33 protein-coding genes and 1 other annotated feature are annotated in these 43,017 nt (G+C 33.4%); of the genes, 11 read left to right on the forward strand and 22 right to left on the reverse strand.

The features are described 5' to 3' along the window. Positions 1–169 precede the first annotated feature (169 nt). Positions 170–1,972, forward strand: a complete 1,803-nt coding sequence (gene pepF, locus LB941_RS10495; RefSeq protein WP_253361922.1) for an oligoendopeptidase F — start codon at positions 170–172, stop codon at positions 1,970–1,972. Between the two features lie 204 nt (positions 1,973–2,176). Here the strand turns inward: pepF and icd are convergent, their stop codons facing one another. From icd to LB941_RS10520, 5 genes are all read right to left on the reverse strand, one after another. Next, positions 2,177–3,445: an NADP-dependent isocitrate dehydrogenase gene (gene icd, locus LB941_RS10500; RefSeq protein WP_253361923.1), complete on the reverse strand. Its 1,269-nt coding sequence runs from the start codon at positions 3,443–3,445 to the stop codon at positions 2,177–2,179. Continuing rightward, on the reverse strand, positions 3,445–4,554 hold the full coding sequence (locus LB941_RS10505; protein WP_253361924.1) for a citrate/2-methylcitrate synthase: 1,110 nt from the start codon (positions 4,552–4,554) through the stop codon (positions 3,445–3,447). The genes icd and LB941_RS10505 overlap by 1 nt, the downstream gene beginning before the upstream one ends. A gap of 37 nt (positions 4,555–4,591) precedes the next feature. Further along, on the reverse strand, positions 4,592–7,195 hold the full coding sequence (acnA, locus tag LB941_RS10510; protein WP_253361925.1) for an aconitate hydratase AcnA: 2,604 nt from the start codon (positions 7,193–7,195) through the stop codon (positions 4,592–4,594). Positions 7,196–7,659: 464 nt separating this feature from the next. Beyond that, entirely contained in the window at positions 7,660–8,139 is a 480-nt protein-coding gene (locus tag LB941_RS10515; protein ID WP_253361926.1) for a hypothetical protein, read from the reverse strand. Positions 8,140–8,173: 34 nt separating this feature from the next. Beyond that, positions 8,174–9,595 (reverse strand): C69 family dipeptidase, encoded by a 1,422-nt coding sequence (locus LB941_RS10520; protein ID WP_253361927.1) that lies wholly within the window; start codon positions 9,593–9,595, stop codon positions 8,174–8,176. 180 nt (positions 9,596–9,775) lie between these two features. On the opposite strand from LB941_RS10520, the gene LB941_RS10525 reads away from it, so the two are divergent. Further along, positions 9,776–10,435 (forward strand): L,D-transpeptidase, encoded by a 660-nt coding sequence (locus LB941_RS10525; protein WP_253361928.1) that lies wholly within the window; start codon positions 9,776–9,778, stop codon positions 10,433–10,435. A gap of 120 nt (positions 10,436–10,555) precedes the next feature. Here LB941_RS10525 and LB941_RS10530 read toward each other — a convergent pair whose 3' ends face one another. The 4 genes from LB941_RS10530 to LB941_RS10545 are packed head-to-tail and all read right to left on the reverse strand — an operon-like array spanning position 10,556 to position 15,271. Next, positions 10,556–12,019, reverse strand: a complete 1,464-nt coding sequence (locus LB941_RS10530; RefSeq protein WP_253361929.1) for a glycoside hydrolase family 1 protein — start codon at positions 12,017–12,019, stop codon at positions 10,556–10,558. Positions 12,020–12,035: 16 nt separating this feature from the next. Then, positions 12,036–12,950, reverse strand: coding sequence for an ROK family protein (locus tag LB941_RS10535; RefSeq protein WP_253361930.1), 915 nt, complete (start codon positions 12,948–12,950; stop codon positions 12,036–12,038). Between the two features lie 44 nt (positions 12,951–12,994). Beyond that, on the reverse strand, positions 12,995–14,047 hold the full coding sequence (locus LB941_RS10540; RefSeq protein ID WP_253361931.1) for a carboxylesterase family protein: 1,053 nt from the start codon (positions 14,045–14,047) through the stop codon (positions 12,995–12,997). Further along, positions 14,048–15,271, reverse strand: a complete 1,224-nt coding sequence (locus tag LB941_RS10545; protein ID WP_253361932.1) for an MFS transporter — start codon at positions 15,269–15,271, stop codon at positions 14,048–14,050. Between the two features lie 174 nt (positions 15,272–15,445). Between LB941_RS10545 and LB941_RS10550 the strand changes: the two genes are divergently transcribed. Continuing rightward, entirely contained in the window at positions 15,446–16,573 is a 1,128-nt protein-coding gene (locus LB941_RS10550; RefSeq protein ID WP_253361933.1) for an AraC family transcriptional regulator, read from the forward strand. A gap of 20 nt (positions 16,574–16,593) precedes the next feature. Here the strand turns inward: LB941_RS10550 and LB941_RS10555 are convergent, their stop codons facing one another. Then, a complete protein-coding gene (locus LB941_RS10555; protein ID WP_341869239.1) occupies positions 16,594–17,499 on the reverse strand; it encodes a LysR family transcriptional regulator in 906 nt (301 codons plus the stop codon). Positions 17,500–17,588: 89 nt separating this feature from the next. Between LB941_RS10555 and LB941_RS10560 the strand changes: the two genes are divergently transcribed. From LB941_RS10560 to LB941_RS10580, 5 genes are all read left to right on the forward strand, one after another. After that, positions 17,589–18,506, forward strand: a complete 918-nt coding sequence (locus LB941_RS10560) for an acyltransferase domain-containing protein (RefSeq protein WP_253361934.1) — start codon at positions 17,589–17,591, stop codon at positions 18,504–18,506. Beyond that, positions 18,503–20,149, forward strand: a complete 1,647-nt coding sequence (gene mdcA / locus LB941_RS10565) for a malonate decarboxylase subunit alpha (RefSeq protein WP_253361935.1) — start codon at positions 18,503–18,505, stop codon at positions 20,147–20,149. The genes LB941_RS10560 and mdcA overlap by 4 nt, the downstream gene beginning before the upstream one ends. A 95-nt stretch (positions 20,150–20,244) precedes the next feature. Beyond that, on the forward strand, positions 20,245–20,544 hold the full coding sequence (gene mdcC / locus LB941_RS10570; RefSeq protein WP_253361936.1) for a malonate decarboxylase acyl carrier protein: 300 nt from the start codon (positions 20,245–20,247) through the stop codon (positions 20,542–20,544). Next, a complete protein-coding gene (gene mdcD / locus LB941_RS10575) occupies positions 20,534–22,198 on the forward strand; it encodes a biotin-independent malonate decarboxylase subunit beta (protein WP_253361937.1) in 1,665 nt (554 codons plus the stop codon). Before mdcC ends, mdcD begins: the two co-directional genes overlap by 11 nt. Then, positions 22,189–22,806, forward strand: coding sequence for a malonate decarboxylase holo-ACP synthase (locus tag LB941_RS10580; protein WP_253361938.1), 618 nt, complete (start codon positions 22,189–22,191; stop codon positions 22,804–22,806). Before mdcD ends, LB941_RS10580 begins: the two co-directional genes overlap by 10 nt. A gap of 100 nt (positions 22,807–22,906) precedes the next feature. Here LB941_RS10580 and LB941_RS10585 read toward each other — a convergent pair whose 3' ends face one another. From LB941_RS10585 to LB941_RS10600, 4 genes are all read right to left on the reverse strand, one after another. Further along, complete coding sequence (locus LB941_RS10585; RefSeq protein ID WP_253361939.1) at positions 22,907–24,133, reverse strand: nucleotide sugar dehydrogenase; 1,227 nt, start codon at positions 24,131–24,133, stop codon at positions 22,907–22,909. 39 nt (positions 24,134–24,172) lie between these two features. Then, entirely contained in the window at positions 24,173–25,126 is a 954-nt protein-coding gene (locus LB941_RS10590; RefSeq protein ID WP_253361940.1) for a glycosyltransferase family 2 protein, read from the reverse strand. Between the two features lie 287 nt (positions 25,127–25,413). Beyond that, positions 25,414–27,768, reverse strand: coding sequence for a LysM peptidoglycan-binding domain-containing protein (locus tag LB941_RS10595; RefSeq protein ID WP_253361941.1), 2,355 nt, complete (start codon positions 27,766–27,768; stop codon positions 25,414–25,416). 601 nt (positions 27,769–28,369) lie between these two features. After that, the gene (locus LB941_RS10600) at positions 28,370–29,881 is read right to left on the reverse strand and encodes an FAD-dependent oxidoreductase (RefSeq protein WP_253361942.1); all 1,512 of its coding nucleotides are present in this window, start codon (positions 29,879–29,881) and stop codon (positions 28,370–28,372) included. 209 nt (positions 29,882–30,090) lie between these two features. Between LB941_RS10600 and LB941_RS10605 the strand changes: the two genes are divergently transcribed. Beyond that, complete coding sequence (locus LB941_RS10605; RefSeq protein ID WP_253361943.1) at positions 30,091–31,002, forward strand: LysR family transcriptional regulator; 912 nt, start codon at positions 30,091–30,093, stop codon at positions 31,000–31,002. A 183-nt stretch (positions 31,003–31,185) separates the two neighbouring features. On the opposite strand, the gene LB941_RS10610 is transcribed toward LB941_RS10605, so the two are convergent. From LB941_RS10610 to LB941_RS10640, 8 genes are all read right to left on the reverse strand, one after another. Further along, positions 31,186–32,814 carry a peptide ABC transporter substrate-binding protein gene (locus tag LB941_RS10610; RefSeq protein WP_425270536.1) on the reverse strand — a complete coding sequence of 543 codons (1,629 nt, stop codon included), beginning with the start codon at positions 32,812–32,814 and terminating at the stop codon, positions 31,186–31,188. Between the two features lie 160 nt (positions 32,815–32,974). Then, positions 32,975–33,219: a binding site (T-box leader), on the reverse strand. A gap of 69 nt (positions 33,220–33,288) precedes the next feature. Continuing rightward, positions 33,289–34,026 carry a L,D-transpeptidase gene (locus LB941_RS10615; RefSeq protein ID WP_253361944.1) on the reverse strand — a complete coding sequence of 246 codons (738 nt, stop codon included), beginning with the start codon at positions 34,024–34,026 and terminating at the stop codon, positions 33,289–33,291. A gap of 139 nt (positions 34,027–34,165) precedes the next feature. Then, the gene (locus tag LB941_RS10620; RefSeq protein WP_253361945.1) at positions 34,166–35,710 is read right to left on the reverse strand and encodes an ABC-F family ATP-binding cassette domain-containing protein; all 1,545 of its coding nucleotides are present in this window, start codon (positions 35,708–35,710) and stop codon (positions 34,166–34,168) included. 24 nt (positions 35,711–35,734) lie between these two features. Next, positions 35,735–36,829, reverse strand: coding sequence for a DNA/RNA non-specific endonuclease (locus tag LB941_RS10625; protein ID WP_253361946.1), 1,095 nt, complete (start codon positions 36,827–36,829; stop codon positions 35,735–35,737). A 14-nt stretch (positions 36,830–36,843) separates the two neighbouring features. Continuing rightward, complete coding sequence (locus tag LB941_RS10630) at positions 36,844–37,524, reverse strand: type 1 glutamine amidotransferase (protein WP_253361947.1); 681 nt, start codon at positions 37,522–37,524, stop codon at positions 36,844–36,846. Between the two features lie 604 nt (positions 37,525–38,128). Then, entirely contained in the window at positions 38,129–38,263 is a 135-nt protein-coding gene (locus LB941_RS12545; RefSeq protein WP_275980030.1) for a hypothetical protein, read from the reverse strand. Between the two features lie 75 nt (positions 38,264–38,338). Next, entirely contained in the window at positions 38,339–39,280 is a 942-nt protein-coding gene (locus tag LB941_RS10635) for an AEC family transporter (protein ID WP_253361948.1), read from the reverse strand. A gap of 86 nt (positions 39,281–39,366) precedes the next feature. Beyond that, a complete protein-coding gene (locus LB941_RS10640; protein WP_253361949.1) occupies positions 39,367–40,281 on the reverse strand; it encodes a LysR family transcriptional regulator in 915 nt (304 codons plus the stop codon). Between the two features lie 141 nt (positions 40,282–40,422). Here LB941_RS10640 and LB941_RS10645 point away from each other — a divergent pair, with 141 nt between their 5' ends. Together LB941_RS10645 and LB941_RS10650 are read left to right on the forward strand one after the other, a co-directional pair. Further along, positions 40,423–41,382, forward strand: a complete 960-nt coding sequence (locus tag LB941_RS10645; protein ID WP_253361950.1) for an NmrA family NAD(P)-binding protein — start codon at positions 40,423–40,425, stop codon at positions 41,380–41,382. A 25-nt stretch (positions 41,383–41,407) separates the two neighbouring features. Next, positions 41,408–42,808, forward strand: coding sequence for an MFS transporter (locus LB941_RS10650; protein ID WP_253361951.1), 1,401 nt, complete (start codon positions 41,408–41,410; stop codon positions 42,806–42,808). The last annotated feature ends 209 nt before the right edge of the window (positions 42,809–43,017 follow it).

A 43,017-nucleotide genomic window follows, 5' to 3' on the forward strand; every position in this document is an offset into this window, starting at 1 on the left:
TAAAAATAAAGATCGCAATTACAAAAAGCAGCAGAACAGGCTTTCTAAAAATTTACCCACACAAAGTTGACACTATCTTCGCTAAGCTCTACTTTTTCTTAATCCCTATTCCATGCTAATATTAGGTTATATCTTTCGTCTCAAAATAATCTGTCTAGGAGTGATTTTCATGGCTTTACCTTTACGCAAAGATGTTCCGCTAGAACAAACCTGGAATGTCAATGACCTTTATCCAACCAAAAAAGCGTGGTCTAATGACTTAAGGAACACCGAAATTCTTGTTACCAATTTTAAAACTAAATATACAAATAGTTTAACAACCCCTAAAGATTTTAAAGTCGCTTTGGAGGACTATGCCACTATCCAAAAACATTTAGAATGGTTGGAACATTTTGCTTTCTTGCAACAATCTGTGGATATGACAAATCCGGAAGCTAACCAACTTTTACGCACCTTTTCTAATTTTGCTGCGCAGATTAGCGCCCAACTAACATTTTTCAAAACAGTTGCTTTAGAAAAAACACCTACTTTCTTAGATGAAATTGCTACACTCTCACCGCAATTTAAGCCCGTCATTCGTGAATGGAAAAATGCACAAAAACATCAGTTAGCACCTGAAGTTGAAACACTTCTAGCTTCATTGGAACCAATTTTTAATCAACCAGAAAATATCTATACGCAAGCGCGAGCTGCTGATTTTAAATTTCCTGATTTTCAAGTAGCTGGAAAAAACTATCCACTTTCATTTGTCACATATGAAAACAGCTACCAATTTTCACCTAATCATACCGTTCGTCGAGCAGCTTTTAAAAACTTTTCTAACGTTTTGAATAACTATAAAAATACGCTTGCTGCTAATTACTACGCTCAGGTATTACGAGAGAAGAAAATTGCCACACTACGTGGTTACTCTTCTGTTATCGATTACTTACTAGCAGATCAGGAAGTAAGTCGTGACCTCTTTGATCGTCAAATCGATACCATCATTGCGCAGCTTGGACCAGTTATGCAAAAATATGTAAAATTAATCCAAAAACAACGTCATCTTTCAGAAATGACCTTTGCAGATTTACAAATTGACTTAGATCCCGATTTTAGTCCTAAAATACCGCTTGACCAAGCACCAAAATATATTTCTGATGCTCTGCAAATTTTAGGAACAAATTACCAAGAAATGATTCTACAAGCATTTTCAAAACGGTGGGTTGATTTTCCTACCAATAAAGGCAAAGAATCTGGCGGTTTTGAAACAACTCCTTATGGTAGCCACCCGTATATCCTAATGTCATGGTCTAATGAACTAGCTGATGTTTACACCCTAGTTCATGAATTAGGCCATGCCGGCCAAGCTTTGTTAACACAACAACAACAAAATATTCTAGTCAGTGAACCATCACTTTATATTGTTGAAGCACCATCAACATTTAATGAATTACTGTTAACACATTCGATAGAACAAAAAAGTACTGATAAACGCATGCAACGTTTTGCGTATACAAAAATGCTTACCAATACTTATTACCACAATTTCGTTACACACCTCCTAGAAGCCGCTTTTCAGCGTGAAGTATATACCTTGATTGATGCTGGTCAAGGCTTTGACGGTGATAAGCTTTGTGCAATCAAAAAATCTATTTTACAAAGATTCTGGGGCGATGCCGTTAAAATTGATGATAACGCCGCTTTAACATGGATGCGCCAATCACATTATTATATGGGATTATATTCTTACTCATATTCAGCCAGTCTCACAATTGCAACTCAAGCTTTTCTTAAATTGCTTGCCAATCCAACTAAGGGAGTTGCTAATTGGCTTGCCTTTTTAAAACTAGGTAATCAAAAAACACCGCTTGAAGCAGCTAAAGTAGCAGGCGTTGATGTTTCAACTAAAAAACCACTAGAAGAAACTATTGCTTTTCTAGACAGTATTGTTGATAAAATTATCTTACTCACAAATCAATTAGAGGGATAAATAACTAGCATATAGTAATCCACACGTTATACAGCTAATAGTACACAGTTGATGCTTTCTAGCTGTTTTTTGACACAGATTTTAGTACTCAATATCTGCAGACTAAAAGAGTTCGAGAAATTTTCCCGAACTCTTCTTTGTGTGTAAACTATTAATTACTTAGAAAGCTTATCCATTCTCAACACCTGTAGCCCTTTGTCATGTCTATATTTGTTCTATCAATGTTGCAACATAGTCTCCAAAGGCACTTGTACTTAATTCAGTTGCTTGTGGAATTACTTGAGCAAAATCCATCGTTACATGATGAGTAGCGATTGCTTTGGCAATAGCCTGTTCAATTAACTGCGCAACCTCATTCCAACCAATATAATCAAACATCATCGCTCCTGAGAGAATCATTGATGTTGGATTCAGCTTATTTTGTCCAGCAAATTGTGGTGCTGTCCCGTGTGTTGCTTCAAAAATAGCTTGTTTGCTTTGATAATTAATATTAGCACCTGGTGCAATTCCAATTCCGCCAACTTGAGCTGCTAGTGCATCTGAAATATAGTCTCCATTCAAATTCATTGTTGCTATCACAGAATAGTTTTCTGGATGCAATAGTGCTTGTTGGAAAAAGTTATCAGTAATTACATCATTGACAATAACTCGCTTTTCTTCCTGCGCTTTATTTAAAGCTGCATCAGCTACTGTTTTACCTTGTTTTTCTTTTATTTTTTCATACTGATTCCATGTGAAAACAGCATCACCAAATTCTTCAGCCTTTTCGTATCCCCAGTTTTTAAATCCGCCTTCCGTCTTCTTCATAATATTACCTTTATGCACAAGGGTTACTGTTTTTAAATTATGTTCTAATGCATATGTAATAGCAGCTTGCACAAGACGTTTACTACCTTCACTCGAAACCGGTTTAATCGCATAAGCTGTTGTTTCTGGAAAACGAACTTTTTTAGCTTCGCCATACTTATCCAAAAGGCTTAATAATTCTTTAGCCCCTGCACTTTGTGCTGCAAAATCAATTCCTGCATAAATATCTTCTGTGTTTTCACGAAAAATAGCTAAATTAACCTTTTCAGGCTCCTTAACAGGTGAAGGTGTTCCAGGATAATATTTAACTGGTCTAAAACAGGCAAATAAGTCTAGTTCCTGTCTTAACGTTACATTGATTGAACGGTGTCCCTTACCTATTGGTGTTGTCAGTGGTCCTTTAATTCCCACTAAATATTTTTTCAAAGCATCTAACGTTTCTGTTGGTAGCCACTGCTTCGTTTTATCAAAAGCTGCTTGCCCAGCTAAAAGCGGCAACCACTCTACCTCTTTTTTTCCTGCATATGCTTTTTTTACTGCTGCATCAAAAACCGTTTTAGCTGCTACCCAAATCTCAGGTCCGATTCCATCACCAGCAATAAAAGGTATAATTGGTTTATCAGGTACTAAGAGTTCACCCGCAACCACTTGAATCTGTTTACCCATTAAATATCCCCCTTAGTTGTTACATAATGATCTTTATAGTATTCTCTTGCTTTTGGTCCAACATATTCTGAGGATGGTCTAATTAAGCAACTTTCTCTTCTTTGTTCCATTACATGTGCTAACCACCCTGCCGTTCTGCAAGCTGCAAAAATTGGTGTAAATAAATCGCGTTCAAGACCCAAGCAATGATAAACTAGCGCTGTATAATAATCAACATTAGGATGTAAGCCTTTTTCTTCTAACATAAAAGCCGCTATCTTAATTTGAACATCGAAATATTTTTCATTATGTGTTTCTTTTGCTAGTTTTTCAGCAATATCCCGTAAAATAGCCGCTCTTGGATCACCATTTTTATAAACACGATGTCCAAAGCCCATTACTTTTAGCTTATTAGCTATCCTATCTTTCACATACTCAATTGGATCTGCATCATTATCTACAATTTCTTCTAGCATTCTAAAAACACGTTCATTAGCACCACCATGAAGTGGCCCCTTCAACGCACAAACTGCTGCAGTCAGACAAGAATAATAATCCGCTGAAGTTGAGGCAACTACACGTGCTGTAAAAGTTGACGCATTAAATTCATGATCTGCGTGTAAAATCATAACAGTGTTAAACATTTTAGCATGTTCTAATGTTGGTTTTTTGCCTGTTAACATATATAAGAAGTTATCTGCCACACCTAATTTAGGATCAGGTTCTTTCATTGGTTCACCTTGGCGAATTCTTACAATAGAGGCAATTAATGTCAGCATCTTAGCTAAGATTTTAGGCGGTTCATCTTGTTTAACGTTATTTGTAGTTCCTAGTAATGACGTTGCCGTTCGTAAAATACTCATAGGATGCTGTGGTTCTTTAGCGACATAAAGTAATAATCGTGTAGACTCACTAGGTAAGACCATTTCTGAGACAAGCTCTTTTCTAAAGGCTTCCAGTTCGGCCTTCATTGGCAAGCGTGAATGCCACAATAAAAAAACAACTTCTTCATATGTGGAATCCGCTAACTCCGCAATCGGATAGCCTGAATAAATTAATTTTCCACCAGCGGTAGAACTAATTTCTGTTTCATCAACAATCACGCCTGCTAATCCTTTAGGTAAATCCATTGAAATTCCTCCTGTCGTAATAGGTAATCTGCACTTTCTAGTTAAGTTTTTTTTGAACAACTAGTGGTAAAATACCATGTGCATTGTAATATTTTTTATCAATTGGTGCATCAAAGCGAACTTTTACGTCAAAATGTACCGTATGTTCAGGACTTACTGCACTTACATGTGCAATCTTTCCATCCAATTCAATATTAAAAGCTTCTGCTCCTGTCAAGCCTAAACTTTCTGTATTCTGTCCTTCTAGATACTGTAATGGCAACACACCCATCATCACAAGATTGGAACGATGAATCCTTTCAAAGCTTGCCGCAATAACTGCTTTAACACCTAAAAGTTGAACACCTTTAGCTGCCCAATCACGCGATGAACCCATCCCATAATCGTTACCTGCTAAAATAACAGTTCCTATATTATGTGCTTTATAGTCCATGGCAGCTTCATAAATTGTTGTTTCTTGATTAGTCAGCCATGACTTAGTAAAACCACCTTGTTTATCAGGCGTTAATTGATTTTGCAAGCGAATATTAGCTAAAGTTCCACGCATCATCACTTCATGGTTACCACGACGTGCACCATAAGAATTAAAATCAGTTGCTGCAATCTGCTTACTTAAGAGATACTTACCAGCTGGTGTTTTTTGACCAATAAATCCAGCTGGTGAAATATGATCTGTCGTTATCGTATCCCCTAACTTTGCTAAAACACGCAAATTTGATAATGAATCAGCTTTGTCAGCATAATCAAAAAATGGTGGATTTGCGATATAAGTAGAATTTTCATCCCATGCATAGGTTTCCGAAGTTGTTGCTGCTAATTCATTCCAAGTTTGATTTTGTTGGAATATATTACCGTAATTTTCAGAAAACAATGCTGGTTTAACATATGCTTGAATTACTTTTGAAATTTCATTTGCAGTTGGCCAAAGATCTCTGAGATAAATATTTTGCCCTGTCTCAGTTGTTGCTAGCGGATCTTCTTCAACATTCAAATCTAATGTCCCTGCAATTGCATATACAACAACTAATGGAGGTGAAGCTAAATAAGTATCTTTAATTAATGGATTAACACGCCCTTCAAAATTACGGTTTCCACTCTCAATCGCAGCAATCGGATAGCCATCTTTTTCCACAGCCTCTTGCAATCCTGAATTTAATTGACCTGAATTTCCAATACAAGTTGTGCACCCATAACCAACAATATTGAATCCAAGTTTATCCAAATATTTCTGTAAATTGGCAGCAGTTAAATAAGCAGCTACAACCCGTGAGCCCGGTGCAAATGAAGTTTTAACATATTCTGGTATTTTCAAACCTAACTCTACTGCTTTTTTGGCAATTAAGCCCGCTGCAATCAAAACTTCAGGGTTTGATGTATTAGTACAACTCGTAATCGCAGCTATTCCAAGAGCTCCCGGACGTAATGTGAACTCTTTGTTATTAACTTGTACAGAATATGATGCCAAATCATCATAATGCCTAAACTGATCTGCTAAATCTTCAACTGCAACCAGGTCTTGTGGACGTTTTGGACCAGCAACACTGCTTCTAACAGTTCCTAAGTCTAATTCTTCATACTCAGAATAATGTCTTATTGCATCATGTTTCTCATCGTAAAATAGATTATTCGCTTTAGCATAATCTTCCACTAACTTCACTTGAGCACCACTTCTATCTGTTAGTTTTAAATAAGCTAAAGTTTGGTCATCAATCGGGAAAAAACCGCAAGTTGCCCCATATTCTGGTGCCATATTTGCGATTGTTGCACGATTGGCGAGTGGTAGCTCCTTGAGACCAGGTCCATAAAACTCAACAAATTTTCCCACAACATTATGATCACGTAAAAGTTTAGTAATTGTTAATGCTAAATCTGTTGCCGTAACCGTTTCCGATAATTTACCAAACAATTTCACACCAACCACTTTAGGTGTTGGGAAATATGATTCTTGACCTAACATACTTGCTTCTGCTTCAATACCACCAACGCCCCAACCTAAAACTCCTAATCCATTAACCATTGTTGTATGCGAATCCGTTCCTACTAACGTGTCAGGAAATGCTACATTATCTTTAGTATGGCGGATAACATCAGCTAAGTATTCAATATTAACTTGGTGAATAATTCCTGTATCTGGCGGAATTATCGTTAGATTATCAAAACTATTTTGAGCCCATTTTAAAAATGTATAACGCTCTTTATTTCGTTCGAATTCTTTTTTTACATTAAAATCAAAAGCCTCATCACTACCAGCCATATCCACTTGCACTGAATGATCAATTACTAGATGAACTGGTACTTCAGGGTTAATCATTTGTGGATCTCCGCCACGTTTTTTGATAGCATCACGCATTGCTGCCAAATCAACTAGTGCAGGTACCCCAGTAAAATCTTGTAAAACAACACGCTCAGGTTTGTAGGGTACATCTTTATCATGTTTCTCATCCCAATCAAGAAAGTTGTCTAAAAATTGCTTAATCTCAGAATTCTTAGCACCATGACGTAAAGTTAATTCAAGTAATATGCGCATTGAATATGGAAGTTCATCAACTGATTTTCCTTTGTCAGATAAATACTTCGCAATATCGTAGTACGTATACTCAACTTGCATTGATGAAAAATTGCTACGATAATCATTTTCCATTTAATCACACCTACAATCCCTGTTGATTTTAACAACAGCATCATTTTCTAACTATTTTATCATGCATATACTTTTTACACCAATTATTCCACAATATACATCTAATAATTCATAACATGGAATATATATGTTTAACAACTTTTGTAGACGCTCCTAATCACGCTTTTATATCAGCATTAGCAGGGAAAGTATACTTTTTGTATCTTCATAAAAATATTATATTTTTTATGTTTTTATAACACAAATGTGTAAAATAAATGTGTTAAATGTAGTAACCTTTATTCTTTTAATCAAAGTAACTATATTTAAATTATAAAAAAATTAATGTGACACATTATGTTTTAATCAAAAAATCAAAGTACTGTTCTTTCTAAATATTTACTTCTAATTCTTTGTACATTTTAAATAAAAAAGAGCATTGGATAAATAATCCAAGCTCCCTTCTTACTATTATTTTTCTGTAATTATTCATCAGCCTTATTCGCTTGATTTTCTTCAATTATAGCAACTTGTTTTGCTACCTGTTCGATCACTTTAACAGCAAAGCTCTCAGAATTTGCAAGCATCTCATCGACTGAAGCTATTTTATCTATCCTAAAATGCGAAGCGTTAATATCTTCTGAATTTACAACAAGGTAAACATTAACCGGTACTACTTCATCTAGATTCAAGAAAAAATTATCTACTTTTTTTACATCTGCAAAAGAAAGGTTAATAATTCCTGTTTCTAAATAAAAACGTGTTGGCCCTGACGGATAATCAACTAATAATCCCGCTTGTACTAATTTTTCTTGTTCTACACTATTTTTAAATTTTTCTAAAACTGGTTCAAAGCTTTCTTGTACTCCTGCTGTATGAAATTTAGCCGCTGTTGTCGATATAGTCTCTTTGACATAATGTTCTCCTGCAACTATATCAATATACTCTTTGGCTGTAATATTCATTATTTCACTTCCTTATTTAAATTCACAGTTTTCTTTACAAATTACTATCCATATTAAAAGTTAATTTAGATAGCGTCAACCCTTCTGTTATAAAATGACTTATTAGTTGCATAGTTCTCTTCTTCATATCAGCTGACATTGCATAGTTTTGTTTTGTCAAAAAAGCAGTTAACTTCTCGCCATTAAGTTCTTTAGCTGCTAAATCTGTTTTTTCAATAAGACGATATTGTTGCTCTCTGGCAGCTGTTAGATAGTCCCTGTTTTCTTGCACAAATTTTGCATAATGGGTTTCCGTCAACATTGATAACGTTCGATACATCCAATATGCACTTGTAATATCATATTCAAGCGGTGTATTACTCCATGCTGGATCTGTATCATTAGCATTGGTAAAGAAAGGCACATATGGTGTAAATGTTGGTATTCCAAAACAAATCCACATTATCGCTGCTTGTTTTTCTGGTACATTATTTCTAATTTGTAAAACATGCGAATTTTGCGTTCTATTAAGTGCAATAGGACGATAACGTTGCTTGTCTTCTTTGTTACCGTGACCTAAGGGATCAAAAGGTGTTTCGTTGTAGTGTGAGCTTAGTACTCTTTCTAAATCTTCAACTGTTAGCAAGCGATTAGCTCGACAAATAAATGGTAAATCGCTTGATTCAGGACTTTGTTCAACTTCTGGTGTAAATATTTTTTGTCCATACCACACCCTTGGAGTATTGTAATGACGATCTTTTTCATTATCAGTTCCAAAAATCCGTCTAAAATTAAATTCACCATTTTTCTTAGGATTCAAATGATGCTCATTAACAAATTCTTGTAAACCTTCCGACCACATATAATTGTCTGGTTGTTTAAAATCAATATAATCTTGCGCAACCTGATTTGCTGCAATTGCATAGGCATCATCTGGGATCCGCGTTGCAGCCCAATGATGTCCTGTTACAATTTCCATATACCACACATCATCTTTATCTGAAAATAAGACTCCATTACCTTCTGGCGAACCATATTTTTTTATTAATGCGCCTAAGTATTGGACACCTTCACGCGCCGAATTGATAAAGGGAGCGACCATTGTTTGCAATGAATCCTCAGCTAACCCATTAGCAACCCAAGGATCATAGGCTAAAGCTCGTTCATTTCCATACACTGATTCTGTTGCCGACATTGCTACATTTTTTTCATTAATAGAACTTTCATCAAACACACCATTTTTTTCAACATCCGCATTAGGAGTAAATGTTGTCCGATACCCATTTTCTGGTAAAGGTGCTTTAAAACCATTCTTATTTGACACTAATATCTCTTGACGACCATTCACAGCAGGTTGCATCACAAATTTTTGAGGTGTTAATGGCAAGAACGTATCATCATTTCTTGCTATCATTGTAGAACCATCAACAGTTGCATTTTTACCCACTAAGATCGTAGTACAAGCTTGTTCCATCATTTCTAATCACTCCATCATAATCATATCTATCTGTTTATTTTACGCTTCACAGAAACATAAAACCAGTTGGGCTTATTATTTATTAATATTTCGAAATAATTTTCCTTACACTCTTGAATTTTCTTACTGTGCTTCTTAAGATAGAGATAAATTATAGTAACTTGGAAGGAATATCAATTCATGCGTAAATTATTAACATTTATAACCATAGTTGTTTTAGTCGCTGTCGGTTTTTTCAGTTACAAAGCTTTTTCAAGTTCATCTACCAGCAATAGCTCAGCTGCTCCAACTGCTACTAAAAAAACTAATTCCGCTAGTAGCAGTTCTAAAAAGAAGAGTAGTTCAGAAAAGAAACAATCTGTTATGCGAACTCCGATTAATTGGAAACTTTCTTCTGAAACGGTTGCTTACCCTGATTTAAGTACATTATCAAACTTCTGGATTAAAGTCTCTATTTCTAAAAATCGTGTTTATCTTATGAATAACAATGATGTAGTCTACACCATGTATTGTTCTGCAGGTGTTTATGAAAAACAATCAGATGGTACCAAAAAGAGTACCACTCCAACTGGAACATATTATATTCAATCTGAACGAGGGACTACTTTCTATAATTCTAATCTAAAAGAAGGAGCTAACTACTGGGTTTCTTGGCTGAATCATGGAGAGTATCTCTTCCATACTGTTCCAATTGATGCTAATGGTAACTATAAAACCGCTGAAGCTAAAAAGCTAGGTAAAACAACCGCTTCACATGGTTGTATCAGATTGTCAGTTTCTGATGCAAAATGGATTTATGATAACGTCAAAGAAGGCACTAAGGTCGTCATTCAAAATTAATTTTATGTTCTAAGTTTTTAGTAATACCCAATAAAAAAAGAATCACTGAAACCTAATATCCGTTATTTTGTACTATAGCGGATATTCATTACGTTTCTAGTGATTCTTTTTTGTAATTATTTACATTCTTGCGCCATTACTTTGAATGACTTTTTGATACCAATAAAACGAATCTTTGCGTAAACGATCTAACGTCCCATTGCCTTCATCATCTAAATCAACATATATAAAGCCGTAGCGCTTACTCATCTGCCCTGTAGAAGCACTAACTAAATCAATACAGCCCCATGGCGTATAACCCATTAAATCAACTCCATCCGTTAGTGCATCGCCCATTGCCTGAATATGCTTTCTTAAATAATCAATTCTATATTCATCATGAATTGCACCATCAGCTTCTACTTTATCATAGGCTCCTAGTCCATTTTCCACAACAAATAGTGGTTTTTGATATCGATCATATAATTCATTTAATGCAATCCTTAATCCAGTTGGATCGATTTGCCAACCCCAATCACTTGCCTCTAAAAATGGATTTTTAACTCCACCTATCAAGTTGCCAGATGAAGCATCTGCATCCGCATGGGTTTCATCAATAACCATCGACATATAATAACTAAAACCAATATAGTCTACCGTATTATTTGCAATTAAAGCTAGGTCCTCATCAGTTATTTCCAGTTTCTTTGGATCGACATGATAGTCGTGCAACATCCGTGCAGTTGATGCAGGATATTTACCTCTAACCTGTACATCAGCGCAGAAAAAGTTAAAATCTTGCATCTGTTTTAAGTTTGCCATTTGATTTTCTGGATTTGCATCAAACGCATAACTAGTAGCATACAAAATCATACAGCCTATTTTTAATGCCGGATTTAATTGATGACCATATTTTACAGCTAGCGAACTTGCTACAAATTGGTTATGCCATGCTTGAAAAACATTATTCTTATCATTTGAACCATTACTAGGCACCATTCCTTGACTCATAACTGGAAAATGAAATGCTGAATTGATTTCATTAAATGTCATCCAATATTTAACTTTTTGCGAATATCTTTGTAAGACTACTTTTGCAAAGTTCTCATAAAACGCTATCAATTTGCGGTTCTTCCAACCACCGTATTCTGTTGCAAGATGTAATGGCAATTCATAATGTGAAATAGTTACCACAGGTTCAATATTATACTTAAGACATTCATCAATCAATTGATCATAGAATACAAGCCCAGCTTCATTAGGTGTTGTTTCATCACCCTTTGGAAAAACTCTTGACCAAGCGATTGAAAAACGATAGCATTTAAATCCCATTTCCGCAAAAAGTTTAATGTCTTCCTTAAAGCGTTGATAATGTTCTATTCCACGATGATTCGGATAGCGATATTTTTTAGCATCGATTTTCCACTTAAAATCAGGTTGAGCAGCAATTGCAAACCTTTCTTTCCCACCTGGTAAAGCATCTGCAATTGATGGTCCTTTGCCATCTTGATCCCAAGCACCTTCTAATTGGTTAGCGGCAGTAGCCCCACCCCAAAGAAAATTATCTGGAAAAACTTCAGATGGTAATGATTTAAAATCAAACATTGAATCCCTCTCTTTCTTAATCCATTGGATTTTCATCCAACTTTTGCAACAAACCATAAAGAGCTCCATACAGATTAGCACTATTTTCAAATTTAGCTTTTTTAATATCTGGTCGTGTCAACGTTTGCTTAATCAATGGTAACTCTTCTAACATTTTATCATATTCTTGATTTATTGTTTTAATCAAAATCGGTTGACTGCTAATTCCGCCTCCAATTGCATACGTAGTTACATCAACAACACTTTGAATATTCAGTATCAAATATGCAATTTTGCGACAATAAGCTTTAAATATTTTCTCAGCAATCGGATTATTTTGTGTGATTTTTTTGAATACTTCTAGTCCATCTTTTTTATCTTTTAAATTCAAATCTGTTGCAATCTGTTTAATCATCTCAACTGCAGACACGCTCATACCAACTATTTTGTCGTAGCCATCTCGCTCATAGTTATTAACCATAAAGCTAAGTTCTCCTGCTTGGAAATGGCTTCCTGTTAACAGTTTGTTATTGATAATTATTCCACCACCAACGCCTGTTCCTAAAATAATGGCTGCTGAATTTGCATGCCCTTGTAATACACCCAACCATAATTCTGCTAATGCAGCCGCCTTACCGTCATTTTCAACTCCAACTGGCAACTTACCGAATTCATCTTGAATCATTTTTTCAAAATTGACGCCATCTAAAAATGGAAGTGAACCTCCAAAATAAACGATACCGCTTTTGGAATCAACCTTACCAGGAACGCTAATCGCAACTCCAAAAATTTCTTTTCTATATTTTGCTATAATTCCCATAAAAGCACGTTTAAATTCCTCTGGCTCGGTTGGTGTTGGTTGTTGATCTTTCATAGTTAGATTTCCAGAATGATCAATTAACCCATATTTCAGATTAGTTCCGCCAATATCAATACTCAAATAATTCCGCATAAAAATTCTCTCCTCTTACACTGCCAAATAAAGATTCTAATATATTATAATTTTTTTTGTGAAAAAAGCCATGGAAGCAATTTGCTATTATTAAATGCAAGTGCCCAACTTGCATGTGCATTTGGGGCAGCTTCTCCCTTAGGATAAATAGATACTTTTAATTTTTCTCCATTTAATCTTTTAATTTTTTCAGCAATATTAATCGTTCCATTTACATTAACCACAGGATCATCTTCTACATGAAATGCCCAAATCGGTAAAGTCGACAGCTTACGCGCTTCTTCTTGTGTTGCTTCCATATATCTACCTTGCCCTGATTGTAATTGAAATTTCTTACCATTATTATACACATAACCTGAGCATGGAACCAAAGCTGTAAAAAGATTAGGGAAACTCTCTCCAAATTGCCATGTTGCCGATGCTCCATTCGATAATCCTACAAGATATACTCTTGACGAATCAATATTTTCATCTTTCATGATTTTACCAATCAATTTTAACAGATCATTTTGAACTTCTGGTCTAAACCATCCATTAAGTTCTGGCATCCAAGTAGCTTGCGGGACTAAAACGACTGCATCTTCATTATGTTTGACATATTTATAGATTGTTTTAACAACATCACTCCCAAGTAATGGTAATTCATTCGAAAATCCACGTTCTCCTGAACCATGCAAAAATATGACTAGAGGTCTTTTTTCTTCTTTTTGATGTGATGAAAACAACATATAACTTAATAAACCTTTAGTTGATTGAAAAATATATTTATCAAATTTTTTAACAAACTTATCTTTCTTAAAAACTACATTATATTCAGTTACATCATGATTAATAATTTCAATAATTATTTTTGGTAAATTTATTTCATTAACAAATTTTTCAAGATTAAATTTTAACACTGGAATTGGCTCATGAAATTTCACTTCAACCGCATCTGAGCTAAGTCTTTTTAAATCATACGCAAGTTTTTCCCCATTCAAGGAAAAATTAATATCTTTACTTTCTACATTACATTCTTTAGAAAAAATCAATTCAGCACTTATGATAAAATCTCCATCATCAAGAACACTTCTCTGATAAATTACGTTAACCTTCATCTATGCTTCCTCCTTATCGCTTTTATTAACAAGATCTTTATTTCTTGAAAAAGCCAATAATAAAAATGCAATTCCAATAACCAACATTAATATCCCAGCAATTATTAACTCTGAAACTGCATCTCCGTGATTAAAAACTTTTCCTAAAAGAACAAGCGTATATGGTGATAAGAAAGCTCCAAAATTATTAAAAACCTTAGCTATAGAAATTGCAAAGTCTTTTGAACTAACAGGAACATCTTCCATTACAGCTCCATAGATATATGGGAATATTAAAGATGTTGAAGACACTATAACCATAAATATGGAAAACATCCACATGTTTTTAGAATATGCCATACCAATAAAACCTATTGTGCCCATAAACATGATAACAACGGGTGTATAATGCTTTAACACCTTATATATAGGACCATACAACATAGTTATAAAACCGCCTACAATTCCTGCAATTGCTAAGCCCGTTGATAACATCCCTGAATTACTTAACTTTAATTGTGCTATCGCTAAACCAGAATCTGTAGATAATGCCATTATTGCATTAAAATAGAGAAATGCTAATATAATTGCTAAAAATGCTTTCAAAGGTAACTTTTTTTCCTTTTTACCTGATTCAACTGAAGCCTTTTCACGATTAGTAGCTACTATACTTTTTTCAACATCTTTGTTATATCCTATAGAAAACAAAATTATTATTGGAATAAAGACAAGATATACTAAATAAGCATTATGCCAGCCCGCACCCAATAATATACCAGCGATAAAAGTCGCTAAACTATTACCCAATGTTGAAATTGCAGATTGAATCCCTAATAAATTACGTTGTTCATCGCCCTCATACAAATCAGAGATTAAACTAACTGTTGACGACGAATAAAGTCCGTTACCTGCACCAAATAAAAATCTAGCTATTTCTATTAACGTAAAATTATTAGTAAAGAATGGAGTTATTCCACCTATAAGACCAACTATTAATCCTAATAATACCGTACGTCTCTTACCTAATATTTTTATAAAAAATGTACTCAACAAAACAAATATCATCATTGCAATAGACGGTATAGTTATTAATGCTTGAACAGATGATTGACTATGGGTAGAAAATTGTTTAACCATTGCAGGAACTGCACCTGAAACTGCACCTGCAGCTGTTAATAGAGTTGAGATTGATAAGATACCAATTTTTAGAATCGGTTTTCTTTTTTGTAATACTGCGTTTTCCATATTAGTCCTCCCAATTTTTATGTTTTATAAACAAGTTAAAAATTTTTTACCCGGGTATTTTTTTGTTAACGATTTCAGTATATTGTTTTTATCAATAAAGTATTGTACAATACAACTCTATTTTGTATTATTTAATTGTTTTTGAAATCGCTTTTAAGAAAGGAAAGGAAAATTTTGCATTCTCATATTAAAAAAGTTCTGGTTAATTTCAATTTAGCTACTCAAATTTCTGTTTTAGTTTATTCTTATGAACGTGATTTATTACTTTCATTGCCAGGTAAAATAAATTCTGATTCATTCTTGATTTTAACAAAGGACATTGTGTTTCCACAAAACAATAACTACCGAAATTATATTTTTCATAATGATAGCTATATTAGTTTAATAGATCTTGGTATAGAACAAAAAAAAATTATCATCCTTGGACAAACTGAATTTTCACAACAATCTAACGATTTTAATTCCTCGTTTCCAAATATTATGTTAAAAAAATTCCAATCTGTCAGCAATTTGGTCTATTACTCAATCTTCTTTAAATGGCCCTCACAAACTGAGCCAATTCACTTAAGCGATTCTCTTTTGGATGGAGAATCTTACAATAGCCTTGACAACAGAAGATTGGAAAAAAACTTCCATAACAATTACCTCTTTGAAAAATCTATGCTAAAGACTATTGAACGAGGACAAAATGATAAATTTCCACAAGCACTACATGCCTATATGGAAAGTGGTTCCCCTGGAGAAATGAATTATAGCAATGCATTAAGAAACAATAAAGATTTAGCCATTGCAGCACTTACTATATTTACACGTGCTGCAATTAAAGGTGGTATTCCTGCCGAGGGCGCTTTAAGTTTAAGTGATAATATTTCTCAAAATATTGAAAAACTAACTGAGATAACAGATATCGAAGACCTTATTTTAAAAATTGGCATGCTTTTTATAGAACGAGTTCAGAACACTCAAAAGGCATCTACGACAAATCCTGTTGTTTATTCTGTAATTAATTACATATACCAACATTTAAATTCAAAAATAAAAATATCTGATATCGCCGTTAAATTAAATTATTCGCCTAACTATATTTCTAAAATTTTTAAAAAAGAAACAAACAAAACCATCACACAATACATTAATGATCAAAAAATACAGGAAGTTAAAAGCCAATTAGCATATACTGACAAAACAATTAGTCAAATTTCTGAAGATCTCGGTTTCTCAGATCAAGGTTATCTAACAAGACTATTTAAAAAAAGCACAGGTGTTTCACCTTTCTTTTTCCGACAAGAACACTCAATCTAATTGCAAAAAAATCTCTGGCTTTAAAAAAGCAACTTTAGTTTTTCTTTGCTTTTAAAAAGGTCCCTTAGTACTTCAATCGCCTTTTGCTTGGTCTTAGTCTCAGTGCTTTTAAATGCTGAGACACTTAAATACACTGTTCTAGTTGGTGAATTAGGATATATTCTTGCTAAATGCAGATTTTCTCCATTTTTCGCCCATGTAATAGCGGGAATAAAACTAACACCTGCATGATTATCTATTAATTCCCTAATTGTAGCGGGATCATCAGACTCATATTGATATTCTAAATTTAACTTATACTCGTTAAAATATGTGTCAAGAGTTTTTCGTAAAGCTAACTGATTACTTAAACCAATAATTGGTAATTGCATCAAATCTTGAATTGATACAATATTTGATGTTAGTTCATCACCCGCTGTACCAACAAAAATTTCTTCTTCCAATAATTCAATAGACTCACTATTTCGTGTTGTAGAAATAACAAAATCGAATTTCTGAAAATCATTCTCATCTACAATTTTTTGTGTTAATTGGATTGGTGTATCCAAATATACAGTTTTAAGCGCATGGAGTATTTCAGGTATAAATAAAGAGCCAACTTCAACCAATATTCTTATTGGTTTTCTTTTTTCTTTTGATGTTTCCAAAACAGCATTTACTCCATAGTCAATTTGATCTAATCCTTTTTCGATATAAGTTAAAAAAAGTTTCCCATATTCGTTGATATAAATTCTTCGCCCTTCTCTGCTAAATAACTGAACACCTAATTCTTCTTCTAATTCCTTAATCATTTTAGTCATGGCTGGTTGACTAACAAATGCTTTTTTGGCTCCTTTAGTTATACTTCCAGTCTGTGCAGTATAAACAAATCCACGTAATTGAGAAAGATTGATATTAATTACCTCCTTATAACTAACAGTTATAATAAATAACTACTATTCATTATACATATCACTTATTTATTAGTACAGTGATAGTATGTAATCGATTTATTTTGTCAAATAGGAGCTATACTATGAAATCACTTTGGATTTTTCCAGGACAAGGTTATCAACATGCTAATATGTTAACGCATGTTGATTCCAGCTTATTACATTATGTTGAAAATTTATTGGAAATTCATTTAAATGACAATGTCCAAGATTATTTAGACTACGTTAAACTTCAAGTTAGTATTTCCTTACTACAAGTTGATCAAGTTGATAAATTAATCGCTAAAGGTTTTTATCCCCAATTAGTAGCTGGCCATTCTCTTGGAATATTTGCTGCAGCTTATGCCTGCGGAAGTTTAGATAAAGAAAATCTCTTCAAATTAGTTAAATTACGAGCACAGCTAATGCAAAACGCCTACCCTTACGAATATGGCATGGGAATTGTTACCGGACTTACTTTGAACCAGCTTGAATTCTTAGTTAGTCAAGTTAATCATTCTAGTATGCCTGTATATGTTTCAAATCAAAATACACCTGATCAAATTGCATTATCTGGAAAATTGACTGCTATTAGAAAAGTTTTAGTTTTAGCAAAAAAATCCGGTGCGAGTAAAACATTAGTACTAAAGGTTCCTGTTCCTTCTCATTCTCCACTAATGAAGCCCATTGCACATTCTTTATGTGAAAAATTAGACAAAATAAATATACGTACCCCAAATTGCGTTTATCTCATTAATAGTAGTGGTTATTCAACACGTAAACCTGAGTTTATAAAAAAAGATCTCTCTGAGAGTTTAATTTACCCTGTTTATTTTAATTCTATGATATCTATTGCAACAGATTTTAAGCCAGATACAATTATAAACTTTCCACCTGGATCTCCTTTTAGAAAAATACTGTCTCAGCAGTTCTCAGAACAACATCAAATTTATTTAGATCAACATATTTTTGACGATTCGCTTTTTTTGCTAAATAAATGGAAACGAGGTCTATACAAATGACAAATAAAAATCATAACTGGGCAAGTCAACGTGATGAAAAAAATTTACGAATGGCTAATGCCACATCAATAATTAACAATAAATTTGTTAGAACAGAAAATGCCAAAGAATTATTAGAAACATTAATTCAACCTAACGATCGAGTTGTCTTAGAGGGAGACAATCAAAAACAAGCATCTTTTCTCTCGGAAACTTTAGCCTCTGTGGATTGTGCTAGAATACATGATTTACATATGATCATGAGCAGTGTTTCTCGCCCAGAACATTTAGATATTTTCGAAAATGGAATTGCAACCAAATTAGATTTTTCCTTTGCTGGTCCACAAAGTAATCGTATTTCAAAAATGATTAGCTCTGGAATTTTAAAAATTGGTGATATTCATACTTATCTTGAATTATATGCACGTCTCTTTGTCGACTTAACACCTAATGTAGTTCTTGTTGCTGCTGATAAAGCCGATAAACAGGGTAATCTCTACACTGGTTATAACACCGAAGAAACACCTGTAATTATTGAATCTGCTGCATTTAAAAATGGAATTGTAATTGTTCAAGTCAGTGAAATTGTCGACAAATTACCTCGAGTTGATATTCCTAGTGATTGGGTTGATATTATTATTCAGTCAGATAAACCTTATCAACTTGAGCCTTTATTTACACGCGATCCTCAAAATATTACTGAATTACAAATTTTGATGGGTATGATGGCGATTCGAGGAATATATGAGAAACATCATGTTCAATCTGTAAATCACGGAATTGGATTTAATACTGCTGCAATCGAATTATTACTTCCTACCTACGGAAATCAATTAGGACTTAAAGGTAAAATTGTTCCCTATTGGGAAGTTAATCCAACACCTACTTTAATTCCTGCCATTGAAAATGGGTGGATAAAATCTATCCATAGCTTTGGTGGTGAAGTTGGAATGGAACAATACATATCAGCTCGACCTGATGTTTTCTTTGTAGGAAAGGATGGCACTATGCGTTCAAATAGAGCGTATGGTCAAATGGCAGGACAATATGCCTTAGATATGTTTGTTGGCTCAACATTACAAATTGATAAATATGGCAATTCTTCCACTGTTACAAATGGCCGTTTGTCTGGTTTCGGAGGAGCCCCAAATATGGGCTCTAACCCAACAGGGCGTCGCCATTCATCTACTGCTTGGCAAAGTTTAAAACCTACAGATAACCCTTTAGCTAAAGGACAAAAACTAGTCGTTCAAATCGTTGAGACTTATAACTCAGCAAAAAAGCCTGTATTCGTTGAACATTTAGATGCTGAAAAAGTTCAAAAAGAAGCAAACCTTGAAAATGTTCCTATAATGATTTATTCAGAAGATACTACACATATTGTTACAGAAGAAGGAATTGCATATTTATATAAAACAAATAGTATGACTGAACGCCAAGAAGCAATTGAAGCTATCGCTGGTGTTACACCACTAGGATTACGAAGTAATGCAAAAAAATTAAATCAATTACGCAATAAAGGAATTGTTGCACTTCCAGAAGACTTAAAAGTAAATAGACTCGCAGCTAAGCGTTCCTTGTTAGCAGCCAAAAATATGGAAGACTTAGTTAAATGGTCTAAAGGTTTATATAATCCACCAGCAAAGTTCCGTAGTTGGTCATAAGATTGTTTGTTATTTATAAAACAATCTTAAAATATTACTTTGTCTTAGTTATATTTATAGAACTATCTACAATTAAGGAGGAATTGCTAACTATTATGGAAAAATTGTATTTTAAATTTACAACAACACAACCTGTTACTAAATTTGTTCATGTTGGCGTTGTTGCATCCGGAGATTTAGAAATTATTTTACGTCCAAATAATCACTCTTACTCAACATTAAACATTATCACAGGTAGTGATGGCTTTAAAAGTACTTGGAGTAATGTTCTTTCCCGATTCTTTGATCGCTATCCTCTCCAAGGAGATTTTGAAATAAATGACTTTGGCGCTACACCCGGTGTTGTTAATCTAAGACTATCTCAAGTAATGGAGGTGTTAAAAAATGAACAATAGTCTGCTTGAATTAAATGCTAGAGAACGGGCAGTTGCACTATTAGATAAGGATACAGCTCAAGAATTAATCGGTCCTTTTGACAATATCATTTCCCCTCATCTAATTCCACAAAATATCGTTCCAGAAAGTGATGATGGCGTTATTATCATGAAAGGGCAACTAAAACATCTCAATTGTGTCATTATATCAATAGAGGGAAGTTTTCAAGGTGGAGGTATTGGTGAAGTAGGTGGTGCAAAAATTGTATCTGCATTAGAACATACTTTACTTGATAATAAAAATGGAGAGAAGGTTTATCCTCTTATAATATTTGATACAGGTGGCGTCCGTCTTCAAGAAGCAAACTATGGCTTATTATCTATATCCGAAATTCAAAACATGATTATTGAGCTTAAACAATATGTACCCGTAATCGGTTTAATTCCTGGGCGTGTCGGTTCATTCGGCGGCATGTCTATTACCACTGCTTTAATGTCTTATATTATCACAACTGATAAGGCACGAATTGGATTAAATGGTCCCGAGGTTATTGAGCAAGAAGCCGGAGCACGTGAATTTGATTCTAGTGATAAGAATCTTATTTGGAATACTTTAGGTGCAAAACAACGTAAGGCAACAGGAATAGTTGATGAAGTAATAGATGATGATGTTGATGCGTTTCGTTCAACTATTGCAAAAACTATTTTAGAAAAAAAAGATTCAAACCGTGATCAACAAGTTAACTTCTATCTTTCCCTTATAGAAACCCTAGATCCTGCTCATATGCTAACTACGCAAGAATATACTAATTTATATAGGCATGTATCTGTTCACGACCATCATTTAAATTCTGCAATACCAAGTGACTATCCAACTATTACCAGTCGCGGGCGTCACTGGTTTGAACAATTAACGCAAATTAAAAATGCTCATAGCGATATACCAACAGTTTTACATGCTCTGGTAAATGGTTACGAATATATTTCAATTGTTCCGGACAAAAACAATAATTTTCCGCGAGTACGTCACGGTGAAGTAGGCTTAAAAGAAGGCTATACTGTTGCAAATGTTATAAATGATTTAATAGATCGTGATAAAGATAAAAAAACAAAAACCCCAATCGTTATAATTGTAGACGTACCAAGTCAAGCATATGGTTATAACGAAGAGTTAGTTGGAATACACATGTCGTTAGCAGCAAGTGTTAGTGCCTATGCACGTGCTAGGCAAGCTGGTCATAAAATAATTTCTTTTATCCCTGGAGATGCTGTATCAGGCGGATTTCTCGCTCATGGCTTGCAATCTAATCGCTTAATTGCTCTTAATGACTCAAGTATTACTATTCAGGCAATGAGTAAAGAGAGCGCCGCTAGAATAACAAACCGATCATTACAAGAACTAGAACAAGCCACTAAAAATACACCTGCTATGGCGTATGATATTAAAAATTATCAAAAGCTAGGAAGTCTTTTTTATTTGATTTCAAATGTTAAAAGTTATGATTCATCTGACTATGCTATCAATATAGTTAAAAATGCGATTAATTCAGCAATATCTGATTTAGAAAACAAACCAACTGATTTAAGTTTTAGATATAACAACAAAATAGCTAAAGAAAGTGGACGAGTTGCAACAAATAAAATTCGTCTATTAATGGACAAACAATGGAACTAATCCCACATACATTAATCAAATTAAAAAATAAAGATTTAATTTATGCTGATACTTCTGTGCCAGCTTGGGTTAAAAAAAGCTTAGAAATCTCTTCTTATAGTGTAGTTCGTCGTGGATTTCAATCTGAATATATTCCCGTTGGAATCCGTGGGTTTAAAAAAAATCAAAGATTTGCTGCTTGCATTAAAAAAAGTAATATTGAAAGCACATACCTACCCAGTGATGCACTTAAAAAAATAGATACTGTGCCTAATACTCGATTAAATTTACCTGCTTTTCAATCACTTCTAAAAATTAGAAACCATTTAAGTATGTTTGAATGGGGAGTTGGTGGTAGTTTGCAGTTTGAATTAATTACCGGGATACCTATGGTAACTGAAAAAAGTGATCTTGATTTACTAATAACTTGTCCTCCAGTTCCTCTATCACATAAAGAAGCTAACCAACTACTAAAAAAATTACAATTCCTTTCAACTGTACATCTCGATATTCAAGTTTTGAATCATCAAAATGGTTTTTCTCTTGAGGAATTCGCATTACAAAGGAATAAAACAATATTAGTAAAAACAATGGTAGGTCCAATTCTAATGGATGACCCCTGGATCTAAGCAATCCTTAACAAAATAACGTTAACTAATTTAAACTTTAAATTATATTAAAAAAACAGACTAGAAAATTTGACTATCACTTTCTAATCTGCTTTTTTATCTAATCGCGCTGAAATAAGTCGCGTGTATATACTTTGTCTTTTACATCTGCTAAGTGTTCACTCATACGATTAGCAACAATAACTTGCGAGCGCTGTTTAAACACTTTAAAATCTGTCACAACTTGATTGCCTAAAAATTCATTTTTTCCTACTAACATTGGTTCATATATTATAATATGCGCTCCTTTTGCCTTTAATCGCTTGATAACACCTTGAATAGAGCTTTGTCTAAAGTTGTCACTATTACTCTTCATTGTTAATCTATATATACCGATAACCATATCTTCTTTAGTTGCAGTTTTCTTTTTGTCATATTTTATAATTTGTTCTGCAATAAATGTTTTTCTAGTCGAATTAGACTTAACAATAGCTTCAATTAAATTTTGCGGAACATCTTTATAATTGGCTAATAGTTGTTTAGTATCTTTAGGTAAACAATATCCTCCATACCCAAAAGAAGGATTATTATAGTGTGTACCTATTCGTGGATCTAAACCTACACCAGCAATAATCTGATTTGTATTAAGTCCTTTTAGCTCAGCATATGTGTCTAATTCATTAAAGTAACTAACCCGCAAAGCTAAATAAGTGTTTGAAAATAACTTTACAGCTTCTGCCTCAGTATAACCCATAATTAAAGTAGCAATATCTTCATCAAGTGCTCCTTCTTGCAGTAAATTTGCAAATTCAGCAGCTTTTTGCTTTAAAAAATCATCTGCTAAATCTGTACCTACTATTATTCGTGAAGGATGTAAGTTATCATATAGCGCTTTACTCTCACGTAAAAATTCTGGATTAAAAAGAATATTACGATACTTTAGTTCTTCTCTAACTTTCTTTGTGTATCCAACTGGGATAGTTGATTTAACAACTATTATTGCTTCATCATTATAACTTCTGACCTGTCTAATAACTGCTTCTATGGAGGATGTGTCAAAGAAATGAGTATGACTATCATAATTGGTTGGCGTTGCAATTACAACAAAATCAGCATTCGAATAAGCTAACTTTGCGTTCAATGTAGGTATCAAATTTAAGCTCTTACTACTTAAATACTCTATTATTTCTTTATCTTGAATAGGTGACTTCTTCTGTTCAAGCAGATTAATTTTTTTAGCATCAATGTCTACCGCATACACTTCGTGTTTTTGTGCCAAAAGAGTAGCGATACTTAGACCAACATAGCCTGTTCCAGCCACTGCTATTTTTAATTCCTTATTCTTCATAATTAGTTACCTCACAAAAATTTTATTATTTTCTACAAGCTACTCAAGATTTTTTATATGATTGTAAATTCGCATTGAATCATCAAAAACATCATTTTTATCATGATCAATAAAATCTTGTTTTGTCCGTTGTGAATTTTTAGTTGCCCTACCACGTGCCTTCTTTTGTAAAAATTCTGCTTTAGATTTTGTAAAATAATGATTTATTCTAATCACATTAGTATTTACACTCTTTGTAAACGGACCATTTACTATCTCTTTTTTTTCATTAATAGCATAGTAGCCTGGTAAATAGTAAGCTCCATGAGGATCATTCATAAAACCAACTGTTTTAGCTGGAGAAATAATCGACTTTATATGTCTATTTTTAATAAAGTCTGTCTGCGATCGATACACAAAGTTATCTGTTAATAATCCTTGTGGCTTTTTTTCTAAATTTGAGGATCCGAAAATTTGCCAATTAATTGCAAGACCTCCAACATTTTTATCAGCAAAATATTCCTCTAATAACTCAAGTAAGCCCTTCTTTTCATCTTTAACATAAATAAATTCGTCTGCATCTAAAAATGCCATATATCGACAAGCTTTTCCATACTTGTTTAAGGCATCATTGTATGCATCCATCTGTTTTGCAGTTCCTAAAAATTTTGTATATGTCACTTTTTTCTTATATAAATCTACAATTTCTAATATATTATCATCGCTTCCATTATCATATATATAGAAATGATCTACACCTAAAGATAGATAATAATTTAACCATTCTTTTAAGTACTGTGCTTCATTTTTCACAATTATTACAACTGCAAAATTATATTTTATTTGTGTGTTGTCTTTTCGTGTAAGCCAGAGTTTTATAAGTTTTAACGTTCCAGGTAATAATAGTCTAGCTTCACTTTTTTTTAGATTTTCTTCACTTTTTGCTTCATATGGTAAATTAATGAAAGTATCTAGTCTTCTAATACTAGCATGTAACGCTTTTTTCAAACTCATCACTTAATTCTCCTTAAATTTAAACACATTAGATATTTCTTATGATAAAAAACTAATTCGAATATTGTGTGAAATTATTATGATATGTTATGAAAACATCCGTTATTTTTGTATAAACAACCCTAAATTTATATTAAGTGTGTTTTACCTTGTCTTCTTGTTGAAATCAGCTAGTTATGTACGACTAAAAAATACATAATCTAAATATAATTAAAAAGCAGCATTAAAGAATCCTATCTTCTTTAACACCACTTTTCCCTTTTCACTTCTATAAAGTATGAAAAAAATTATTTAATTTTGAGTATCTTTCCTATAACAATCAAGCTGGTATTACTTATGTTGTTTAACGATGCTAACTTACTTACTGTCGTATTATATAACTTAGCAATCTTATATAAAGTATCACCGGATTTTACCGTATATGTTGAACTCGTACTACTTGTCGAACTTGTACTACTTGAGTTTGTTGTACTACTACTGCTTGTTGTCGAACTGCTACTGCTCGTTAGCTTCAGTACTTCACCTACATAAATTAAGCTCGTATTACTTATGTTATTTAACGAGACCAACTTACTTACTGTCGTATTATTTGCTTTTGCTATCTTATATAAAGTATCGCCGGATTTTACTGTATATGTTGAACTCGTACTACTTGTCGAACTTGTACTACTTGAGGTTGTTGTGCTGCTACTGCTTGAAGTTGTTGTACTACTACTTGTTAACTTCAGCGTTTCACCTACATAAATTAAGCTCGTATTACTTATATTATTTAACGACGCCAACTTACTTACTGTCGTATTATTTGCTTTTGCTATCTTATATAAAGTATCGCCGGATTTTACCGTATATGTTGAACTTGTGCTACTTGTCGAACTCGTACTACTTGAAGTTGCTGTGCTGCTACTGCTACTTGTTGTGGAACTACTACTGCTCGTTAGCTTCAGCACTTCACCTACATAAATTAAGCTCGTATTACTTATGTTGTTTAACGACGCCAACTTGCTTACTGTCGTATTATTTGCTTTTGCTATCTTATATAAAGTATCGCCGGATTTTACTGTATATGTTGAACTTGTGCTACTTGTCGAACTCGTACTACTTGAAGTTGTTGTGCTGCTACTTGTTGTGGAACTACTACTGCTCGTTAGCTTCAGCACTTCACCTACATAAATTAAGCTCGTATTACTTATGTTGTTTAACGACGCCAACTTGCTTACTGTCGTATTATTTGCCTTTGCTATCTTATATAAAGTATCGCCGGATTTTACTGTATATGTTGAACTCGTACTACTTGTCGAACTAGAAGTCGTACTACTTGTTGATGAGCTACTTGTCGAACTAGAGGTCGTACCGCTTGTTGATGAGCTACTAGAACTTGTTGTTCCAGAATATTCAAATGCTAAGTCATCCCACGCAGTTAAATTATATTTTTCAATAATTGCTTCTAATTTAGATGTATAACTAACATCCGTTGCATATCCATCTTCATAAATTAATTTAGCCACGGTATCTGCATCTGTCTCGCCAACTAAATTACTATAACGTGAACTACTTGCTAATAATTTAGCATGATCTAAAATGCTGTCATCATCACTATCATATACACGAAACTTTGCATATACCGTATGATAAGCTCCACTATAGTACTCTTTTGTCTTTAAAGTCACAGTTGTTCCAGTCCATGAACTTCCAGCTTTAATTCCAAATAAATTATGATACGTACTAGCTAGCGTTGACTGCCCCCAACCACTTTCGAGAATTGCTTGTGCAGCAGTTATTGACGGTAATATTTTGTACTTAATCCATCCCTCAATAGCACCCGAAATAATTTGATTTAAAAATGTTGAGATTTTAGAAGAATATGTTGCTGTATTTTCTGCTTCTATAGCTGCAATTGCAGACTCTAATTCACTATCCGTTAAAGTTGTTGTCGTAGTACTAGTGTTAGTATCTGCAGATGTTGCAACACTTACATTATCCGCTGTTGTTGCATCACTACCGCTTGAACTAGACGTGCTTGTTGGCTCTGTATTTGTTGCTGTAGAACTACTTGTTGAATCTGCTGTACTCGAACTGCTAACACTGTCTACACTTGCGCTACTCTCAGTTGTATCACTACTACTTGAACTAGACGTGTCACTTACCGAATCCACATTTGTTGTAGAACTACTTGTTGAATCTGCTGTATTCGAACTACTTACGCTATCAGCGCTTGTACTGCTTGTCGAATCTGCTGTACTCGAACTACTTACGCTATCAGCGCTTGTACTGCTTGTCGAATCCGCTGTACTCGAACTACTTACGCTATCAGCACTTGTACTGCTATCAGTTGCATCACTTGAGCTTGATGATGAAGATTCACTTGTATCGTCACTACTTGAATTGCTTATTGAATCAGCAGACGATGTACTACTACTTGCTGTTACAACTTTTAATGTGCCTGAGCTTGATGACGAAGAACTTACTATAGAGCTAGATGCGTCATTTGATGTATTCACATCATCAGCTTGTGCAACTATCGTATGTAATGGTTTTAACTGTATTCCAAGTATAACTGATGAAACTGTAAGCAAACTATATGCCCAATATTTACCAGCTTTATACATCTTATAGTGTACTTTTTTATCGGGATACTTTTCCATAAAAGCATTACCTCCTAAATTATAATTCTATAAATAAAGAATAACATAACTATTTCGTATAAATTAGATTCATGAATAATGTAATCTTAATGTAAAAATAAATTATTGCAACATATAATTAATACTTACTTTATATTTTTAAAAAATTATCCCCCAAAATATATTGTATTTTTTACAAATAATCATTTCCAATTAGCATTACTTTTACGTTATTTAACAATAACTTACACTAAATAATAGATATTTTGTCATCATCATTGTCTAATTTCATACTATCTTGTTCTCATTGATTAAACCACTAATAGTACCATGAAATATCATTCATAAGTTTAAAAGATTAATTCAAAAACCGTTTTTCCGTCTCTACGATGCTACAATAAAAATTAAAATTAGTTATCTATAATCTATAATATAAAAATAAAAAGTAAAACTATATATTTTTATATCATTTCAATATTATGTAATTAAAAACATTGATTTATAAAAAAATTAATGTTTTTATCCATCATAATAGTGTTAAAAAATTAGTAAATAAAAAAACGGAAATAAACTTTAGCAATTTCCGTTTTTTATATTTGCCGCTTATTTAGAAAACCATTTATTATTTTGCTGCTGACTGACCCGCCAAACGTCCAAATGTTTGCGCATGACTTGCTGCTAATCCTGGAACTCTGTCTGGGTAACTGCCAAAGAAAAAGCCACCACTATCATTGCCTGCTGCATATAAATTATGAATAGGCTCATAATTTGCATCAAGAACTTCCATTTTTTTATTAACTCTTAATCCATCTGAAGTACATAAGATTCGTCCACCTAAAATACAGCCATAGTAAGGTTTCTTATTAATAGGAGTTAATCTATATGCTTCTTTGCCAAAGTCTTTATCAATATTCATCTTCACTAATTCATTGTTTCGCAAAACTGTCTTTTTAAGATTTTCAGCTGGTAACTGTAGCTTTTCAGCTAATTCTTCAATAGAATCTGCTTGCACAACCAATCCTTTATCAACATACCGCTGCGTATCTTCACGTAGTTTTTTTGCATTAGCCATATATCCTGGAAAACCTACTCGAGCACAGCCTAATGTATGAAATTGTTTTGCATATTCGTCAAAATTGTCATCCCAGATCATTGCATAAAGATAACCTGGTTGTTTACTTGCAGCGTTGACTGTAAATTGATATGGAACAGATTCATTAGCAAATCTTTCCCCACGTAAATTAACTTTCAATAATGGATGACTACCCAACCACAGCCAATCTTCATAAGTTGCCGTTTGAACATACATTTCTTCTGTCTTTTTTCCTACAGGAACTAATCCTCTATCAAAAATACATTCGGCTGGCTCTTCATCTTTAATAGCTCCAATATCTAAAGCCGAGACAATCCCCGCTCCATTATTTCTTGGACTATCATTATAAACATTTTTCTTTAATGCTAGTGGATTCCATTTTTTTAAAAGTTCTTCATTTGCAGAATATCCACCTGTGCATAAAATAATTCCCTTTGATACATTAATCTTAATTAATTCTCCTGAGGATATATTTTTTACAATTGCGGCAACAGCAACATTTCCTTCTTTTATTATTTTTACTAATGCCATTTTAAAACTTAAATTCACACCTAGCGCAGCAATTTTTTCTTGAAACCATGTACCATAAGATACAAAAGTTTCGTCATCAATAGTTGGATCATTTTCAGTTGAAAAGCCCTGGTATGCACTACTGGTGACCAACGAGTCAGGTTCAGCACGTAAATGTGCTCCATGCGGTTTCAAAATATTATCCTCTACCCAATTAACAGCTTCTGCACTGTTATTTGCCCAATGATAAATCAAACCTTCATCAACATTATGTTGTGCAAATGCTGCAAGATATTCGACTAATTCATATTTATCTATGGTCATCCCTGCTCTTTTTTGAGCATTAGTACCAACTCCAGCAAGACCTAAACGCAGTAAATTAATACTATCTTCTTTTTCAATTATCATAACTTGTGCGCCTTTTTCAGCAGCTGCGGCAGCAGCCATCATCCCAGCATTTCCCGCTCCAACGACAAGAACCTCTGTTTCAATTGTGCTGCTTATCTTTTGATCATTCAATTTATTTTCCATCAGATAATCCTCCTAATTGTGAATTAAAATACAAAAAAATATCGAAATAAAATTTAACAGCTGTAAATTTTTCAATAGACCTATATATTAAACAAATTTGTTATAGATTAACTCTTTCTCTTTTATTAAATATATCACAATATCATTCAAAGTTTGCTCAAAAAATGCTATCATTAAGAAGCAAAACTTATTAAAAGGAGGCGCTTTTCTTGAACCTTGATCATTTGAAAGTATTTGTTAGTTTATCTGAAACATTAAATTTTTCTCTTACTGCAAAAGAAACGCATATTTCTCAATCTGCTGTTTCACAAGCTATCAAATCCATCGAAGAAGAACTTGGATTTAAGCTATTTAAAAGGACAAAAAGAAAAGTTGTTTTAACAAAAGGAGGTGCTTTTTGCTATCCTCGCATTAAAAATATTCTCAACAACTTCAACAAGACAGTTATTGAAGCCCGTGATATCTATCAAACTGAAAATAGTCTGCTTACTTTAGGAACAACAGGTACACCCTTTGAGTCTTATATTTTACCCTCACTTATCAAGAAATATCGAAAAACATATCCAAATACAAAAATTTATTTAGAAAACTTCAATCATACGCTATTAAAGCAACACGTTTTAAATCAGGAAAGTGATATTATATTCACTACTCAAGATGATGTTTCAAGTGAACAAAAACTATCTTTTATAACTCTTATGCATGGTTATTTTTGTGCTCTGGTTCCTAATAGTAATATCCTTAATAACAAACATAGTATTAAATTAACTGATTTGAAAAATCAATCGCTGATATTACTAAATGATGATTGGTGTCCTCCTAAACAGCTTAAACTACAAGAAGCCATCAAAATAATTTGCCCTAAAGAAGCTATTCTCTACGCCAACGATGTATCAATTGCCACTACAATGGTTAAAGCTAATCTAGGTATTACTTTTATGCCTAACTTTATTAATTTTCCTGATACTAACTTTTTCAAAACAATTCCCCTAAACTACACAACTAATTTAGCCTATGGTGTTGCTACTCTTTCATCACCTAGAGACGAATCACTTATTCAATTTATTAATTGGTTGCTTAAATATCCCCTCTCTGAGATTGACACACTCGTTCATTCTTAACTATAAAAAATATACAAAACTCTCTATTTTATTTAAAACTGAGATATATTATTTAATACCAAACATTTTGAAACAAATAGAAAATCTGAGATAAAATGAGGTGCTCCCCCAAAAATCTCAGACTCTCTATTTATTGTAATTATTATCTATTTTCTGTAGTCACATTCTTGTTTATTAAATACTCTATTTAACATACGCATTCTTCCAATTAAATTGGACTCCTGCCGTATTGTAGATGATACCTTTTACATCAGATTTTAGCATCGCAGCCTGTGACAACTGGTATAATGGCGCAATTGCTTGGTCATTATTCAATAATTGTGATGCTTTGACCATGTCACTCCACCGTGCTTTTTCATTAGATGCATCTGTTCCCTTAGCCGCAGCAATCAAATTATCATATGTTGTGTTTGACCATTTACCATTATTATAGCTGCCATTAGTTGTAAACATATCCACAAAACTAATTGGATCAGAAAAATCAGCAGCCCAACCAGATAATACTAAATCAAAATCTCCACTTTGTGATTTTGAAATTCTCGTTTTCTTAGGTACATTTGAAACGCTAACTGACAAGCCGGATAGATGTTGTTCTAGCTGACTTTGTAAATAAGTTGTTACGCTTTTACTTACATCATCATCGTCACCTAATAATGATAACGACAGCTTAGAAACACCTAACTCTTTTAAGCCCTCTTTCCAGAGCTTTTTAGCTTTTTGTAAATTATAAACAGCGCCTGTCCCTGTAGCCTGTGCTTTCGAAAAATCTGTGCCATTATAACTTGCCAAATCTTTAGAAACTAACCCTGTAACCGTCATCGATCCATTTCCTAGAACTTTATTGACTAATTGTTTACGATTTATAGCATATGCGATTGCTTGACGAATTTTTTTGTTTTTCAGCGCTTTCTTTGTTTGATTATATTCAAGATAATTTGTCCGTGCTTGGTGATAAGCAACAAATTCCTTATTATTTTTCAATTCACGTGCTTGTGTTGCATCTAAATATGTTTGATCAAGTTTTCCACTTTGATATAAGTTATATGAGGTGGTAGTACTCTTAGTAACTTGGAAAGTGATTTTATTTAATTTAACATCTTTTTTATCCCAATAATCTTGATTCTTGACTAATTTCCATTGTAAGTTAGAGCCTGTCCAACCAACCACTTTAAATGGACCATTATAAACCATATATTTTGCAGCAGTACCGTATTTCTTACCAAATTTTTCAACTGCTTTTTGATTTTGTGGATAGAAAACTGTGAAGCCCATTAATAACTTAAAATAAGGAATCTTTTTTTCTAATGTTACTACCAGCTTATACTTACCGTCTGCTTTAACACCCAACATCTTATAAGACTTTTTACTGTTTATAATATCATCTGCATTTTTTATACCTTCAAATAAATAGGAATAAGCAGATGCTGTTTTAGGATTTACAGTTCGTCTCCATGAATAAACAAAATCTTGTGCTGTTACTTTGTCACCATTTGACCACTTAGCATTTTTGCGCAACGTAAACGTATATTTTAAGCCATCCTTTGATACTTTTGTACTTGTTGCTAATGCATTTTCAGGCTTTGCATTTTTTCCCAATCGATACAAACCTTCATTACTGTTAGCAATAATATCAGAACTAACTTGATCTTCGACTAAAGACGGATCAAGTGTCTGCATTTCCGCTGTCTCACTCCAATGCAAAACCTTACTGCTTGCTTGCACGTTATCAGTAGTAACTGCCATTACAAAAACAACTACACCTAATAAAAATACTAATCCCTTAACAAAACTATCCTTCACTTTTCCGTACATCTTTTTTCCCTCGCATTCATTTATTTATGAACACTTAATAACATTCAAGCGTTCATCTTCTGAGTTTTCGCTTTAATGCCACTAATACCACTGTCTTTCATGACAACCACCTCTTTTTTACATTGATCTACACCAAAAAACGTCCTTTGACTATTAAAAGTCAAAGGACGTTTTTTAACGTGGTACCACCTTTTATTTACAATACTTATAATATTGCCTCAAACGTACAGCCTAATAGATTAATTGATACTAAGCGATTCGCTGACGCTGTAATGGGCGCTCCCATCATATCTTATTCATATGCAACTTACGGGTGATTTCAGCACTTATATTCGTCTAACTCTCACCAAACGTTAGCTCTCTTAACCCTAGTCCATGCTTACTTGTTCCGATCAATGTTTTAATCTAATATTAATAACATGTTCATGTTACATCATAAACATTATAAATTCAAGGGCTTATTTTCATTAAATACTAATTGTCAAAATCATTGAAATCATCGTCACTATTATTAGTATGAATGACAACTCGTGTTCCTGCAGGAATATTCTCTTCAAACCATTTTGCATCAGCTATCGACAATCTAATTGAGCCATATGCATTAACGTTATTCTTTTTCGTAACTTTTTTACCTAATTGTTGTGCCAATTTCTCAATCACATTGCCATCTTCATTGACCGGTACAGACTCAAAACGATACAATCCCTTGCCAGCAAACGCCGTCCAGTAAAGAGCACCATAACCTCGTGTTGCATCAAAATATGAACTCCCCCGCTTTTTGTCTATTATAAAGACTCCATTAGGTGTTTTTTGATATTGGTCTTGACCTTTGTCATAATTTTTAGCAACTGAAGCATACATAGTATACAATGTATAAGTTCCAGATTTAATATAAACCCGTTGTTTCTTTGTAGAAACCTCTACCCATAACCGATTTTTATGTTTCTTAGTATTCTTATATTTTTTAAGATTAACATCAGGATAATCACCTGTTAATGATGATTTTGTCCAACTTATTGGATTACGCATCCTACTTTTAATTTCTTTATTAATTTTCTTTTCTTTCTTAGCAACTAAAGAACTCGCTTTCGCTTCTTTAGCCATTTTTACTGCATTTTTTTGATCTGCATTATGGACATGTATAGCTGTAAAGCCTGTTACTACAATTAAGCAAACAGCTACAAACCAGTAAATCAAATTACTTTTTTTCATCTATTCGGAGCCCCTTTTTCAAAATCGTCACTTTAAACTATACGGTTGAAATGCAACAATGTCAATCCAAGCAATAAAAATTTAACTTCAAAATAAACTTAAGCAATTCATCCACTAAAAAACTAAACATCTTTTTATATTATTTTTCTAAACGAATTGACTCTACATCAAAAATTTTATCAGCCCATCCAGCATAAAAAGAGGATTCATGCGTAACTAATAGCACATTACCTGGAAATGCTTGTAATGCATCTCGCAATGCATTTTTTGTTTCGTCATCTAAGTGATTGGTCGGTTCATCCATAATCAAAAAATTGCTAGGCTTTAATTCAAGCAAACACAATTTAACTTTTGTCTGCTCTCCACCACTTAAGAGATTCATTGGCTTAATTGCATTTGCAGCATTAATCCCAGCTCGAGCTAACCTTTGTCGAATCGTTTTGGGCTCAAGCTTAGGATAAATATCTTGTACTGTCTGCAAAGGTGTTTGTTGGGGATTATCCCAGGTCAAATCTTGTATAAAATAGTTAACAATTGCTGCATCGACAAATTGGGCCTGTCCCCCAAAATTAGGAATTAACCCTAGAATTGATTTAATCAATGTTGATTTCCCAACACCATTAAAGCCCTTTAGAACAACCTTTTCACCATGACTCATTGCAAACGTAACAGGTGAAAGTAATGGATGTTTATAACCTACTGATAGCTTGTTAACAGTCAAAGTTGCTGAAGAAAGCAACTCAATATATGGAAAATTAAAATGCGCTTGTAAATTATCACTTGGTGGTGTAAGTCGATCAATTTTATCCAATCTTCTCTGCCGTGATTTTGCCATTGTTGCCCTCGTTCCCGCTTTATTTTTACGAATGTAGGCTTCATCTTTTTCAATCTGCTGTCTTTGCTTTTCATAAGCTTTTTGCTGAACTTCTTTTTTAATCTCTTTTTGCTTCAATGCAGATTTGAAACTACCCGTATATTTGGTAATTTTTCCAAATGCTACGTCAACAATTGTATTTGTAATGTTTTCCAAAAAATCAAAATCATGTGAAATAACCATAAAGCAACCACTAAAATCATTTAGGTATCCTGTCAACCATTCAATATGTTCCACATCCAAGTAATTAGTTGGCTCATCTAGCAAAAGGACATCTGGCTTTTCTAAAAGAAGCTTGGCTAAAATAATTTTAGAGCGTTGTCCACCTGAACACTCACTAACTTGATGATTTTTTCCAATAGCGTCAATTCCTAGTCCTACCATTATTTGATCAATTTTAGTATCGATACCATAGAAGTCATTAGCTTCTAAAATTTCTTGATACCGCCCAGCTTTTTCTAGCAAAGTATCGTCTAAATTTTCTGCATACTTTGCATAACATGCAGCTTGCTTTTCAGCAATCATATATAATTGCGCAAATGCTGTTTTCAAAAAGGCTTCAACCGTTAAATCATGTGCAGATTGAGCATATTGGTCCAAATAACCAATTTTAGTATTGCGTTGCCACTTAATCATTCCTTCATCAGGCAATTCCTGCTCAGTAATCAACTTAATTAAAGTTGATTTCCCTGCACCATTTTGTCCAATGATTCCCATATGGTCCTCTTTATTAAGCCTAAAACTTGCATCTTCGTACAATTGCTTATCTGCAAAAGCCATAGATAAGTGTTCAACTTCTAAAATACTCACTTTTTTTATCAGCCTTCCTTTTAATTATTCTGTTGCTGGAGTCATTGTTCCAGTTAAATAATTAATTCTATATCCCGGTTCAACATTTGGCACAATCACATTTAGCTTAAACTTTCCATCTCGACTACGTGCTTGAATATGATAACATCTTGGAATTACTTCTGTACTGTTATGATACATAGGTTCAACTTGATAACGTACATTATCATGCACACGTGTAGCACCAAGAACTTCATTTTCTATTTCTGTTTGTAAAACTCCATTTGACCACCGTGTTTGTGGTGTCAAATTTGTTCTTTTAGTATTCTTAGTCTTAAAAATGCGATCATCAAACAAGCTACGCGCAATTAAATGTCCACGCGTAAATCCATCTGTAAAGCCCACTGGATCTGTGTTTATTGGTTCTTTATTACTAATTTTAGGTAAGTTTTCCTTTACTACCCACATACTTGCCTTAGTTGGACGTTGTCGACTATCAACTCTTAACGTAGGCATCTTTTTTGTCCGTGGTTGAGTAAAACCTAATCTTGTCTTATTGTCATTGACCACAAATACATTCCGTTCAACATCATAATCAAGTTTTGAACTAGCTAAATTATAACTTTTCTGTATTCCCACGGTTAATGAATTTCGTGCGCGATTAATGTCATCAGAAGGAATATTTTCATACTCTGCCACAGTATTTTCTTTTTTAGGCTTTTGAACTTGTTCATTTTTAGCTGCATTTAATTGTAAAACCTTCGCTGGCTTTACTTTATCTTTATGCTGTTCTTTATTAATATTCCTATTAATATTTTTATTAGCTGATTTTTTCTCACGAATTATATATGGAGCACTATTTTCAGTTCCGTTCGCTACTTTTTCTTTCTCACGTGTCACTTTCTTAAGTGTCTTGAGTTCTCGTAGTTTTTCAGTAACTTTCTTAACATCATCAGGATCTGAAATTTCATCATCATCAATACCAAGAAAGCTCAAAACTTCCTTACGTAACAAACTATTAACATGAGCTTCTCGTTGTTGTTTACTTTTCTTTAATTTTTCTTGTAAAAATAAAATCTGTTCAGTTATTTTTTTCTCCTGTTCTATTAAATTTTCAAAAGAATTGTCTTTTGTTCCCAATACAATTATCCTCTCTATTTGTTGGTAATAAAATCCAACAATCTATATAATATTTTTTTATTAGTGGCTGGAATCGGATAAGCCATTATTTCATCAGCATACTGATGAATTTCAGAATTCTTTATATATTTACCATCATTAATTACAATTTCACGTACATTATCTGTTAATGTTTCACAATGAAATTGCAAGCCAATCACATTGTCCCCAATTAATACTCCTTGATTAGCTGTATATTCGCTACTAAACAAAGTAGTTATGTCCCGGGAAATATATGCTGGAAAATGACATTGTTCAGCATGCCAATGAAAGACCGTCAATGCTACTGGAATATCAGAAATAATATTACTTTGTCGCTCAACCATTCCCCAGCCAGCTTCCTTTGGCCCAGCAGAAACCTCACCACCAATAGTTTGAGCTATTTGTTGTAGCCCAAAACATACACCAAAAACTGGTTTATGTAAATCTAACATGTTTGCAATTAATGCCCGCTCTTGCAAAATCCAAGTATCTTTATCATTAACACTCATAGGTCCACCTAATAGCACTAATAAATCAGTTTCCGCTGCGGTTGGCAAATTACCATCAAAAAATACTGGATGATATACATACATCTGATGTCCATGATCGTGTGCCCAGTCTGCAATTGCTCCTGGCCCTTCGTTTGGTGCATGTTGAATGACATTAATTCGCATTTATACCTCTTCCTTCCAAGGTTCGTTTACCCTATTATAACGCAGACCTTGAAGTATCGATACTTGAAAAAGATGCTTATTTGAATAAAAGAACTTAATTCGCTCAATTTTTTCTGGATACTGTTTAAATTCCACTAAATAACTAATAACTACATATTCTATAGAATTAATAAAATCTACAATATATAGTCACTATCACCGTTTTAATTATTATTTGAATCCATTCTTTTATAATCTACCATTTTTTGGAAGCTTTTAACTATTATAAAAGGCTCTGTTCATTAACAACTAATCCAACTTTAAACAATATGATTCATTCAACAAAACCAATCATACATTATCATTAACCTACTAAAATTGTTTTAATGCACTAATCTCAAAACTAACTTTTAGTTTTTTATTAATTACTAGTAATGCAAAGTGCTATAAATAAAATAAATCCACATGCGCACCTTTCACATCAGGGCCCATGTGGAGCTATTCTTTATCCAATTAATTGAACAAGTCTTATTACAGTTCCATCAGCCCACTCGAGTTAAGCTTATTTCACCTTAATGTAATAAGACGAGCTCCACGTGGTTGTCGCACGCTTTACTCTTATTTCTTACTTCTTTTCAGTTTCTTCACGATCCTTCAAGAAGTTTAAAACAGCTTGATGTTGTCCACGGCGCTTTTTAATATTCTTTGAGTTCACTGGACGACGATCGTTAGCAACTCCAACATGTGTATTTTTTGACATGTGTTAAACCTCCCTTCGTTTATCCATGCATTTATCCATTTTATACAAAATCACAACAATTTTCAAGCTTTTTCACTAAATTCCTAAAATACTAGCCAATAAAATCATCAAAGGTACGGTAACAATCGATACTAATGTTGATAAACACATAATCTTTGTGGGAAACTCAATATCAAAATTACTTAACAAACTAAATAAAACTATTGTTCCGGCGACCGGACAACTTATCAAAATTAATGTTGTTAAAGTGGCTTCTTGACCAAGCGATACATTAAAAAGCAACAACATCACGATAATAGGAAAAATAAGATTACGTACCAAAACAGCACTCCAAGCCAGTTTATCTTTCCAAGCATTATGTAAATTTAGAGCGCCCAGATTAGTTCCAATTACTAACATACTTAGCGGTGTGTTCAAGTCAGTAATATACGTTATTGGTGATTTAACTATACTAGGAAGCTTAATTTGTAAAATGAATAGCAATAATCCCACTGCAGTTGCGATTATATTGGGATTTATTATTGCATCACGCAACCTCAGTCCTAATGATTCACGATTTTTAAGTTGAAACAACCCTTTGCCATGCGTCCACATAAATAGATTGTAAACGACTAAATATGGCACAGCAAAAAAGACACCATTATTTCCAATAATTGCTTGCGCAAGCGGAATTCCCATAAATCCAGCATTTGAATATGTAGCACTATATAATAGTACTGCTCTTTTAGCTGGGGCCTTGATAATTCTTCTAGCAAAAATCACTTTACTCAAAACTATCATTACTAACATGCTTGCAAGAACTACTAAAAAAATCATTCCAAAGATTTCCAATCTTTTCCATGAAAATTTTTGTAAAAAAGCATTAACAATTAAGCATGGTGAAACAATATACAACAACAAATTTGTCATGTCTTTTGCTGTCTGCTCATGAATGAACTTTAATTGACTACACAAATAGCCAACCAACATTAAAATAAACATTGTTACCACTTGCTGCACTGAAATTATAACTGACACGATTTCTCTCCTTTTATCTAATTGTAGCATAAGGATTGAGATAGTCTCTAGTTTAAAATTCATTCGTCTTTTTTACTCGCCACAATTTATTTCTTACACATTTGTTGCGTATATTCACCATAAACCTCCTTACTAATTTCTTCAAAAGAACCAATTAATTCATTTCCACTAGGAGAAACTGTATTCTTTAATAAACCAAAAGAAACATATTTTTGACTCTTATAGGGAATTATAGCAACCTCAGAGTCATTACCAGCAATAAAATCAGGCATAATCGCAATACCTAAGTTACTTTTGGTCATAATTAATCCACTAATTTGATTATCTGAAAAAATTATTGGTATTTGAGGATTCTCTTTCATTAGCGTTCTCTCAAAAAGATTCATTTCAGGTGGCGCTGTAATAGGATTTAATAGTATCAATGTTTGTTTTCCTAATTGACTAGCAGATATTTCTGGGAGTGCTTTAAGTTTTGACTTTAAAGAAACTGTACAAACAAATTTACCACGATAGAGTTCAATAAAATTATCTTTTCTTTTGGTAGTAGTAAAGTCTTGAATCGTAAATAAGACATCAACTTGATTGCTTTCAAATAAATTGTTTTTTTCACGAAAATTTGTCATTTTTAAGATTACATTGATTCGTGGATATTTCTGGTTAAACTTTTTTATAATCAATGGTAATAGTTCGTTGTTTAACAAGTTGTTTTCATATCCGATTGTAAAATCTAGTGTTGATTCTTGGGCACTATGCCGCGTAATCATAATCATATTATTTAAATCCACCAAAATATTTTTAGAACTAGCATATAATTTTTCACCAGCTGCTGTAAGTTGAACATTTCTAGTATTCCGATTAAACAGTAAACAACCAATTTCATTTTCTAACTTATTGATTTGAGCTGTAACTGCTGGTTGTGAAATGAATAACGTTTTGGCTGTTGTTGAAAAGTTAAGTGTCTCAGCTAAAACAACAAAGCATTCTAATTGATGAAACTCCATCAAATCAACTTCCTTCTTTTATTTATAACCTTTATTTATATATTATCACAATAAATGATTTCACTGTACTACTTTTCGCTGTTATGATAATGGCGAAAGATTGTTAATCTTTTAACATTATTTTGAAAGGTGGAATTACACATGAAATATATCGTTACTGGAGCAGATGGACAATTAGGTGGACGCGTAGCTGAGAATATGTTAAATTCTGTTTCTGGAGACCAATTAATTTTTACGGCACCTGACCCTTCACGAATCCCTACAGAAAAACAACAACGCTGGCTTGATGCTGGTGTTGAATTACGCAAAGCTGACTATAATGATAAAAATGGGATGATTGCTGCGTTTACTGGAGGCGATCGTATTTTCTTTGTATCCAGTATTATTAACGGACCTAAGCGAGTTGCACAACATAAAAATGTAATCGATGCCATTAAAGCAGCTGGTGTTTCCCATTTAACATATACTTCATTTGTTGGTGCCAATCGTCCTGGATATCATCAATACGTCCTAGAAGATCATCGACCAACAGAAAAATACATTAAATCTAGCGGTCTTAAATATAATATTATGCGTAATAATCTCTACATGGAAAATTACGTCACTGTTTCTGTTATTTTAGCTATGTTGAGTAATAATGTCTGGGGAACTAATGCAGGGGAAGGAAAAGCAACTTTCATCGCAAAAGATGATAGCGCTAGAGTAGCGGCTGCTCTTTTACTAGGAAAAGGAACAGATAACCAAGACTATGACATTACAAGTTTAAACCCTGTCAGTGAGCGTGATATTTGTGAAATGATTGCTCAAAAATCAGGAATCTCCTTTAAATATCAAGCAATGAATGATACTGAATTTCATGATTACTTGACTAATCTTGGAATCCCAGAAACTACTGATGGTGATTATTCTCGTTCGCCTGTTCCATTTTGTACAAATGACATGGTTACAAATGAAAAAGGCATTGCGCAAAGTCAAATGGCTGTTATCTCGCATGATGTTGAAAAGCTTACCGGCCATAAGCCTCTAGAAGTACAAGACCTATTAGAAAAATATAGTTATGTCTGGAAAGAAAAATTAACTAGCAGTCGCCAAATACATTAGCTTTTAAAGAAATGAGGTCTTCTCGTTGGTTAAAAAACAAAATTTCAAATTAACATTAGCGGTTTTACTTTTAGGCGGTTTTTTGTCCCTTTTTAACGAAACTATTTTGAATGTCGCATTGCCTAAATTGATGACTTCATTTCAAGTCAATGCTGCCACAGTTCAATGGTTGTCTACAGGTTACATTCTTGTGGTTGTTGTGATGGTTCCACTATCTGCTTTTTTAATTCGTAGATTTAGTACTACCCAACTTTTTTGCGGTGCATTAACCTTATTTGCTCTCGGAACTTTTTTTGCAGCATTATCTCCTAATTTTGTTTGCTTGTTAAGTTCAAGAATGCTTCAAGCCACTGGTACTGGGCTACTAGTTCCAATTATGATGAATACAGCTTTAAAAATTACCCTTAACGAAAAAAAGGGCTTTATTATGGGTGTTTGTACCTGCGTTATTTTGTTTGGTCCATCATTAGGCCCAATTATTTCAGGTGAACTGTTACAATTTGCTAGTTGGAGAATCTTATTTTGGCTTTTATTGCCTATAATTTTAATAACTATTTTGGGTGGTATATTGTGGACTACCTCCATTAAGAATATAGAAGCAAAAGCACCAATTGATGTTTTGTCAATTATTCTTTCTTCACTAGGATTAGTTACAATTGTTTATTTTCTAAGTATTATTAATAGTTCTGGGGTTCAATGGGAAAAATATTTGTTATTAGCCATTGGTATTATCTCTCTACTCTGGTTTTATCAACGACAATTAAAGTTAAATTTTCCTATGCTCAATGTAAAACTACTCAGTAATAAATCCTTTTTACTAGGTGCTATCATTTTAATTATGTTACAGATGGTCCAATTTTCTATGAATATTTTACTACCAATGATTTTCGAAAACGGGCTACATTTAAGTCCTCTTGCTGCAGCATTACGCATTTTCCCGGCAACCATTATTTGCAGTTTATTAACTTTAGTTTCTGGAAAAATATATGATAAATTTAGCGGAGCCCTCCTAATCCCCGGTGGATTAATGGTTATGGTCATCGGTTTAGCTGTTATGAGTCGTGTTACTTCATTCACATCTGCTTCTATTATTACTTTAATCGATATTCTGATATATCTAGGTATTTCACTTTCGTTTGCGCCAAACCAATCGAATATGCTGGTAACTTTAACCGCAAAAGAACAAACAGATGCTATCGCAATTAGTAATACCTTCATTCAGTTAGGATCTGCGTTAGGTACACCACTCTTTGTCGGAATACTATCTAACCAAGAGCAAAAATTAATCGCGACTGGTATTAACAAAACCACTTCGCTTTATAGCGGTTTTCAATTATCAATCGAATTAGCAACTGCTATTTTAATAATTGGTGTTTTCATTGCCCTTTATGCTGAACATCTATTAAAAAAAGCTACCAATAAATAACAAAACAAATATTGTGTCTAAGCAAATTATGATTGCTGTATCATTAGGGGCAGTTCTCACAAACTTTCGACTTTGGTTAGAAATAATTGAATGAAATAGCATTTAGTTACAATAAAAAAGCGAGTCCAGTGTGATAATCCCTTTATGGTTGTCAGATGAAATACAATAATTCATTTGATAATTATGGAGGGATTTTTATATGTCCAGAT

Source organism: Ligilactobacillus ubinensis (genome assembly GCF_024160875.1).
GTDB lineage: Bacteria > Bacillota > Bacilli > Lactobacillales > Lactobacillaceae > Ligilactobacillus > Ligilactobacillus ubinensis.

Bases quoted from the DNA above. Each gene is read 5' to 3' on its own strand.
- pepF (WP_253361922.1), top strand. From the start codon at position 170: ATGGCTTTACCTTTACGCAAAGATGTTCCGCTAGAACAAACCTGGAAT.
- icd (WP_253361923.1), bottom strand. From the start codon at position 3,445: ATGGGTAAACAGATTCAAGTGGTTGCGGGTGAACTCTTAGTACCTGAT.
- LB941_RS10505 (WP_253361924.1), bottom strand. From the start codon at position 4,554: ATGGATTTACCTAAAGGATTAGCAGGCGTGATTGTTGATGAAACAGAA.
- acnA (WP_253361925.1), bottom strand. From the start codon at position 7,195: ATGGAAAATGATTATCGTAGCAATTTTTCATCAATGCAAGTTGAGTAT.
- LB941_RS10515 (WP_253361926.1), bottom strand. From the start codon at position 8,139: ATGAATATTACAGCCAAAGAGTATATTGATATAGTTGCAGGAGAACAT.
- LB941_RS10520 (WP_253361927.1), bottom strand. From the start codon at position 9,595: ATGATGGAACAAGCTTGTACTACGATCTTAGTGGGTAAAAATGCAACT.
- LB941_RS10525 (WP_253361928.1), top strand. From the start codon at position 9,776: ATGCGTAAATTATTAACATTTATAACCATAGTTGTTTTAGTCGCTGTC.
- LB941_RS10530 (WP_253361929.1), bottom strand. From the start codon at position 12,019: ATGTTTGATTTTAAATCATTACCATCTGAAGTTTTTCCAGATAATTTT.
- LB941_RS10535 (WP_253361930.1), bottom strand. From the start codon at position 12,950: ATGCGGAATTATTTGAGTATTGATATTGGCGGAACTAATCTGAAATAT.
- LB941_RS10540 (WP_253361931.1), bottom strand. From the start codon at position 14,047: ATGAAGGTTAACGTAATTTATCAGAGAAGTGTTCTTGATGATGGAGAT.
- LB941_RS10545 (WP_253361932.1), bottom strand. From the start codon at position 15,271: ATGGAAAACGCAGTATTACAAAAAAGAAAACCGATTCTAAAAATTGGT.
- LB941_RS10560 (WP_253361934.1), top strand. From the start codon at position 17,589: ATGAAATCACTTTGGATTTTTCCAGGACAAGGTTATCAACATGCTAAT.
- mdcA (WP_253361935.1), top strand. From the start codon at position 18,503: ATGACAAATAAAAATCATAACTGGGCAAGTCAACGTGATGAAAAAAAT.
- mdcC (WP_253361936.1), top strand. From the start codon at position 20,245: ATGGAAAAATTGTATTTTAAATTTACAACAACACAACCTGTTACTAAA.
- mdcD (WP_253361937.1), top strand. From the start codon at position 20,534: ATGAACAATAGTCTGCTTGAATTAAATGCTAGAGAACGGGCAGTTGCA.
- LB941_RS10580 (WP_253361938.1), top strand. From the start codon at position 22,189: ATGGAACTAATCCCACATACATTAATCAAATTAAAAAATAAAGATTTA.
- LB941_RS10585 (WP_253361939.1), bottom strand. From the start codon at position 24,133: ATGAAGAATAAGGAATTAAAAATAGCAGTGGCTGGAACAGGCTATGTT.
- LB941_RS10590 (WP_253361940.1), bottom strand. From the start codon at position 25,126: ATGAGTTTGAAAAAAGCGTTACATGCTAGTATTAGAAGACTAGATACT.
- LB941_RS10595 (WP_253361941.1), bottom strand. From the start codon at position 27,768: ATGGAAAAGTATCCCGATAAAAAAGTACACTATAAGATGTATAAAGCT.
- LB941_RS10600 (WP_253361942.1), bottom strand. From the start codon at position 29,881: ATGGAAAATAAATTGAATGATCAAAAGATAAGCAGCACAATTGAAACA.
- LB941_RS10610 (WP_425270536.1), bottom strand. From the start codon at position 32,814: ATGTACGGAAAAGTGAAGGATAGTTTTGTTAAGGGATTAGTATTTTTA.
- LB941_RS10615 (WP_253361944.1), bottom strand. From the start codon at position 34,026: ATGAAAAAAAGTAATTTGATTTACTGGTTTGTAGCTGTTTGCTTAATT.
- LB941_RS10630 (WP_253361947.1), bottom strand. From the start codon at position 37,524: ATGCGAATTAATGTCATTCAACATGCACCAAACGAAGGGCCAGGAGCA.
- LB941_RS12545 (WP_275980030.1), bottom strand. From the start codon at position 38,263: ATGTCAAAAAATACACATGTTGGAGTTGCTAACGATCGTCGTCCAGTG.
- LB941_RS10640 (WP_253361949.1), bottom strand. From the start codon at position 40,281: ATGGAGTTTCATCAATTAGAATGCTTTGTTGTTTTAGCTGAGACACTT.
- LB941_RS10645 (WP_253361950.1), top strand. From the start codon at position 40,423: ATGAAATATATCGTTACTGGAGCAGATGGACAATTAGGTGGACGCGTA.